At 41.6% G+C, this 42,953-nt stretch carries 38 protein-coding genes and 2 pseudogenes (1 of these 40 only partly in view); 5 read left to right on the top strand and 35 right to left on the bottom strand.

Going from position 1 to position 42,953, the window contains the following annotated elements; translation table 11 throughout:
* Positions 1 to 310: 310 nt before the first annotated feature.
* The 35 genes and pseudogenes from EDD59_RS06315 to EDD59_RS06140 all read right to left on the bottom strand — a co-directional run bounded on the left by EDD59_RS06315 (position 311) and on the right by EDD59_RS06140 (position 39,873).
* A complete protein-coding gene (locus tag EDD59_RS06315; RefSeq protein WP_132380033.1) occupies positions 311 to 835 on the bottom strand; it encodes a DUF1016 N-terminal domain-containing protein in 525 nt (174 codons plus the stop codon).
* Between the two features lie 380 nt (positions 836 to 1,215).
* Positions 1,216 to 1,641, bottom strand: coding sequence for a hypothetical protein (locus EDD59_RS06310; protein WP_132380032.1), 426 nt, complete (start codon positions 1,639 to 1,641; stop codon positions 1,216 to 1,218).
* 28 nt (positions 1,642 to 1,669) lie between these two features.
* The gene (locus EDD59_RS06305; RefSeq protein ID WP_132380030.1) at positions 1,670 to 2,101 is read right to left on the bottom strand and encodes a DUF3795 domain-containing protein; all 432 of its coding nucleotides are present in this window, start codon (positions 2,099 to 2,101) and stop codon (positions 1,670 to 1,672) included.
* 46 nt (positions 2,102 to 2,147) lie between these two features.
* Positions 2,148 to 2,585, bottom strand: coding sequence for a hypothetical protein (locus tag EDD59_RS18565; protein ID WP_132380028.1), 438 nt, complete (start codon positions 2,583 to 2,585; stop codon positions 2,148 to 2,150).
* A gap of 64 nt (positions 2,586 to 2,649) precedes the next feature.
* On the bottom strand, positions 2,650 to 2,973 hold the full coding sequence (locus EDD59_RS06295) for a multidrug transporter (RefSeq protein ID WP_132380026.1): 324 nt from the start codon (positions 2,971 to 2,973) through the stop codon (positions 2,650 to 2,652).
* 84 nt (positions 2,974 to 3,057) lie between these two features.
* A pseudogene (gene rhuM, locus EDD59_RS18560) lies at positions 3,058 to 3,718 on the bottom strand (RhuM family protein).
* Between the two features lie 46 nt (positions 3,719 to 3,764).
* Positions 3,765 to 4,346 carry a DUF6933 domain-containing protein gene (locus tag EDD59_RS06285; RefSeq protein WP_132380024.1) on the bottom strand — a complete coding sequence of 194 codons (582 nt, stop codon included), beginning with the start codon at positions 4,344 to 4,346 and terminating at the stop codon, positions 3,765 to 3,767.
* Positions 4,347 to 4,357: 11 nt separating this feature from the next.
* Complete coding sequence (locus tag EDD59_RS06280; protein ID WP_132380022.1) at positions 4,358 to 4,570, bottom strand: helix-turn-helix domain-containing protein; 213 nt, start codon at positions 4,568 to 4,570, stop codon at positions 4,358 to 4,360.
* A gap of 219 nt (positions 4,571 to 4,789) precedes the next feature.
* Positions 4,790 to 5,434: a hypothetical protein gene (locus tag EDD59_RS06275; protein WP_132380020.1), complete on the bottom strand. Its 645-nt coding sequence runs from the start codon at positions 5,432 to 5,434 to the stop codon at positions 4,790 to 4,792.
* A 49-nt stretch (positions 5,435 to 5,483) separates the two neighbouring features.
* A complete protein-coding gene (locus EDD59_RS06270) occupies positions 5,484 to 6,638 on the bottom strand; it encodes a zinc chelation protein SecC (RefSeq protein ID WP_132380018.1) in 1,155 nt (384 codons plus the stop codon).
* Between the two features lie 199 nt (positions 6,639 to 6,837).
* Entirely contained in the window at positions 6,838 to 8,088 is a 1,251-nt protein-coding gene (locus tag EDD59_RS06265; RefSeq protein WP_132380016.1) for a Shedu anti-phage system protein SduA domain-containing protein, read from the bottom strand.
* Positions 8,089 to 8,205: 117 nt separating this feature from the next.
* Positions 8,206 to 8,607 (bottom strand): DUF6664 family protein, encoded by a 402-nt coding sequence (locus EDD59_RS18645; protein WP_330571933.1) that lies wholly within the window; start codon positions 8,605 to 8,607, stop codon positions 8,206 to 8,208.
* A gap of 58 nt (positions 8,608 to 8,665) precedes the next feature.
* Positions 8,666 to 8,899, bottom strand: a complete 234-nt coding sequence (locus EDD59_RS06255) for a tyrosine-type recombinase/integrase (protein WP_243117356.1) — start codon at positions 8,897 to 8,899, stop codon at positions 8,666 to 8,668.
* Between the two features lie 121 nt (positions 8,900 to 9,020).
* Entirely contained in the window at positions 9,021 to 10,046 is a 1,026-nt protein-coding gene (locus EDD59_RS06250) for a tyrosine-type recombinase/integrase (protein ID WP_132380014.1), read from the bottom strand.
* Positions 10,033 to 11,028, bottom strand: coding sequence for a tyrosine-type recombinase/integrase (locus EDD59_RS06245; RefSeq protein ID WP_132380012.1), 996 nt, complete (start codon positions 11,026 to 11,028; stop codon positions 10,033 to 10,035). Before EDD59_RS06245 ends, EDD59_RS06250 begins: the two co-directional genes overlap by 14 nt.
* Positions 11,012 to 12,268 carry a tyrosine-type recombinase/integrase gene (locus EDD59_RS06240; RefSeq protein ID WP_165920880.1) on the bottom strand — a complete coding sequence of 419 codons (1,257 nt, stop codon included), beginning with the start codon at positions 12,266 to 12,268 and terminating at the stop codon, positions 11,012 to 11,014. The genes EDD59_RS06245 and EDD59_RS06240 overlap by 17 nt, the downstream gene beginning before the upstream one ends.
* A 109-nt stretch (positions 12,269 to 12,377) precedes the next feature.
* Positions 12,378 to 13,229, bottom strand: a complete 852-nt coding sequence (locus EDD59_RS06235; protein WP_132380008.1) for a tyrosine-type recombinase/integrase — start codon at positions 13,227 to 13,229, stop codon at positions 12,378 to 12,380.
* A 444-nt stretch (positions 13,230 to 13,673) separates the two neighbouring features.
* A pseudogene (locus EDD59_RS06225) lies at positions 13,674 to 14,655 on the bottom strand (virulence RhuM family protein).
* 144 nt (positions 14,656 to 14,799) lie between these two features.
* Positions 14,800 to 17,682, bottom strand: coding sequence for a DEAD/DEAH box helicase (locus tag EDD59_RS06220; RefSeq protein WP_132380006.1), 2,883 nt, complete (start codon positions 17,680 to 17,682; stop codon positions 14,800 to 14,802).
* Positions 17,683 to 17,684: 2 nt separating this feature from the next.
* The gene (locus tag EDD59_RS06215) at positions 17,685 to 19,814 is read right to left on the bottom strand and encodes a site-specific DNA-methyltransferase (protein ID WP_132380004.1); all 2,130 of its coding nucleotides are present in this window, start codon (positions 19,812 to 19,814) and stop codon (positions 17,685 to 17,687) included.
* Between the two features lie 9 nt (positions 19,815 to 19,823).
* Positions 19,824 to 20,588, bottom strand: coding sequence for a radical SAM protein (locus tag EDD59_RS06210; RefSeq protein WP_243117355.1), 765 nt, complete (start codon positions 20,586 to 20,588; stop codon positions 19,824 to 19,826).
* 16 nt (positions 20,589 to 20,604) lie between these two features.
* Entirely contained in the window at positions 20,605 to 21,540 is a 936-nt protein-coding gene (tcmP, locus tag EDD59_RS06205; RefSeq protein ID WP_165920879.1) for a three-Cys-motif partner protein TcmP, read from the bottom strand.
* Positions 21,503 to 22,627 (bottom strand): three-Cys-motif partner protein TcmP, encoded by a 1,125-nt coding sequence (gene tcmP / locus EDD59_RS06200; RefSeq protein WP_132380000.1) that lies wholly within the window; start codon positions 22,625 to 22,627, stop codon positions 21,503 to 21,505. Before tcmP (EDD59_RS06200) ends, tcmP (EDD59_RS06205) begins: the two co-directional genes overlap by 38 nt.
* An 11-nt stretch (positions 22,628 to 22,638) precedes the next feature.
* Positions 22,639 to 22,860, bottom strand: a complete 222-nt coding sequence (locus EDD59_RS06195; protein WP_132380037.1) for a helix-turn-helix domain-containing protein — start codon at positions 22,858 to 22,860, stop codon at positions 22,639 to 22,641.
* A 426-nt stretch (positions 22,861 to 23,286) separates the two neighbouring features.
* Entirely contained in the window at positions 23,287 to 23,973 is a 687-nt protein-coding gene (locus tag EDD59_RS06190) for a helix-turn-helix domain-containing protein (RefSeq protein WP_132379998.1), read from the bottom strand.
* Positions 23,974 to 24,048: 75 nt separating this feature from the next.
* Entirely contained in the window at positions 24,049 to 25,035 is a 987-nt protein-coding gene (locus EDD59_RS06185; RefSeq protein WP_132379996.1) for a hypothetical protein, read from the bottom strand.
* 633 nt (positions 25,036 to 25,668) lie between these two features.
* Positions 25,669 to 25,887, bottom strand: a complete 219-nt coding sequence (locus EDD59_RS06180; RefSeq protein ID WP_132379994.1) for a hypothetical protein — start codon at positions 25,885 to 25,887, stop codon at positions 25,669 to 25,671.
* A gap of 73 nt (positions 25,888 to 25,960) precedes the next feature.
* Positions 25,961 to 26,641: a DNA/RNA nuclease SfsA gene (locus EDD59_RS06175; protein WP_132379992.1), complete on the bottom strand. Its 681-nt coding sequence runs from the start codon at positions 26,639 to 26,641 to the stop codon at positions 25,961 to 25,963.
* 6 nt (positions 26,642 to 26,647) lie between these two features.
* Positions 26,648 to 31,429: an FtsK/SpoIIIE domain-containing protein gene (locus EDD59_RS06170; RefSeq protein ID WP_132379990.1), complete on the bottom strand. Its 4,782-nt coding sequence runs from the start codon at positions 31,427 to 31,429 to the stop codon at positions 26,648 to 26,650.
* On the bottom strand, positions 31,419 to 32,912 hold the full coding sequence (locus EDD59_RS06165) for a hypothetical protein (protein ID WP_132379988.1): 1,494 nt from the start codon (positions 32,910 to 32,912) through the stop codon (positions 31,419 to 31,421). The genes EDD59_RS06170 and EDD59_RS06165 overlap by 11 nt, the downstream gene beginning before the upstream one ends.
* 5 nt (positions 32,913 to 32,917) lie before the next feature.
* Positions 32,918 to 36,508 carry a Druantia anti-phage system protein DruA gene (locus tag EDD59_RS06160; RefSeq protein WP_132379986.1) on the bottom strand — a complete coding sequence of 1,197 codons (3,591 nt, stop codon included), beginning with the start codon at positions 36,506 to 36,508 and terminating at the stop codon, positions 32,918 to 32,920.
* Positions 36,509 to 36,607: 99 nt separating this feature from the next.
* Positions 36,608 to 36,892, bottom strand: a complete 285-nt coding sequence (locus tag EDD59_RS06155) for a helix-turn-helix domain-containing protein (protein WP_132379984.1) — start codon at positions 36,890 to 36,892, stop codon at positions 36,608 to 36,610.
* Positions 36,889 to 38,541, bottom strand: a complete 1,653-nt coding sequence (locus tag EDD59_RS06150; protein WP_132379982.1) for a DUF2326 domain-containing protein — start codon at positions 38,539 to 38,541, stop codon at positions 36,889 to 36,891. The genes EDD59_RS06155 and EDD59_RS06150 overlap by 4 nt, the downstream gene beginning before the upstream one ends.
* Positions 38,526 to 38,756: an ABC-three component system middle component 7 gene (locus EDD59_RS06145; RefSeq protein WP_132379980.1), complete on the bottom strand. Its 231-nt coding sequence runs from the start codon at positions 38,754 to 38,756 to the stop codon at positions 38,526 to 38,528. Before EDD59_RS06145 ends, EDD59_RS06150 begins: the two co-directional genes overlap by 16 nt.
* Positions 38,740 to 39,873: an ABC-three component system protein gene (locus EDD59_RS06140; protein ID WP_132379978.1), complete on the bottom strand. Its 1,134-nt coding sequence runs from the start codon at positions 39,871 to 39,873 to the stop codon at positions 38,740 to 38,742. The genes EDD59_RS06145 and EDD59_RS06140 overlap by 17 nt, the downstream gene beginning before the upstream one ends.
* Positions 39,874 to 40,183: 310 nt before the next feature.
* Here EDD59_RS06140 and EDD59_RS06135 point away from each other — a divergent pair, with 310 nt between their 5' ends.
* From EDD59_RS06135 to EDD59_RS06115, 5 genes are all read left to right on the top strand, one after another.
* A complete protein-coding gene (locus EDD59_RS06135) occupies positions 40,184 to 40,378 on the top strand; it encodes a hypothetical protein (protein ID WP_132379976.1) in 195 nt (64 codons plus the stop codon).
* A 229-nt stretch (positions 40,379 to 40,607) separates the two neighbouring features.
* Complete coding sequence (locus EDD59_RS06130) at positions 40,608 to 41,132, top strand: RNA polymerase sigma factor (protein WP_132379974.1); 525 nt, start codon at positions 40,608 to 40,610, stop codon at positions 41,130 to 41,132.
* Positions 41,133 to 41,415: 283 nt separating this feature from the next.
* Positions 41,416 to 41,745, top strand: coding sequence for a DNA ligase (locus tag EDD59_RS06125; RefSeq protein WP_132379972.1), 330 nt, complete (start codon positions 41,416 to 41,418; stop codon positions 41,743 to 41,745).
* A complete protein-coding gene (locus tag EDD59_RS06120) occupies positions 41,735 to 42,877 on the top strand; it encodes a DUF2800 domain-containing protein (RefSeq protein WP_132379970.1) in 1,143 nt (380 codons plus the stop codon). The genes EDD59_RS06125 and EDD59_RS06120 overlap by 11 nt, the downstream gene beginning before the upstream one ends.
* Positions 42,870 to 42,953 carry the 5' end (the start) of a DUF2815 family protein gene (locus tag EDD59_RS06115; protein ID WP_132379968.1) on the top strand. Its footprint extends 495 nt past the window's final position, so the window shows 84 of its 579 coding nt (coding positions 1–84); its start codon is at positions 42,870 to 42,872; its stop codon lies off the right edge, out of view. Before EDD59_RS06120 ends, EDD59_RS06115 begins: the two co-directional genes overlap by 8 nt.

Genomic DNA, 42,953 nt, shown 5'->3' with positions numbered 1-42,953 from the left:
CACGGAGTGCTATAAGCAAAAGTGCTGGATTTTATTTGCCAAAAAACGCTGGAAAATAATTTCCACTTTTTGCTGGAAAGTACTTGCCGTTTACAAAAGGATTATTTATGGGATTTTTATCAGGGCTATTTCATTCCAGAGATAAACCAAAAGACAGTCTTTCCGGTCGCCTCTCCTTTTTTTGGATGCAGAAACCTGGATGAATGCAAAGAAAGCGATAGAATTGGGATTTGCGGATGACATACTACATGACAATAAGAAAGAAGCCATTGACGGATACTCATTCTCCATGCGGACGGTTGCCAATGCATTATGGAATAAAGCAAGGCAAGAGAAAGCAACGAATTCGCCACAAACAAAGGAACCCAAAATTAGTCTGGTTCAATAAACATTTTTCATAGGTCTGATTTTCTATAAAATTACTCAGAATACGCTTCGTCCATCCATATCTTTTTACCATCTGTATGTAGAATTCTCTTTGCAAATCATCTTTGCACTTTTCCATAATAATATTATTGCTCCAGCTAATTTCTCGCACCAGTGGTGCGAGTTTTTCAGATTCGTAATAACTAAGATAAAAATTTCGCATTCTCCAAAGATTTGCAGCCGAATATCCCTTTGCTCCTGGGAATTCTTTCTGTAGCTCCTTTGAAAGAATCTGTACAATAGATTTTCCCCAGCCTTTCTCTTGTTGCTGTCTGTAAATTTCTTCACCTATTTCCCAGTATAAGTTTATCGTTTCTGCGTTCATTAATTTCAGAACCTGGTACTTCTTTTTATTGATTAACTCTTTGATTTCATCCACTAATGGCTGATATCCAATTATCTCGTCCAAATTGTTCCTCCATAACTAGCACCAGTGGTGCGAGAATTAACATTTACAACGTATTCTTTATGCCTTAGGTAAAGAATACATGACAAATACCTCCTAAACATGAATTACATTTATACCTTTATAAATCAATCTGCAACATAATCAGACTGATCTATAACCTTTTCAATATATAAAAACTTTAAATATATAAAAAACTTTAAATACTCTTAAGCATTAGCATAATCTTGCTGCCATATTTATGTCCCACACACTTTTCATTTATTATACACATTTCAACAAACCATTTCCATTATATTACTTTTTTGTAAGATTTAAATTTTCAACTTTCCTCGCTATACTATCAATAGGAAGCTGTCCTTCTTCATCCCCAAACTCTACATTTATGTTAATATGTGTGTCTGCTTTTTTGTGGGAGGGCGAATATAATCTCTTGCGGCAAGAATTATATCCTTGGGGGCATCGTTATCTGCCAGAGCCATCATTGCAAGGACATATCCTACATATAGTCCATCTAAATATCCCTCCTGATGAAAATTTGAAATCAAAAGATTATCCGACAAGCCATTATAGCCTTTTGCAACGAGACCTTCCTCAAAGAGATGTTCAGACCATAACGCAACTATTCTCTGCTCTGTCTCTGGACTATTGCGTAGTCGTTCAATTGTTTCTGGAAAGTCTTTTACTTTACCTTCGAGATAATCAAAAACAGCATCTATAACTATTTTTACTAATCCCTTTGCCCTGCTGTTGATGTCAACTTTAGCTTCATCAAGCACTCCATCACCAAAATGCACATTATTGTCCACAGGTTAACCTCCTTAAATTTTTCAAATTCTATAAACTGGATGTTTCATCATTCATCTTTTCCTGACACTCACTGCATTCCCTGTCGTGAATGGAAATAATACCGCCACATTTTAAACAAGTATATTTTTCTTTCTGCTTTTCCATAAACGCTTCTAACCCATGTTTCCGGACAAACTCACTATTTCCCATAAGGCTTGCTTGGTATCTCTTGTTATAGCTTTTTTCAAGATTCTTTATCAGTTTACATGGATAGTCAAAACACTCGAAGCAATAGGACAATCCTTTGTCTTTGATGCAGTCTTTTATCTTGCATTTGCGGCAATGTGCCGGCTTTTCTTTATCGCTGTTCAGACAGCCGGCACATGGCTTTTTATGATAACAATGCTTATAACACACCTTACAATTCATTCCGCAAGGGGCGAACATGATAGTATTAATATTTTCTGTTGGCATTTTCATAGATTATTACCCCTTCCGCTTTCAAACTCCCAAACCAAACGGAATTTTATCGTTCTGACATATATTTTTGTATTTCATCAGAAGTCAGTTTTCGTATCTGCGTATTTTCATATTCTCTGTATTCTTCGACAGTGAAAACAGGCGCCATACTTTCACACGTTTTTCCTTTATTCTTTTTTAGATATAACTGCAAGTCCTCACTGCCTGCAAAAATTTTGTATGAAAGTCTGCCATTTTCACTTTTTATCTCATAGATACCACACGGCTTTTTCATACTGTAATCAGCGGTACGCAAATATAATTTTGCAATTTCCAACGACTTAAAAGGGAAATTCCACCGCTGTAATCCACGCTTAGTGTCATGCTCTATACAAATACACCGCCCACAAGTTCCGCATATGTACTGTGTGTGATTTTCCAAACAATCAATCGGATTTAATAATGGAGTTATTCTATTTTCATCAACATAACATTCCATACACATATCGCATTCCCTCTCTTTACAATTCCGACTTGACTATTTCTGCCTGAATTTCATGTGTCTCAAATTATCTTTCAACAAAAAATCTCACTGTTTCCTTCAACTGATCACTAAATTCTTCGAGATCCTCATAACTAATTGCGCCTTCATTCAAAAGCGAAATAATATTATAAATCAGGTTCGACCGGCTCATTTCTACTCTAACACCTGCTTTCTTTCTATCTTCCTTTATTCTCTCCTCCAGGCTCCAAAATTTATCGGATGGATTCCCATCTTCGCTTAGCAAGTGTATATATTCCTTATTGAGCCTGTCCATATAGGCTTCCTGCCAATCCGCTATCTTATTTCTAAAAAGCTTCCAGTCTTTTTCAGTAAATCCTCTTTCCTGCAAAATATCACCCCTCCTAATTAACCTTGAACTATTCGGAATTTCCGAACAGTTCAGATAAGCATTTATTCAAATTTTTCAAATAACTTATTTTTGCTGTTTTCCCTTTTGTTCCAGCAGCTTTATGCTTTCCAAATAGTCCTTTTCCACACTGCTAAGGATCTTTGCTTTATATTTTTTATACTCCGTCTGCGCCTTTTCCATAGCTTGCAAATGACTGATCATTCCATTTCCAATGAGAAGATTTTCACCTGTTGAAGTCAAAATCCCGTCAAGATGCTTTGCCCAATCTTCCATTGTCATAGGAATTTCCCGTTCCGCCTGTCTTTCCGCAAAATCAAGATATCCTGAAACAAGCTGCCCCATAGCCCTTAGCTCTTTTTCATCCAGATAATTCTTTGCGATTTTCGCTTCCCGCAGTGTTGGCTGCCCATATCCGAAACTGCACGCCACGCTGTGATTTTACACGATATCCGACAGAGATAACAACATCAAGATTGTAGAATCTTGTAATATTGCTTTGCTTTTTGCCTTCCATAGCACCGTGCTGACTGGTTGTTGCAAATTCTGCAACAACCACTTTTTCATCTAACTCTCCCTCAGTAAATATGTTTCTAATGTGGCGCGAGATAGTAGATTTGTCTCTTTGAAACAGTTCTGCCATCTGCTCTTGTGTAAGCCACACCGTTTCATCCTGCATATTGACATCTATTTTAGTCAAACCATCTTCGGTCTGATAAATCAACATTTCTCCATAATTATCCACTGCAGTGTTCTCCCTTCGGTTTTACTGGTCAAGATTTTCCGTATCTATCAAGTACAATCTTTCTGAATTTTTCTCCCCCATAAAAATACTCTGTTTTTCCATCTGTCTTCATCGTAAATAACCACTTGAAATTCACATCATGGTTAATCTCCATCGAATGTAATATGCCGCCACGAATAAACTCATAAAAACGATACCCATCATCAGCAAACCTGCTCTGTGTCGTATTAAGGGTGGCAATTGCACTCTTATCTGTAAGTTTCGCAAAGCAGGTCACAAAATTCCCTTCAAACATCTTTTTAAGCGCTTTTGTCATTTCCCTGTCATTTTTATATAGTTCGAGCAAATAGTGAGCCATCATGTCGCCAACATTTTCTAAGTCGGCCACTTTAATATCTATCAGAAACAGCGTGAACTTACTGGCAAAATTTACAACTTGAATGCACTTCCTTCTATCGAAATAAAATAGCTTTGCACCCCATTCCAGAAGTTTATCGCCACTTTCTTTTTCAATCACTGCTTGAGTAATCCTATTAATTGGAGGGGTTAATTCTGCCGGAAGTTTTAATTTATATCGTTCAAATGTCCGTTTTGTAGCATAAATAATCATAGCACACCGCCTTAATCATTTCTCTTCACATAGGTTAGTTCAATGTCATACCCAAGAGCCTCCAGCATCTGTACAAAAGTCTTATTCACAACACCGTCTTGCTTTTTGATGATGCGATTGACATATGGACTTGTAGTTTTAATCTTCTCCGCAAGCTGTGCCTGAGTAATACCACTCTCTATACATTTCACCTTAACATCTAATTCTATATTATTTTTCAACATAAAAATCTCCTTGTCCGCACTGCTTTCAACGAATTACACAAATCAGATAATTTATTGTACCGTACTTCCATGACTTTTTCAATGAATTTCAGAAAATTAAGCACCCCGCTTTCCGGCAGAGTGCTTACCATCGCAAAGCCGAGTGGGTTTCGGGGTGAAACCACTCGGCTATGTAGGAATTGTTCAAATATAAAAAGGACGAGTTATGCTTATTAAAATCTAATCGTTGGTTTGCCAACTCTCGAATACTAAGCCATAATAGTAACCTGATAGACATGACAAACAGTCCTTAATATCTTTGAAAACAAGAACAAAGTTCTCTAAATCCACAACGACATTTTCATATGTTTTCAAGTAAAAATGGTATTCCTTGTGATTGTTCATAGGATACCGACTAAAATCGATATTATAATAGGCTTTGTTTATGTCATCTCCCATAATTGTTTTTGAAAGCTCATCAAGATATGATTCTAAATTCATTATCATATTGTTAAATTCAGATTCTTCATGCCCTATTCCAAAACCGAATTTTTTAATCTTTTGCTTTGTAGTAAGCCAAATTCCTCGTATATCGTGGTTCTCTTTGAAAGAAGAGTTATTACCAAGTAAAATATTTAAGCTCCAGCAAATTGATTTCTCATATAACTCAATACCGTGATTTATTGAGAATAGCATAGGAAATATAATACCATCAGCCTTTTTGTCAGAGTTATCTTTTAGGCAACACTCTGCTAATAATATCGCACTTTCAAAATACCCCTCAGCGATTACGTTCATATTATGAATTGGTTCGTGATTATTAGTTCTCCAATTCATATAGGCATTCTTATTGATGTCTGCATTGTAACTGAATATTTTTTTCATCTTTCTCCTTAAATATTGTTGTCCACAACAGCGTTTACATTTCTTTCCACTACCACAGGTTCAATGTTCCTTTCTCCCTGTTTTTTCGATTTGATGTTCTTTGAACTTCTAAATTATTTATCAGAAAAATGGGGACATTGCCTTCCTGTGTTAGAGTCGATTTTTGTAGATTATATATCAGCTCTAATATATAAAAGATGATGCAAAAGTTTTCTATACACAAATCAGCAAATTCAAGTAAATACAAATTAACAGACTTGTTTCTGTCTTTGAACGTAAGTAATTGTGTCTTGTAATCAATGTCACTATCAAAATGTTGTATGGCGTTTCTTATTTTATTATTCAAACTATTAACGGACTTGCTAAATGGTTCTTTTTCGCCTATGTATCCATTCTGTAATCTATTTCCTTTTGTTTCTTTAAGAAAATCAGCATAGGTCTTTCCATTAACACACTGCTTCCAATCGCTTCGTAGATATATGTTATTTAACCCAATAATTATTGCAACATTTTCAAGTATCCATTCAAAGCTTTTAGCGTAAAAATCGGATAACTCATTGAAATTTGCCGTCATAATACCATGCTGCTCTTTATCAACGTTCTCAACACAGTTTCCATTTCTGAGGGCAACTACGGGAACTAATTGTTCATATATCTTCGCAAATAAATCAATTAACTTAAATGCATTTCGCTCAATTTTGCAAAAATCAATCTGGTTATTTTCTATAAATTCAAATATTTTATCAAAATTAGCTGCTGTTCCAATTACAGTTTTACCAATTCTCGAATATTCTTGTAAGCTGCCTGCCCCGATAACATTTGAAATACCTGTTGTCGTTAATAGGAGTTGATGCAATGCCATTGATGCATCGAGTCTGTTATTGATTTTCGTAATCGGGATATAAGAGTATTTAGAAACTAAGTTCTCCAATTTTGGGAATAAAATCGCATCTTGAGCATTCCAAAACAGTTCAAAGTTTTGCTTCGTTTTACTCAAGTCATGCTTCATAAAATCAGCAAAACACATAGCCTGTTGGGTCGCTTTTATTGCCGCTTCTCCATCATTATAAAGTGTAGAGTTCCTCATGTACGGTGAAAGTTCAACCTCGCCGAGCTTTTTGTATATTGCTTTTTCTGGTAGGAAACTCCGCTGAAAGTTCAACTGAATAAAACTCTTTATCGTCACAGTTAGTAACATCTGCATTCTCTACATTAATATTGTATTCCTCAATATAAACTTTACCGTGCATTGTTGACTGACAAGTGGGACACTGAATATGGAAAGGAATATCATATGCACCCACCTGAATGCGAAGATTTATCTTCGTTCCGCAAGCATTGCACTGAATAAATTTGTTGTCAACCACAATATCCCTCCTGTCCTTTTACTTCCATTTATCAAATCATTGATAAAACTGTGCTACCACAGTATCAACTAAATCGTCATAAGTGATAATTTCCAAATCTTGATATTGTGCTTTGATTTCCATCCATACTTCAGCTTCAAAATCGCTCCTTCGTCCGACCACTAAATATCTCCTTGGTTTGTAAGCCTTGATATCATGCTCTTTTTCACACCACATTTGGTTGTTAGGGTCATCGAAATATTGCTGATATACTCTCGTTTGGGCAATATATGAGTTGATTTCTGAGCTGAAATTTTCTCTATTATTTCTACCAACAATTGCACCGTGTTTTATATTCGGCAACTTAAATTCAACTATATCCGCATACCCATTAGCTTTAAGTACGAAGAAGTCCGGCTTAATATTGGGTCTGTTTTCACTCTGCCATTTGCACTCTACTTGTCCAACTGAACGGATTCCTTGAAAAGCCATTGTCATAATAAATTTATTCTCGTCTTGCTCCAAAAAGGAGGTAATATCAGTCTCAGAATTCGTAGAATCACCAAATAATTCAATAAAGTGATTCATTTTAGGCAATTTATCATACTTGTAGTCAACAGGTTCAGGATATTGATAAAACATATCCCTAAGCCAGTTACTACTATATTCTGAAAAATTGAATTTCAACTCATCGTATTCGCCCTCTAACGTGTCGTCATATTTCAATGGCAAAAAATCCATCCATTTAATAGTTCTTGTTTTCAAGTCATTGTTCTTACAATCAAAGAAAGTACAATTAATCAATCGTACAAACTGATTTCCTACAATATCAATTCCATCTGCATTGAATCCTATGGAATGGTTTTGTGCTGCAAAATTCCATTTCAAATCAATAAGTTTTTCCATCCCTGCATTAGTTGGTAATACTAAATCCTCATACAAGTCACTTATTAGGGGATAAACGACACCACTGCTCCCATCAAATTGAAACCCAATAATCTTTTCCATAAATTGTTGAGTGGTAATATTTTCTTTTGTCCAATCATTTAATGTAATGACTTTTTGCGACTTTGGTTGGATCACCTTGCTAAATGGATTTCCGCAATACTCAATAGCGAGATACTCTTTGCTAAAATAGAGAATTATGCTTTCGGGGTCAATAATAAAACAATTGACATTATTGATATCAATATTGTTATCTTTTATATAATGAAACATCTTGCTCCAATATATTTTTGATATTTCAGACAATAGTTCTACAGCTAATTCACCATAACTATTAGCATTCTTCTTGCTTTCATCAAACATGTTTCATCTACCTCATTTACTAACATTTTTTATATATTATACCTCATATCTATGAACTTTTCTACCAATTTCGGCTATGTAAAAACGGCATCAGCTCCTCGCCAATGCCGCTACTCTTTAAAGCATATTTATCCTTTTAAGATACCCCACACAATCCCTACAGCCTTTGAAATAGACATCCTGCATTTCAATAGCAGTCAGTTTATTGTGCAAACTGTAGATGCAAATCAATGCAACACATTTTTCCTCTGACAGCCCATGCGGTTTGTCAATATCAACGACATCTTTTACCTTCGGATACCTTTTATACAGCTTGTCCAGTTCCTCCATGACTTCCTGATGCTGCCCGGTGGCGTAAACATCCACGATATCGTCTATGATTTTCTGCATAATGGTAGGGAGGGTAACAGGAATATCATCTGGCTTGTTATATCCGAGTGCCATTGTGAGGTTTGCCTGTGCATCTAATGCCGAAAAAATAGTTATCCCGAATTTTAGGGATGATTCATAATAAATCATTGTATACTGCTCCTTTCTGTGAGTGTATGTACTAGAAATTCGGGATAACTAAGATTGCTTATCGCAGTCCGGCAAGTTTACGCAGTGTTTCCTCATCGGAGTCATCCCAAATTGGCGGCTCATCACTATCCGTTGTGACAGAGGTTGCTTTTTCAATGGCCTTCCGTTTCATTTCTGTATCAGCATAAGCATAGATTCTGGTCGTTTCTATAGACGCATGACCAAGGAATTCACTAAGCAACGCCAACGGCATACCACCACGATATAAGTGAATGGATCTCGTATGGCGCAAATGGGGAGCTCCCCATTTGCGCCATTATGGAGAGTGTTTTAAAATGGTGAGTGATTGCTCGTAAGGATGATATTTCCGATAACCTTTGGATATCGTGCGCAAAACACTCACCATTTTATCGTCAACGACTTAATGTATTTAAAAAATCCATTAAGTTCTTATCATCTGACCAGTCCGGCAATTCATTTGTTGGAAGTATATCTATATATGCCGCCTCCAGTGCTTTTCTTCGAGTCTCCGTGTCGGCTTTGGCGTAGATTTGTGTAGTGCTGCAATCGCAATGCCCCAGCAGATCTCTGATATAGACCAGATTAACGCCTGATTGTAGGAGATGGACGCTCTTGCTGTGCCGAAATACATGTGCTGTAACAGGGAAGCGCACATCAAACCCTTCTTGTAGTTTAGCCATATCAACATATTTACCTATGATGTAGGATATTCCCCAACGTGAAAACGGTTGCTTTTTTTGATTTACAAACACATACTCTTCACCTGTGCTGATGCCCGTATTATTAGAACTACATTTTAAGTAAGACTGTAACAAGCTTTTCGTTTTTTCAGTGATGGGTACGTGCCGTGTTTTTTGCCCCTTCCCGTGTAATGTAATGACCGCGGGCTTTTTCAATCGCAAGTCTTTTACTTTTAGGTCAATGATCTCCTGAACCCGGGCAGCACTATCGTATAAGAGTGCCAGTAGTACCAGATCCCTTAGCCCATTTTTATTTGATGGGTCTGGCATAGATAACAAAATTTTCATCTCATTCCCGGTAAGGAAAGGAACTACTGTCTTTGCACACTTTTTATTTGGGATGTTTAGTATCCTCTGGAATTCATATAGATTCTCCAGCGATTGTTTCTGGACAAAACGTACAAACGAATGGATTGCCACCAGCCGTTGATTTCTGGTTGTGATGCTGCAACCTCGTGTAGACTCAAGCCAATCTAAAAAGTCAGTGACAGCATCGCGGGTCAAGTCTGACATGGCAAGTAGCTCTGGCGTAATCGACTTCACACTCTCAAAAAAAATCAGCAACAGTTTAAATGTGAAAGAATACGACTGTATGGTGTGAAGGCTGGCATTTTTTTCACCTGGCAGGTATTTACTGAGGAATGTGGTCAAGTAATAAGGCAGATCAGCTTTCATCATATACAGCCTCCCATTCTGGGATGACATAACCAAACTCGGCTTCAACACGCTTAACAATCTCCGGATAAAGATCTGATGTAAGCGATAAATAATACTGAGTGGCGCGGAAATCCGAGTGTCCCATATATGCAGCAAGGTATGGCAGCATGACGGTCAGGTCATTGTCGGACAAAACCCAGCCTTTAAGACATTTGACGGCAAAGCCGTGACGAAAGCTATGGATTCGGGGACCTATTGCTGTGTGGGGGATGTCGGCCATCAACAGGTAGTCCCTAAAATGGGTATAGGCAGTGCTTTTGTCCATCTGCCCCATGACACCATTGTGGCAGCCGGGGAAAAGAAACATCCTGCTATCACTGAATCGATGAAATTCATCAACAAAAGTGGCAATGCGTTTTGTCATGCTGTCAGACAGTGGAATCAAGCGATCCTTCCCATTTTTAGCAGCGCGAATGGTAGCAATTCCGGAATCTATATCCATATCGTCAAGAACCAGGTTCAGTGCCTCAGATATCCTGACACCCGTACTATATAAAAATCTGAATAGGACTGGATCTACAGTTGTCCTGTACGAAAACCTTGCCTGTAGGTACGACTTTGGATAACCATCAATGGTCGTGAAAAAACGCCGAACCTCATCATCGCTTAAGATATAGGGAATGAATTTACAACGTGGCAGCTCGGTTCTCACTTCGGCTATATACGTGTGGTAACCCCTGTCTGAAAGATAAACCGCAAAATCTCTCATGACCAGTTCCTTGTTCCGATGTGAACACGGGCGCTCGTTCTTATCATAGATAAAATCATTGACTAGCTCCTTTGTCAGCGTTGCTCCATCAAACCCATTATTGAAATAAAAGGAGTCAAAGTGCCGTAGGTAGCGTTCTTGGGTTTCAAACTTCATACCGGTATGCTGTTTCAGGGAAATATAGTTTTGAATGACCTCGGCAAGATTACTTTTCCACTTATAAGGTGTTTTCAATAGCAAACACCTCCTCCGGGTCAATTGCACATTTACGCAGTCCCTCAATATCTATCTTTAGGTAAAGACCGGTTGTATTGATAGACTGATGCCCTAAAGTTTCAGATATGATCGGCAGCGGTGCTTTAACGTCAAGCATATTTCCCGCTAAAGTGCTTCTTAAAGAGTGCATCCCATGTTGTTGGTTACCGGGCAAATGTAAGCCGGCTTTCAATATATAGCGATGCAGCTCTCTGCTAAATGCGTTGCGGTCGCCAAAAGCATTGAATGGTGCCTTATGCCGGACAAACAGGCATTCACTGTTTGTAGCAGGACGACCGTTCTGGAGGTAGTCAATGATTGCCCACCCTACGTCCGGAAGCAACGGGAGTTCGATTGGCTGCCCAGTTTTGATCATGATTAAACTTATTGTTTTCCGGTTCCAATCGATAGAAGACAGTTTAAGGCTCCTAATATCGCCAATACGAAGACCAAGTCGGATTGCGATTAAAAGAATTGCGTAGTCCCGCTTCCCTTTAGGATCCTCTCGGTCAATGGCACCAAGTAGTTTTTGCAGGTCTTCTTTTGACCAGACATAAGGGATAGATGCATTGCGGGGAGTACGTACTTTGGGCAGCATAGACGCTATATCCTGGTCGATATAGCCCCGGTTATACAAAAAAGAAAAGAAATTTCTAAAAACATACAAAAATGTTCCAATATATTTGATGGCATAATTCTTTAGGGTCTTCAGATAGCATTCAACATGCAGGATTGTAATATCGTTAGATGAGGTAACCCCCTGCTCATTCAAATACATAATCAGCAATTGAGTTTTCTGGGTGTTTGATTCGATTGTAGATTTTCTGTATCCGCGATAAATCAGTTCTTCGCAGAACGCTTCGTATTCCGATTCAAAAGAGGGTGGGCAGATAAACTTTGGTTTTGTTTTTCGGACTTTATTGCAGAAATGTCCATTTTCCAAGTAATACAGTAAAAGTGATAATGGCCGCATACGGTAATCCACCCTGCAATCTGAAGTGACACATCCAAAACTACTAAATCGTTGACCTGTTTTCAGGTAAATGTACTCCAGACACATACTTTCATCAATGGATTTAATTCCGTTGTCTTTCAGATAATTCTCAAAAGAGTTAAATGAGGTTGCATAGGTCTTGAGTGTTTTCGGTGATTTTCCTTCACGCGTTAGTCCTTCCATGATTGCTAAAATAGCACTATGGATATCCTGGTTTTCCAACATAATCATCCTCCTTAAGTGTATTGTGAGAATCAATTGTTACAAGGATAATTATACATAAAATGGTGAGTGTTTTGCGCACGATATCCAAAGGTCATCGGAAATATCATCCTTACGAGCAATCACTCCCCATTTTAAAACACTCTCCATAATGACGGAGTTGGTGAGGGTGCACCTGTTTGGGAACGTCAGGGCAGTTTTGGAGGGCTGATTTTCCATACTTCTTCATGAAAGTTTCTACGGTGTCGGTTGACATCCGATGGCTTACCCCATGGGTTACCACATAAAACAGATATTTATCTCCATACTTTTGGTATTCTGGGTGAAATATCGATAGATAATTCAGTAAGTGCCTGACCGTTGTATCCATTAAAGGAACGGTTCTGATTTTGTTTCCTCTTCCTGTTAGATATACAAACGGTGCTCCACTGCTTATGGATAAATCTTTAATTCTTATATCAAGCAGTTCCTGGCAGCGCGCCGCAGTATCATACATCAGAATCATAAAAAACTGATTCCGCAGTTCTTTTGATTTTCTGGTATCGGGTTGATTCAGTAGCTCTATTAATGCTGGCTCGCTTAAGAACTCTACGATTTTTGAATTTTTCTTTTTCGCAGGAACAGCGCATACTCCCGCATAGACAGACGATAGGGAAAAATCGTTCAATCCAAGATATTTGGCAAAAGACCGCAAGGCCATTAAGCGTTGATTGCAAGTACTGGAGCTGTTTTGACGCTTAACTGTCAGCCATTCCAGAAAACCATTGATATTGTCCTTATTGACATCATTTATGGATAATTCAAAAAGAGAAATGGACTTTGATTCACTCATATAATCAAGAAATAAATTAAAGGCATATTTATAGGATGCTACCGTATTCCCGCTGTAGCACTTTTGCTTTGGCAGATATATCTGGAAAAAATCATGGATGGCTTTTATCAGTGCCTCATCCTTTAGCTTCATGTGTCACCTCCGGAATCAATGATTCATAAGCATTCAGATCCATTCCGGACAACTCAGAAAAGCATTCCGGAACTAAGTGGATATAGTAATTATGACAATCTTGTCATAAAAAATAACTCCACTTTTATGTTGATATGACTATCTGGATTCTTGTGGGAAAGCAGTACGCACGTCTCCACATGGCTCGATTGCTCAGGATGGATGTCTGGATGCTGCAAATACGTTCCGGCTGTATGCGGAAATTTATCCAAGGGTAAAATCAGCCGAAATGTGGTCAAAATATAGCCTTGTCCGTTCTCGGAAAAATGTCTATGAGGCGGCTCCTACTTACTATACGCAATCTGAAAGATTTTCCGACCGTCTCGAGACTGCGCTCCGTGGGAACAAGTCAGGATTGCCATCGTCTCAACCCTTGTTCTTGGATTTCCCAGTGGCCGTGATAGGTTATTTTTTACCTTTCTGTTCCAGCTGCTTTATGCTATCCAGGTAATCCTGCTCCACGCGGCTTATCGTTTTCGCTTTGTATTTTTATACTCCGTCTGTGCCTTGTCCATTGCCTGATCATGGCTGACCGTCCCATTTCCAATCAGCAGCTTTTCTCCTGTGGAGGTCAAAATGCCGTCGAGATGTTTGGCCCAGTCCTCCATAGTCATTGGAATCTCACGCTCTGCCTGTCTCTCGGCAAAATCAAGATATCCGGAAACAAGCTGGCCCATCGCGCGAAGCTCTTTTTCATTCAGATAGTTTTTTGCAATCTTCGCTTCACGGAGTGTAGGCTGGTCTCCTGAAAAAGTCATCAAGCCCATAAAATCCTTTTCTGCGTCAGCACGATGATAGATAACCTCCGCAGCAGTCTCGCCGGAAACAGCATAATGAATCTTGTTCTGAACTCGCTTGAAAATTGTATAGAGACTTCTGCATTGGGATTGTAATCAACGCTTGTCGCATAGATTTCCAACACCTGACGATAGAACACTTTTTCAGAAGCTCGGATGTCACGGATTCTTTCCAGTAACTCCTTAAAGTATCCGCCACCGCCCAGCTCTTTCAAACGGTCATCATCCATTGCAAAACCTTTTTTGATGTATTCCTTTAATATGTCTCTTGCCCATATACGGAACTGCACGCCACGCTGGGATTTGACACGATAGCCAACGGAGATAATAACATCGAGATTATAATAATCCACTTGATATGTTTTTCCATCCGCAGCAGTTGTTGCAAAATTTGCAACAACTGAATTTCTGACTAATTCTCCATCCTCAAAGATGTTTTTAATATGCTTGGATATGGTAGACTTATCTCGTTGAAACAAATCAGCCATCTGCTCCAGCGACAGCCATACCGTTTCGTCCTGCATACTGACATCTATCTTCGTCAGACCATCTTCGGTCTGGTATATAATTATTTCTCCACGGTCGTCCATGCTGATGTCCTCCTGTTCTGATTCATTTCACAGCTTTTTCTTTGCATTGCAAGTCATAACTAAAGAATCGTACATATCCATCAAGAAATAGTCTTTATATTAACCTGCGTAATATCTGCTCCAGATTGTTAATAAACATTGAGGTTACATGAAGTCTCCGTCGGTATTAAAAATATGATCCAACTCGTCAGTGTTGACCGCATGTGATACCTTATCCCGAATTGCAGACTTGTACATATTCAGTCTCCTGAACCGGTCTTTTCCAGCTGCATCCTTGCTCATACGAATAAGTTGAATACTTCCAACGCCCGGATTCTGCCTTGCGTACTCTGCGAAGCCCTTTGCCTTACCAAGATTGTCCTTAAAGTCAGGATTATGCGGCTCAAGAATGTCAATGACATATTCTGACACTGGATCTTTTCTAACAATAATAAAATCAGGGAAAGTCGGTTTAATCTCACCATCGATTTCATATGGAATACAAAGCGCCCATGATGCTCTGGACGGATTGCGAATCCAACAAACAAAATCAGGTCTTTTCTCTTCTTCCTCAATAACACCAGATTCCCAAGAATTTAACTTCATCGTAGCTGTTCCTGTTTTATCGTTAACAAAAAGGTGATCCTTATAGGCTGTGCCGCCTTCTTCATGTGGAACCTGGATGGTCTCTGGAAGCCGGAAATTATGCTTGCTTATCACATCGCCATCGGAAACGATACTGTCATATTCTCGACGAATTTTTTCTGAATCAATAGTTGCAATATATCTCCGATAATCATCATTCAAGCTATGAAAGCGATTCTCTGCATACGAGTAGAGTCTGTCCATACAATCTTGATCCGCAACAAACAGAATTACATCTACCTTAAAAGCTGATAGATCAGACATGTCCATATACTTATTTCCATAGGCCATTCCGATACCTTCACGTCCAAGTTTTGCATCTGCAACTTGGAACTGTCGTTCAAGGTCTGTATCGGTCGTTGTGAACATATCATGCACTGAATAGTTGTCCACGGTTTCGCCAAAAGCATCAAAAATCTGTGTGGCAAGTTTGAACTGCTTTACCTGTTGAACGAGCTCATCATATTTGCCCTTAACTCTCAGGGCTCCTATGTAATCGTGAATCATCTGAACAATTTCGCCCTGCACCTCTCTGATTGCTTCGCGGTGCAAATTAGATATACTGAGCAAATGTGCCATTCTGAACAGTGATTTCAAATAATCGTTGATTCTAAGTGCCCTGACGTTATAAGAAAGCAGACCTGCGTCATTTATGAATTTCATGACTGCCTCACGGTCAAACTGATCCTCTGCTGGTTCTTCCTGCGAGTTTTCCTGCGTACTTGTAGTTGCAGCCTGGTCTTCCGATGCTCTCCCTAATGCCTGGGCAACCGCGGCAGGAGATATGTTCTGACTTGAATGCTGATCATTCTCAGCTTCCTGCTTTGGTTGGATTGCTGTCGGCTGTGATTCGGGTTGTAACAGTCCATCAGAAGTTTGTTCTTGCCCCGTCGCATAAATTTCTTCATGCAGCGCTGAACTTGCCTCACCAAAACTGTGAGTCTCAGTTCCTTGATTCATAAACACATCCAGTGTCATCTGCCTAGGATACTGCATATCGATTTTCTTTTTCTTGGGCTTTACGGTCAATGTCTCAAATTGCTTACCAGACAATGACTCTCCAAAAATATCTGAAGGTATATCCCCACCCTCGGTACTCTGTAATGCCTCTACAACATCTTTTACTGTATTTTCATTAAAATACGGCAAATAGAGATGCACATCATTCAGAACATCATCAACCTGAATATGCATCTGCATCGGTGTCCTGACCATTCTTCCAAGGAGCTGTGCAATATATGTGGCATCACTGGCGTGCTTGAATGACATCATGGTCTCAGCTCTTGGACAATCCCAGCCTGTAGAAAGGTTTTCTTTAAAGAACACAATGCGAATGTTCCTGTCCTCCGCTATACGAGATGGCTCTTCGTAGCGCACTTCAAGTCCATTTATTGAAAGTGACGCCGTCGTGCCGCCGAATGTATGTACAACTTGACCGTTTTCCAGTTTGAAACCCGACCGCTCTTCAATTTTGGCTATGCAATCTTCCAGATTTGTATCAGTCAATTTATCTCCGGTTCCGTTTAATACCTGGACAATCAGGATCGGATTCACATAGGCATAGTGCTGCTCATAGCAATACTGCGTCCAATGCTCCCATTTTTCCTTCCAATCATCCGCTGCAGCCTGTAAGATCGCCATATCATTATTAACTGCACCTTCCTCCGGATAAGTGATGACAATTCTGTCTTTTAGCAATCCTGATGCACGAACTTCATCAGATGTGACGATAGCTTTGTGTATTGTAGAGGATGTGCCCTCGACCAACGCATTGAATCTCTGAGTTGTGGCGGACATGCCAATGACAACCGGCATCGGAGGGATACAGTCATCATCGCTGCCCTTGATGAACTTTTGCATGATAGTAGTTGCTTTGCCGGCTTCTCGCCCCTGCATGCCGCGATGCGCCTCATCAATGATAAAATACAGACGGTCGCTCTTTTCTCGAATGGTATTAGCAAGTGTCTGCCAGATGGTATAAGTACGGCCATCTCCATTCTTCGTAAGCTTGGAAGAAACGGACAACTTCTGCGTATTCAGAAAATAGATATGTCCGTTCTCAAATACCTCTCTATCAAATGACTCCTCGGAAACTGTAACACACTGTGAAAGCCTGATTTTATCTGCCTTGGAATCGATCTTCTGCTTGGATTGTTCGTTCAATTGCGGAGAATCAGAGAGCCAGACGATAATAGCGTCCTGCTGTTCAGCATAATTCTCGTCACCGAAAAAAAAATTCTCGATCAAAGCCGACATAATAATTGTCTTTCCGGCCCCAGTCGGTGCAGTGAATGAAACAACCTGCGGCGCATGCGTTCTATGAAAACTACCCATAGCCTCCGCCGTTTTCATGCGTATATCGAGAAGCGACTTTCTCTGAAAAGGAAATAATTCTACGTTCATGGTTACCTCCCTGAATTGATCCGGAAATTATCCAGATAATCTCTATAAAGCTGGTAGCAGTCTTTGCCATCATATGTACGAATCATCGTCTGGTATGCTACCTCTGAATCCGTTACAATGAAGACCGTCCGGATCTCTGGATGCTTTTGCATTTCCGCGTCAAATTCGGAATAATAAATCTCATCTATCAAGACTGCCATCTTATTTTGTGAAAGGATAAGCATGTTGGGGAGTTCATCCGACTCAAGCACAGGGCACCTTCCAATGGCTCCACCTTTCATCCAAAGTACTGGAAACAGCTCTCGAAACTGCCTACCAAGTGCGATAGAAGTTTTATCGAGAAAGGTTAATTTAAAGTATTCACAATTTGTCTTGAACCCACTTGCCATTGGAAAACCCGAGCCCAAGTAATTTCCATTCAGCGGATTGCCATTCGAATCATGACCCTCTATTGTACAGACTGTACGGGGCCAAGTAATATAACGGGCTATTCCAAACTTCTCCCATTCGCTGTCTCCTTGATGAAGACCTTTTTTGTACAGTGATTTAGCTTCTCTGTCGGAAACTTCATTATTTGTCACCATTATGCACCGACGATGTCCATTATCTTCTGCATTTAGCAAATTTACCGCATGCAGTGTTGTTCCTGATCCCGAAAAGAAGTCCACAATCAAAGCATCTTTCTTGTCTGCAATATAAAATCGCAAAGTATCTTCTACTGCATACAACGACTTTGGAAAAGGAAAGTCTCTATTGGGAATTACTTTATCTATGAGATTTGTTCCATAAGTGCTGGCGTCATGCCAGTCGCGAACCCACATTGTCTTTGGCTCCCTGTCCTGTTCCTCATCTTCATTCCATTCTAGGATAAGTGAGCCGTCAGCTTCTTTACCGGTTGCAATAAGAATGCCATCACGCAATTGTTCTTTCTGTTTCTTTTTCAGAAAAACGATAGCCCATTGGTCTCTCTTCTTGTTATATGCACCTAATTTTGCTATTCCTTGCTTCAAATAACTTTGCAAAGTATCATATCCAAGTTGCCATCTTCCTTCACTATTATCTGTTCTAATTGGCCATACCGCCTTTAGCCCTGGAATAGGAGGTTTTTTTTCGATGTCATGCCTGTTTACATCAATTGGAAGTGGTTCGCCAACAACTTCTATCTTTCTTCTCTTCTCATCAACCCATACTGGATAAAACAAATTTGGCGACTCTCTTCTAGAAGATCCATTAGAGCCTCGGCGTAACATGCTATTCCATATTGTGTCGGTTTTCGCTTCTTTTGCATTGTGATTGCTGTTATCAGTAACATCGAGCATAGAATATTTAGATTTTTGTATATTCATCGAGCCAAACTGAAGAAAGAACAAGTATTCATCACATCTTGCAAACTGTCCCACTCTTGTAGATGCTTTTTTATTTATCCTCGACGTCACCATCTGCATACGTGCCTCTGGAAATATTTCCTCAAGTAGGCAGCCAAGATGTAGATACTCTTTTTCATCGATAGTAACAATTAACACTGAATCTTCGGGATTCAGAAGTTTCTTCGCCAGCTTCAGGCGTTTCTCCATCATTGACAGCCATTTGCTGTGCCTGTAGGCATCTGAGCTGTCGACATAATCGTTATTATATTTCCAGTCACGAGCACCGGTATTATATGGCGGATCAATATAGATACAATCAACCTTTCCAGCATAGAGATACTCCAACAACTGAAGCGCATGATAATTGTCTGCCTCGATCAGTGTGTGCCAGAGATCACTATCAGGCGCATTTTCAACCTTATCAATCGGCTTCAGACACGGATAAATCGGGTCACCAAATCGAGCAATACATACAAGAGACGAAACAGGGATCTCAACCGTCGTTTTTCTTTCCTTTTCATAGCATTTAGCTGTACCGCCCGTAATTGACTCCACCATATAACTCTGCTGAATGTTCTTGCCTTTAATTGCAACAAGAGCACCCTTCCTTACGGGAATGTCGTAAAGAGGCGTGCACTCTGGAATATGCTCTTCAAAAACAAGGCCGAATTTTTTCTGCTTGAGTAACTTATTCGTTTCCTGCAGGATTCGTTCCCGGAGTGCGGGGTCATCAATCTGCTGGATCAGGTCTTGTAATAGTGCCATGGTTCCACCTCATTCTTCCGTTATTGTCTTTGACTTGATATGATAATCAATGCCGTGCTCTTTACAAAAAGCAATTACTTCTGCAGCGCACTCATTATAAAAATGATTATGTCCTTCATAAGAATTTGCGACTTTACTGTAGTTTGTCCTTCCAAAAATAATTCGATCTACAAAATCTATAGCTTCCAATATTTCATGCAGATCTTGCTCGATCATGTTCGGTGTCGGATAAGGTTCGATGCTTACCCAGGTCTTGCACCCCGCGTCATGGAGTGCCCGGAGAGCAGCCAGCCGATTTACAGAAGATGTCGCTCCTGGCTCCATCTGTTCACGGTATGTCTCGTCAAGTGAAATCAATGTAATTCCATGCTCATTTTCTTTTGAAAGCTCCGCCAGTTCCATTGGCAAGAGTCCCTTAGTAAGTGTTGTACATTTTATACCTGCATCGTTTAATTTTCGAATAGCAGCTATACTCATTTCAGAAACTTCCGGATATCCATTCATAAACGGATCGGTCGTAAAGCAAAGTTGAACAGAATGAATTTTGTCTTTCAACCGTGGAATTTCTTTATCCAATAGATCAAGCGTATTTGAAACAAGTGCTGGTTCAATCCAGCTTTCATAATTTTTAATCTGCCCGAACCGTTTTTTCATAAGAAATGCATAGCATGGATATCTGCATCCGTGTGCACATCCCTGTACATGATTCATTGTGTAATCGCCATACTCCACCCCGGTTTGATAAAGCATGGATTTTCGTATAATGGTCTTCAAGTAAAATTTCCTCCGCCTACTTGTTTTTCAGTATATAATCTGCTATCTTTAGCGCAAGGTTCTGTGCTGCTGAGCTCTTGTTTGAAATTGCAAAGCAGAACAGGAACATCGGCGACCTTTTGACATTTCTGAATATGCGAGGGTGCTTGGACACACAGGGAAATATCGTCTCAAGACGAGAGATAATGTAATCCTTAACGTGTTCAGGATTTGCATCTTTAACTAATCTTTCTCCCTGATTTATAGTCGTCTCATCAGGAAATATATCAAATAAAGTTAATTGTGGATCTTTCCTGTAAAACTCTGTCTGCCATCCGGAGTCGCCAAGCAGTCGATCTATGCAATCTTCCCATCTATCATATTTCCCGTTTTTTGGCAGCATTCTTTCCAGCACCGAAAATGGAAACAGGTACCAAACATCAATAGATTGCGTCCTTGACACATCCACAAGAGTTGTCCAATTCACCTGCGTCGCATAGGGGTCTAAGAACAGGAGTCCTCTGTTATATCGCCAATCCACATCGTTGATGATCTGAGCAAGTTTATCATTGGCATCTCCACAGTAGATCGTAACCATTCGCATTAAAAGCGGAAACTCAGTGTTTACCATATTTCGAAGTTCATCCGCTTTTTGATCATCAGCTTCAATGAAGTAATAATGATCGAATTTCATATCAGCTGACAATGCCCTCTTTGCAGATCCGACAAGGTGCTGTTCGCCATCACTTGTTTCAATCTCGCCTGTTCCGGCAAATGCATCTATATAAATTTTCTTAAACTTCTGATTTTGTAGCGCAATGAGGTATGCATCCAGATAACTTGTGAAAATATTCAGTTTTTCTTCTGTCCAGTGGCCTCCAAATTTTTGTGATGTTGCCATTTGTTTTCCCATCCTCATTAATATGCCCTCTGCCTTACAAGGAGAAGAAGATGACTGTTTCTTTCTTACCATTTTCATCGCTTACAATCTGTTCTATTTTTGCGCCAAATCTTTCAGAAAGATCCTTCTTTATCTCATTCCGATACCCTTCTGACGGGAAAATCGGGTGATCATCCAGTAGTTCCCACATTTCGGTAAGCTGCACCTGTTTACGGCCTTTGAAGTTTTGCTGAAGGTATCTCGAAATATCAGAAACATGGAAGCAAGATTCATCCGTTTCATTTGTAATGATGCCATAAGAATCAAAAGAAAGTTGCTCACTCTCCGGAGAATTCTTGGTAGACGACTGATTGCCAAATACCTTCCAGGCACTTTTCTTGTATAGCTTGAACCCTTCTTTATTACTTGTGCAATGTATCAGGTTATACATGTGTGAGTTCTGCGTGTTATAGAAAGGAAATGCCGACACAAAGTACCTGCGTGTTCCCTTTAGGGAATTAATAATCTCCTCAACTCTTGCCTCATATGCAACCTTGTCACTTCCAAACGGAACCAATTTTTCAAAATCTTCAAGATACGTATTCTCATATTTTTCTTTAGTGGTTTTCTTCTTAGCACTTGTAATCGCTCTAACCGGATCAGAAACCATGTGATTGATTACAACTTCGCCCCAGTTGCGAAAAAATGGTAGCAACGCTTCCCAATCGATATCGGCATCGTAAGGATCATAAAATAGAAAATAATGTAAATGACCGGCCTGATATAGCTGCGGCCCTATAGTTCTTAAAAGTTCATGTGCATCAAGTCGTGACGTCACAATCTGAAAATTCCGTTCATTCTGTGGCAAGTGTTTTTCCAACTCATCCACTCGATTTTTATCTTTGTCGTTTAAATAAACTTGTACTGTTTTATTTGGATAAAGCCTTGCAACATTCAGCAGAGCTTCAGAAACTCGCAGTGCCGTTCCCTTTACTATTTCTCCGGCATCGTTTGTATACACACCGCAATTGCACATACAATCAATAAAGATAAGACCATTGCACGAGTCGGTCAGCATAAGTTTCTGCGCCCACGATTTTATGTACTCTTCGATCAATTCAAATTTCTTTATCGTATGGGGACTGGCTTTACTGATTACATTTTTTCTTCTGCCTGACATATTCTCACCCCTCAAGCTTTGCTATCTCCATCTGTGGGGATAAAATCCATAATATCTCCTATATTACAGTCAAGTGCCTTGCACACCTTCATCAACACTTCCATGCTTACAGTCTCTCCCTTTGAAAGCTTTGTAACTGAAGCCCAGCTCATTCCAGCAGCTGCCTGTAAGTCTTTCTTTTTCATGTCTTTGTCGATCAAAATTTTCCATAATTTTTTATAACTAACTTCCATGGTGGTCACCTCTCGATTTTCAAAAACAGATATTACCGCAGCATGAGTATAGTGTATCATCTTCTCGTTTCAGAATAAAGAGTAATTCTTCATGAATAGAAGAATTTTCTTTTTATTCTATTGAATGCACAACACAATTCTGCTATAATATGAAATTATCAATTACACCGGTTTTCAGGGAAGGAAGGCTGTACAAGTTGAGCACGTATAATAACGAGATCGAACAGTTTATTTACAATGTTTGCTACCATCCCATGTGGGAAGCGGCTTATTCGTATATTACAGAGCATCCGTATGCTCTAAATCTTACATATTCAAAAATTCAAAGCCCAGATTCTGCTTTGCTGGAAGACATGATTCTGGAATTTTCGAAGAACATTCGTATCAATGAAGATGCCTTATTATTCGATGCAGTTGTAAGTTGCACTAATCCTTCTCTCCTTCGACTACATTGATATCTTCCGAATCGTATGCCCCTTCAGGGTATTCTCGAATCCAACCTTCGATTTGTATAATTCTACCACATTCATGACATTCATAACCATCCTCGGAATTAAAGCTATAGACTACATCTGGTCCCATTCCATTCTCTTTCTCATAACTGCTCTCGTCATACATGTAATCTTCTAAATCCACTTCATGTTCCTCACCGCAATAAGGGCATTTGATACTGCGAATTAACGATACCGCACGATAGCCATACATATCTTCTGTATTGATGAATTCCTCGCCCTCTGCTTCTCTCGCCGCAATAACATTCCAATAATGGTCTGTTTCGAATGTTTCAAATTCCACCTTATCAGCAAGAAGTTCTGAAAGCAAAATCAATGCATTTTGCTTTCTCTTTATCTCAGCATCAATATTATTCTTTCTGATTTTTATTGCTTCTTCTAAAGTGCATTCACCTTCTTGCAACTTTCTGATATCGCTGCATGTAAGCCCAGATTTAGTAAGCACTACAAGCAATCGTAAATGCTCACAATCTGCATCTGTATAATTGGTGCTTCGATTTCCAGATGGTGGATTCTCCGGTGTGAAGATTCCCTCCCTCTTAAACAGCTTAATTCTGTCACCATCGATATTGAGTTTTTCTTGAATTTCTTTTGGTCTCATATACTTCGACCTCCTTTCAAGACCTATCTTAGCAAGTAGGGACTTTGTCCCTGTCAAGTATTTTTTCAAAAAATATCATTTCAGCGAATCCCATAGTTTTTCTGCTTTTTTATATGTTACAGGCTTTTTAATGTGGTGTGGCAATTCGTTTCTCTCTTCATCATTATGATAGTAATATACAACTGATTTAATTTTAGGATTGGTGCTAATAAGTAAAAACAGGTGCTCATCATTTGCTGGTGCAAGTCCAACTACTTCCAACTGTCCACCTATCGATTTAAACAGAGATTCTTTATACTTTGTTTCAGACTCAATCAATTCTCCATACTTATCAAGCCAAGACCAACTCATAACTGCATCACTATAGCATTGTTCCATCCCATGAATCATATTAGATATCAATTTTTTGCACTCCTGTTTATGCTCCTGGTAGTATAAACTGGTATTACTGTACTCTGGTGCTAATTTTGAAAACTCCCCATGAAGATGACATATTCGCTCTGAACTGCCTAACGTACTTTCCAAGTTATAATCGTAATTTGTTGTGAAGATATTACTGAATCGATTGAGGTACTTATTCATCCCTGGATAAAAATTTTTATACACATTGTTGATTTCACCGTTATTATATATGCCATCAACTATCATTTGGCGAAGAAAAGCAAATCCTATTTTTCTGAATTTTTCACTCTGTTCCTCTCCATCTTCTGCTCTAAATCCATTATTAAATATCTCAAAAGCCAAAAAGTAATCCTCTAAAAAGACAGACAGCACATTACTTCTTTCTGGATATGTTCTTGAAATTCTATCTAATTCCATTACCATAAACAAACCTTCAGCATTACCTCTGAGTTTTTTTCCTCTGATTTGATTAATAACATTTACCAGTCCCTCTAAAAATTCAAGCTGTTCTTCTGTCGATAATGAATTTTCCGCTAGTGCTGTATATTTTCCGGCCTTTATATTTTCAACTACTCTATTCATTGTTGCACAGCCAGAATATACATCTTTTCCGCCAAACTGAATATTAATACCGTTACCTACGAGTAAATTTCTTTCCATTCGCAAATTATCTCCTTTCTCTCCATCGACATTCAATCCGCTACCTAAACTCTCTCTGACATCTAAACCACTGTTTTAATGCCCGACATCTAAATCGGCGTCTAAACTATACACACTTTTTCAGGCAAGTCTTCGTTGCACTGTTTCCGCAGAGCGTTATGTTAAGGCCTTTGATTGAATGTTTCCATAATCTCGATAGCAAAAAAGACCTGAAATCAAGCCTTTTTCACACCTTATCATTTCATCTTAGACATCAATACTACCGTCTCCACATGGCTTGAGAAAAGCACCTTGATGTCTGGATTTTGGACACATTTCCGTCCGTTTGCGGGAACTGCTCAAAGCCGAAAAGCGGCGTTTTTACAGGTGCTCGGCGTTTGCGGAAATTTATCCAAAGGCTTTTTCTACCTATAATACTGCGGGCAGGAGGGAGGCCATCGTCTCAACCTGCTCTCCTGCAGTTCGGCGCCGCGTCATTACGATCTCAACCCTATCTGTCATCGACTTGGTCGGTCAGCGATCAAGTTGCTTTTCTTATTGCTTCTCGGGTTGTTACTTTCCCTACCAAATTAGTTCTAACATACCTTCAATGTCCGGTTTTTCAATCGCCATGAATGTCCGACCAGCATTCTTTCAGCGGTTCTGCGCATCCATCGTTAAAAGATTCCTATGCATGACATCTAATTCCGACACTCGTGCCGTATCTAACAAGACGTAATCTTTGATACAATGCCCGTATGTACTTTTAGCCCAGAAACCGCGCAGTTTCTGGGCTTTTCTGCGTTTCAGGGCATGGTGCGGGAGTGCACTTCTGGTTCTGTATTCATATGCTGCTGCGGTAGCTGTAGTCAAAAGCGACACCCCCAATCTGCAATTGTTGAAAAGTATGGCTATCGTTGAAAGGTTTAATTCAAATGAACGGGTTTTAAAAGATGCATTTGACTGTTGCCTTCACCTTTGGCACGCCATTATCCATATATAAGGAAAAACCACGAACCGTCATGCCTACCTCTATACATTTCCTAAAAAGAGAAAAGTATTCTGTTTGCTCCTCATTAACGGTTATCTGCTTTGTACCTCCATACATAGAAATAAACATATAGCATACTTTATGTCCATTCAGAAGAAGTTCCCTGATATTCTCTAACTGGTGATTAGCCCGCTCTGAGGATACGGTTGGAAACAAAGCTTCCTTGCCAAAAGAAAGAATGCTTTTAATTTCAACGACTGTATCGCTATCTTCTATATAAAGATCGCTCTTATAACCATCAATGCTTTTTTCACCAAAAACTTGTTTTCTGCTACCCAAGAAAGAGAAAATTCTTCTATTAAGCTCGTTTTTTATAACTTGATTAACACTCGACAAGCTTACGGGTACAAAGCCTCGTCTGTACTGAATGGCATACACGGAATATTTCGTCCGTGCATTTTCTTTCTTTATAGGCAACAGCAAAACCATTCGGCCTTTCATATTAATAAAGTTACTTAATCTGCAGGAGGAGGGAATATAGCATAGTGTGTCTATCCCGTCGACATTCACAGTGCACAGAAAACGGTTTTTGATTTCTGTCTTAAATATGCCATATTTAACCTCCGGCTCAGACATCAGTAATCACCTCTTCAAATACTTCCCGTCTATTACGTTTTGAACTATTTCGTCCAACTCAGGGATTTCGATTAAATATCCCTGGGCTCTTTCTATAACATCACCATTTCTATATATCATGTCTCCATGCTTCTGTAGATACTGGGCATCAGGCTCCTCAATAATCATTCTAGAAGAAATGGCATCATTTACACGCAACGCAACTCGGCCATTCAATTGAGCTTTTGTCGTTGAAGGAACCAGTTTAGCTTCTGGCCTCTGCGTACATATAACGAGATGAATTCCTCTGCTCCTGCCAGCCTGCGCTATGCGCTGTACAGGCTTATAAAAAGCATTCTGCTCCTTCTTTGTTTCTAATTGGTCCGCCAAATCCGCGAACTCATCTATTACAACAACAATTGGAGCAAGTTTCTCAGTTGCAATTTTGTTGTATTCTATAATGTTAGCAACTCTTGCATCAGCTAATAGCTTCCCTCTGCGCTCAGACTCTTCATAAACCACCTCTTTTATTACGCGGGTGGCCTCCTCAGCATCTGAAATAATACTGCCAGAGTATAAATGGGGAAGCCCAGCAAAATGGATGAAATCCTCCAGCTTTGCTGAAGAAAGAATTAATTGCAAGTCTTCTTTTCGAGGATGAGTCATCAGCATCGCGGCAAGCATTGAGAAAAGGAATACTGATTTACCAGAGCCAGTACTTCCTCCCACAAGCATATGTGGCATCTCTCCAAGATCCTCAAAAAGATCCGTACCATTAGGAGTTCTTCCTAACGGGAAATACAACTGCTCAGGTGAAGTGACCTTTGGTAATGAGCCAATCACATCCCTAAACAGTACCTTTTCTCGTTTAAGCCTCGGCACATCCAATAAGAGCTCATCAGAATTTGGCACCTGTTGAATAATTACGCCTGTCCTCTTCATTTCTCTGCCAATGTCTTCGAGATGACTTTGCAGTCCCTGCAGGGCCTGTCCTCGCCCAAGCTTGAATTTCAACCTTATAACGCTTGGGCCAACAACAGTATCCTCTGCATTGCATTCCTTAAGCGTAACATGATAGTCACCACACGAGCGCCTAAAATCCTTAACCAACCGATCTATCTCGGAGCGGCTGACACCATTATTTTCCTTCTCAGCATTTTTTTTAGTCTCATATGGTGTAGGACCAGAATCTCTGAGAATGCTTGCACTGCTTGGATTCCCCTCAGCAACCATCGGTACTTTTTGACCATGATCAGAAAAATCCCTAGAATACAGTCCTACTGCATTATTGTCAGGCACCATTTCGTCCTTCGCTACCTCTATGTCAGTATCAATAAAGGCGTCATCACTAGATTCAGTTTCCTTATCAGATTCCTCAGAATTGTCAAAATCCGGAGTAATTGATTCCTTTATTTTGGTTTCCTCGCCAAGGATATCGTGTTGTATTTCCTTTGCCGTTAATTTCCAGTAATCTATTGAGCAATCGTCGTAATCAGGATTCTTACATGGTATATGTTCGCCTCCAGAGGCCTCGTTCAACTTTATATGAAGAAGAATTCCAGAAACTTCAATCTTAAGTCCTTCGCTTTCGCCACTACCGAAGGCCTTTTTCAAGATTAGATACCATCTCTTTTGCCAATCAGAATCATGCACATTTCTGAAGCACTCAGAAACAATTTGATACTTCAAAACCTCTCTCCGCGCAGAGGTAAACATATCCATTGAGTTTTTATCCGAGTAGAAAATTTCCCGCAACAGCTCAACCATAGACGCTATCTGCTCTGCGGCATGACCTGAGATGTTAAAGTGCTTGGAATCGGCCTCATCTCTAGTTATTGTCGCATCTGGAGATTCATCTCTAGTCTTGACCTCAATGGGCTCAACATAAAGCTTGTTTTCAACCGCATCATAATGAAGACCTACAAGGTCAGCTCTTTCATTTCCATATTTGCTATCTTGCAGCCAAAGGCGAGCCTTATCGTCATCTAATGATGCAACAAGGGCGTCATCATACTTTTTCATATACCAGGACGCTGCAAAAAGTGTTCCTATTAAACCCTTCTTCTTATTGTCTATTGCCTGCGTATCAGCGCCGAACCTCGGTATGCTAATCAACCCGTTCGAAGCAATATGTCCAAATTGACGCAATATATCAACAAGTGTGTCCTTCTTAGGATAGAGGTTATAGCCTCGAAGAAGATCCAAATACTGCGTAATTATTCTTGAATTGTCTGCCGCCCAAGCATTAACCATTCGCTTGTCGTACTGCATCTCACCAATAGGAATAGCGGACTGAGGCTGATAGTTATTTGTATCTCTATCCGCTACAACGAGCCATTGGGTCTGCGCATCCTTTATGGTAGAAACAACAGCAGTCATGTCTGCATTTCCATTATATGTTGTCCTCGGATTCATATTGTTACTTATAATGTCCGCTGACCTTAATAGCTTGTTATAGTCTCCTATAAGTCCAGATTCAGACTCAGATGAAGGGAAGATTGTTCCTTTATGCTGAATCTCATCAAAGTCATACTCATAGGTGATAACAAGCGGATTAATATACAGGTTGTGACTATTCGGGCCATACTCGATGGAATACGAGGATTGATCAAAGTAAAAAGCCACATGTACCGGCCTAAACTCTAATGCCACTTTAACTTCGGTAGAATCCTTGCAATTATGTATGCTAATTGCAATTCGATCATTTCTTATAAATTCACCTATTTCGTAGTCCTTGCCAGAATAATCAAGCTTTGAAAGCTCGGTGTTTCCATTTTGATTTCTCGTAAGGTAAACATCATAAACGACTCTTTTTACTTCATTTTTATCCATAAAATGCTTGACCTGACGGATTATTCCAATCAAGTCCGGCGCATCAACAGAGCAAATTCTGATTTCGTTTCTTGTATATGGAGCGAATCCAATCCATCTTGTAAGAATTTCCTCTATCGATTCTGTCCCATCATTTCCCAGGTAGCGGTTCGTCTTGTTTTCAAACGTTGGTAGCATTTCAATACTACCAGAGCAGGGCAGAATACGATCCTCAGAAGTATTTGTCACGAGATTATTAGCAACAATAAAACTTAAAACCTGTGGCAATTGAGTTAGGACCTTTGCTAGTGCTTCCTTATCCTCTTCCGCAAGTGTGGCTTTTTTATTGGGGAGTGTCCTGAAGACCTCATAATACCGCCACAAATAAATAGGATGAAGCGGCAATAAAATACCCTTCCATTCCTTTGGAGTTTTTACGTATAGTATGTCTAATAGCAATATCGCTCTTGCAATAAAACTTGTTCCGCCCGGACTTATCTGCCTCATGGTAGGTTCATTGTTGCAGAAAGCGTGATATAGCCGCTCCCAGGCCTGAATATATTCAATGAGATCATTCTTGCTCTTTTCAGATGCGCCAAACAAAAGAACTGGATGATACATAATCAGGTCAAGATGTGTAAGAAGGCTTTTTCTTGCAATCTTAAGATTGTCAATTATTGGAGTGAATCTCTCAAGAGTCTCCAGACCTTTGCTGTCAAATTGCTCATCAAACTGCTTAATAAAATCAAATAAAGGCTGATTTCCGTCTATGCCTCCTACAAACGAAATGACAGCATCTTTACTCTCAGGGTCGAATATATGTAGAGCGTTAATATCTGCGGAAATAGCATCCTTCAGGACACTTTCGTCTGTCTCCATGATGCCGCCCCATGAATTTAGGCCGCAGAACTTACCAACGAGTTTCCTTAAATCTGTCTGATGCGTATCAAGAGCGATACTACGATCTTCGAAAATACCCCCGATAGGAGGAATTGAATCATCATTTTCCTCAGTCTCAGTATCGTAATGCTTATCCAACTCCTCTAGAAGATTGCTTATATCCCTTTGTTCCTCATCATCGCCAAAAACGATGGCATCAGAAACCAACCTATCAAGTTCCTTAGGACGAATAGGAGTATTGGAATCTGGCTCGTCAGAATCCGGACCATCGGTTGGATTAGGTGTCTCCTTCTTCTTCACTTTCTCCTTCTTCTGTGAGGCGGAAAAGAGCTCTTGAACAGTAGTAAGGTCAAGATCCTTTAATGTATCCTGATTACCATACTTGTAAAAATTCTGTAAGCTACGATAAGCTGCTTGCAAGCGAGCCTTGTCCTTTGCCTTCGAGCGAACGAGCGAACGGCTAAGCTTTTTTCTTGAATCTTCACTTAGCTGCCCAATAGCAAAAATCATATCTCGATTTTGAGCAAGGCGATCCTCTGGCTTACTCTTCGTGCCAAGGATGTCATTATCCTCAAGCAAGTTTAATCGCCACATGTTTTTAGGTATTGCGTCCTCAGGCCTTTTACTTCTCGCGACTGCATTAACAAAATCTTCAACAGCTTCGAATGTGTAGTAGTCAGAGGTTTTTTCTAAAGCTGACCAAAAATTATTTGTAGGGGTGTTATTGTTGCTGTTTACCTGCTTCTCAAGTAAATAGCGAGAGATGTCTCTTGTACTTATATTTTCAAATTCTGACAGAGAATGAAGCTTGTCAGTATCTGTTTTTATAAAAACGACTATGCGCCCCGCACACTCCGGAATACTCCTCCATAGAACTGCCTTTTCTATAGAATCTGTAATATCGTAGTTCTTCTCTGCATGCTCCTTTACCCCATCGTATCCTATAGCTGCTCCATATAAGTGCTGACTATCTGATGCTAGGCCAGCAATTATTGATTCAGGAGAGATTCCATCTACCCCTTTAATAATGATGCCAACCTTTAATGCCGCCAGGTGCTGACCGAGAAGTTCTATAACAAGTTCTTGCTTATCTATCATTTTCAGTGCCTCCTAATCTGATCTGCAAAATGCCATCTGCCATGATTTCTGCAAAATCCATTGACTCAAGAACAGATGCAAAGGCAGAGAAATTATCTTCTAGAGCATCTTCGTCGATCTGAAGGATCATGCCACTCTGGTGAAGAGTCGTCATTTCAAATTGTCCGCCGCCTATAATAATGCCAAAGCGGTCCCATAGACGTTTTCTGATATCCTGACCACTTATTACTTCACTTGATTTAACGCAACTCCTCAGGAGCATCTCTAAGATATCCTGCGAAACAACAAAGCGCTTATTCGGATGGAATTTGTCAGGCGGGTAAAGAATCCCTGATAAGTTACCGAGTGCTCTCAAATAATTAACCGGATGTGAAGAGGCCTCCAGCGCAAGCATGTCATACATTGTCTCGCCAAACGCTGTATACATTTCCTCCCCATCAAGGGTACTCGCTCGTTCCTTTGCAAGCGTCCACAAGGCATCTAATTCCTCCTTGCTCGTTTTCGATACCTTTTTACCTTCCTCATATGCTGGAGTTTCGGAGTTTAAGAGATCGTCCTTTGTATATCCCTTGTCGTCTTCAAGCCATTTTGCATAGCCCCACGCATAAAATCTGTTGATGGATTTATACATTTGCGTATAAGACATCTCTGAGGCACGAGCAACGCTGCTAAAGCTTTGACTTTTACCGCTAAAATCAAGAAGGATTGGTCTAACGGACTCACCACAATAAAAGGCTTCTAGCAGGGCCATATATCTAATCAAGTTAAAGATGCAAAAAAAGTTAAAAAGCCTCAGTTGTGTCAAGGGATTCGGATGATGCCGCAGATTGTCCAACAGGCATGAACCGGCTTCAGCAATGCCGGTGGTAAACCTTTTCATTTGGTCATTCATGCTCTGAAACGCAGGGATATCCTCATATTGATTCTGGTCAGTGAATTCCTCCATGTCAGCCTCAAGAACAGGTTGAAATAACAGAGTAATTGCATCTGTTCCTTTATCAAGAAGTTCACTTATATACTCCGCAAGGTCAGGACAATAGGCTCTAACGATGCTTCCCATAAATTCTCCAGCATCCTCATACATCGCCTTACTAGTCAAAAAGTATTTTGAACCAGCAGAGTAAGAAATCATCCCATCCTTCAATCCTTTAACGACATAAACACCTCTATCTACAGAAAGCAGTCTTTGCATTTCATTTCGCATAGATTCGACTGAGTTTTCTGTAACGTTATCTTCAATTAATTCCTTATTCTCTAACTCCTGATAAATCGTATCAGCGTCATTCCCAGAAGGCACATTACCCTTCGCATCAGAAACAAGTGCCATTTTCTTTATATTTCGCGTGCGATTGTATTTACCGTAGATACAGCGTAGAGACCCTCCCGCAATATGGACCGGCTTAACTGCAGACCCATTGGGAGTAAATCCAACATATTTTTTATCAACATCTCCACGTGCTTCGCGTAGGTATATTCTTTCCATTACAGTTATGCCTCCCTTGTTTTTTCGCTTTCAATCGATGAATATTTATTATCTTCCCTGTCAAGGCTCACCATAATGGTTTTCTTGTTCTGAACATCCATCAGGCCAATATCAACTATATCTTCATCATCAATACTACTATATGACTGTAGTTGTTCGATAAACCGCCATACCTTCTTTACTAGATCAGATTCCGTAAACAAAACAGGGACACCTCTTTGAGCCTCATTAAGCAAAAGGTACATCTCAAAATCCACCTTTAGAAAGGTATTAGGAGAGGACTTCTTCTCCAATCGAATATAATTAGGAAGCATATCAATTCCTTCCTGCATACTCGACAGAAGTCTGGGATGGCCAATGCTTAATTCACTTTTCTTTACAGTTCCAACTGAGATAAGTACCTTTCTTGGTTCATTGTTGTATCGATGTCCCGTCCATATTTGTAACCGCGAATTAGAAGCGTTAGTCGCTCCAAAAAAGCTATTAAGTTTCCCTATTAACTCCTTGATTATCTTTCCATCATCTTGCTGAAGAAAAGTCCTGAATCTGGATATATCATCATCAAGAATAGAAAGCAGATCCTCCCCATACTGATTGAAAAAGAAGAACTGTCTTTTCCTAAGATTGAAAAGGTCTTCATTATCATAGGCAATGGCCTCTGCCGGAACCTCAAAGCCTTCAATCCATGAGTTTGAATCAATGTCGTTTAGTAGTATCCTCTCATCCCAAATAGGATGAGAAATATTGACAGGATCGATAGCTTTTCCAATCTCGTCAAACAACGCGCCTTTACCTGAATATATGAGGTTAACAAGGTCGTATTCACTGTTCCCTGCAGTCTGGTTCAGTTGCTTACAACTTCTATCACCGAAAATCAAATAAGAAATGAAGCTTTGAATTTCTCTAATAGTTGCATGATATCCTCTGAGCGACACTCGCTCTAATACTAAGCCAAGCCTTTGCTGGAAAAGATCATTTCTCAGCAGCGCTCGGTTTTTATGCACCACACAGTTTGATCTTAGTGGACAGGACCTGCACTCACTATAGTGGCTTTCATCAGTCATTTTAAGGATGGCCTGACTAAGTATTTCAGGCGTGAGCGCCTCTCGTTTACTAAGATCAAATACGACAAGCGAGCTAGTATCAATATCTTTTTTGTGAAAGACTATCGCATCCGCCATTTGTCCATATGCATTTTTAACAGATCCAAACGCAGGATGGCTTTTATAAACCGAATAAAGAACTGCGGCATTTATTGCTATGATAAACGCCTTGCCATCCTTATGAGCCTGCTCCCAATGAGAATATATTTCTTCGTCAGATAGAGTACTCGCATCAAGCTCGATTACCATCGGAACAGCCAGTTTTTCTAGCTGATCCTTCAGCATGCGGATAATGTGCGTTTTTCCATCTCCTGGATTCCCAGTGAGAACAACGTCTTTTCCAGACCTTGCCGCATTAAGGACAGCATCATCTAATTTTGTCTTTAGATGAATTCCCGTGAGGAGTTTTGGGGCGATATGATCCGCATAGGCGCTCATTCCTCTATAGAAATCACGGACAAACTGCAGCCCAACCTTATTCTCATCATTAGCTGGCATTTGTGGCACCTCCTCGAGTTTCTCGAATTTCCATCTTTCATCGTCATTAATCTGATATCCAACCATCAGGTTCTTCTTATCAAAATCGCGGATTCTCTGGTAAATCGGTTCAAAATTCAATCTGCTTTTCAACCATCGATTTGTCCAGTAATCTATTATTTTTTGTGTCCCTTCCTGATATTTTGATACATCAGTGTAATAATCAGGTTTATCTGCTTCACCCATTAAGTACTGCACTGTATTTTTGGCTAAACAAGCACCATAAACAATTCGAGACATGGCATGCTTTGAAAAATCCTTTGAGTCCTCATTTGTTGACTCTAGTAACTCACGGATGGCCATCGTCAAAAGACGCATCTTAGGACTTGCGCCTTCACCAAATACATGGTTAATACGAGTAAAGCCTTCGCTTGTTGCCTCAGTAAGGCTAAGGGTTGTGGCCTTACTAATATGCATTGTGCCATAGCCAATTGTCATACCAAGCTTTTTCCATACAACATCATAGTCGTCATTAAATATGCTTCCAGGTATTTTTAATCTGTTATATTGACTTGAGCCAACATAGTACAAGGATGTAGTTCCCACATACACCAAATCAGCAGGGCGAACGACATCCTCACCTTTAAGTCGGCTTGCAATCATACTAGCCTTATTTGAATAGCGTTCCTTATAATCGTGTATTACCTGCGGAGATAATGCCAGTAGCGCGACAAGCTTTCCTCCAAGGATTTCATTATATGGTGGTATAGCACCGCAAACATTCAGTTCCATTAAGCTTGACCCGATATGTTGAGTCTTTTGAGCAACCAAAGCTGTTCTTATAGAGGAATTTCCTACCTCGCTATTACAGAACTCTACCCAAATCGAATTAAAATCCTCAGACCTATAAACAGCTAAAAGCTCTTTTTTTGCCATCAAAAGCCGTCCTAACTGCTCCGCTCTTTTTCTTCTGTAAAGCGCATCCTCGGTTTCTTTTGAAATGCTCCCTAGATCGCTTTTATCTTCCTCATCTATACCGTCAATTACACCTTTTTTTAGTAACTCCTGCCTACGCTGCTCAGCACTTGTGGCAATATCGAGCAGTTGCTGTATATCCTCATCCGTCGGATTATCTACAGTTGCCTGTGTACAAAGTTCCTCATAATCAATCCCTGAAATGCCAACTTCTATGTAATTCAAAAGTCTGTCAAATTCAGCACGTGCCTGTTCGGAGTTCAGCTTTGTGATTCGATCAATAAAAGCCTTCTGATTCCAGCCAATGAAATCATCGCGGCATGTAATCTGAACTGCACAGTTTTCAAGAGAAGCAATACCCATAACTGCATGCATGGGATGAGCTGCGTCTCTAATAAGATATTGCATAGTTCTTCCAGGCGTGGTTTCTGCAGGGGTTGACCACGTAAGGCGAAAATATCTCCATATCTCAGATGTCTTTATGCCTGTATACTCATCTCTTTCATTTTCAACTACTAGCTGTAAATACGGTTTTACTGCCTCAGAAATATCAATAGCGCCATCTTTTGCTTTCCTTAGTCTATTGCTTAATTCTTGTCCATCAGCAATAAGTTCATCTATGCTATGCCCGCTTGAATTCTTGCGCTCCATCCGTTGAATAAAATCAGTGTATGAAACCAAGCGCTCGTGGCGGCTTTCGCTCATCCATTTCCTCAATAAGCTTTTTACCTCAGGAGATGAGCTGTCGTGGAAATTGGCCCCATTCAGGCTAGGTAAGCTCATATATAAAACGCCATCTCGGTAGCACGCTTTCCAGGATGCTCTCGTTAAATCGCGGAAAAGCATCCATATCGCTCTATATTTTTTTCTTTGCTCCAAATTATAGGTGCACTCATCCTGCACCCACCTTATTTCATCGTTGGCTATTTGCTCGATTTCAAAAAGCGAAGTCTGTTCAGTAATGCTTGATACAGCATTGTAAAACCGAATTCGAAAATCGCCCTCAAGCTTTGGTCTAAAGGGAATTTCCCTATTAAGCATCTGCAAGTATCCTCTTCTCTATGTAATATCAGCTTAAATTAGAAAGCTTATTTATAAGTCCTTTTGTGCCTGCGAATTTAAATCTCTATCATATCCTCATCAGGTTCTTTCAATCCTATGTTGTTTTGTTGCCGTTCGCCTGCGTTTCTCAGCTCTTACTTCTACAACTGTTTCACCTTCAGGCACAGTTTCTGCTATATCATTCAAATCTACATCCAACGAGTCACATATCCGCAGCAAAACATCTGTCGTGACATTTTCGTCCTTGCTGAGCTTAGCGAGGGAAGACGAACTGATACCCGCTCCTGTTCTGAGGTCTGTTTTTTTCATATCTCTGTCAATCAGCAACTTCCACAGTTTCTTATAGCTCATTTTTCTCTTCATGACTCATCCTCTGTCTCTGTATCCCATGACTGTCCATATAGCTTTCCGGTTCCATCAGATAACCTTATGACTGTATGGTCTTCAAGTATCCGCTGCGTTTCAGGAGTATGTGCCTCCTGCTTGTCAAATGAAATGAACACCTGTTTTTTATTCTGCATGTACAGCTTCATGATTCCCTCTACCAGTTCAAAACTCAAATCACCATAGAGCAAAGAATCATGTGCGATTGCTGGAAGGCCAGTAGTGTTCAAAATCGCAAGATCATATATGATCATTCCCTTGTAAGCCGCTGCCGTTCCGTCGTCTCCCTTAGTTTCAAACGTGAAACTATTGTATTCCTTAATCGTCAGCTTTGGCGGGTTATGGTGTTCTGAATACAACGTGCTGTTGTATTCGGCCATCTTTGCATTGATGGTCTGCTCGATATCAGTTAGGACCTGCCGGATGGCATTTTTCAGTTGATCATTCGCGAGTTTTTTTGCCTCCTTCAAATCTCGAAGTGTCAAATATGACTCGTTCTGTGCTTTCAACGCATCAATGGTTCCCTTTAACTCTGAATGCCTGTCAAGGAACTCCTTGGAAATGTTTCCCACAAATCCGAGTGCCTTTATCTGCTCACTGACATCTTTTCTCTGTCCTACCAAATCCGCGATCTCAAGAAGAACAGCCTGTTTTTCGCTTTCAAACTGGTCATCGAGAATCCTGGCGAGCTTTTGATGATAGTTCTCCACCTCGTAAAGCTTCCGGATATTCACGTCAGGAAAGAACTCCTGCAGGGATTTCAGATCAGCCTGTGTCGGATACAGGCCATACTCAAGGCTCATATCCAGCAGATTCAATCGACGTTGCTTTGCCTCGATCTGCGTCTCGATTTTAAGCTTTCGTCCACGAAGCTCGGCCTTCTTCTGCTGCTTTTCGATATCCTCTTCAGAATGCACCTCCACTTGCTCGGAAGTGAGATTATCAAGTTCCACCTGCAGAGAGCGGATCTTGGCGGAATTCGCTTCATATTGCTTGTCGCCGCCAACGAGATCGGAGACAAACTGATACTTCCGTGCAGCCTTGTATGCGGTGAGCTTATCGTCCTGTTCCCTCAGATTGGCGTTGGAAGCCTCAATGTCCTTATATCGATTGAACAACTTGACAAGCCGGTCCAATGATTTCTGCATGCTGTCCCCGCGCACACCATACAGTGGAGTCTCCTGGGCGCTCACATTGCTTTTCCCATGCATCCGGAAAAAACTGCTCAGTGTAGAACGGAAAGACAAGCCGGGATAGTCAAGGTCATATTTTCCTTTAAGCCACTCAACAAATTCGCTTTTCCCCTTCGTCTCTCCGGTCAAGGCATATCCGTCTGTACACACCTGAATAATATCCGGATCACCGGTATTTCTTGCAAAGCGGTATTCCTGCCCGTCAAATTCAAACGTGAAGAAAATCGTATGGTGCCCCACATGCTTTACGCCGTCGCCTTTGACATAGGTGCTTCCACCGAACACAAAGTCGATAGCCTGCATTGCAGAGGACTTTCCTATTGAATTCTTGCCGTTTCCCATTCCAAGGACAACATTTAATCCCTCGTGAAAAGTTATCGGCGGTCTCTCCTCACCATCTATTCTGAAGGCCGGGGATCTCATTTCTTTAAGCATATGGAAACCTCCCCGTCATCGCTCATGTCTATTGCCCGCAAAGCGTAGAGGCAGTCCATTGCGGATAGAAAATCCGTAGGATCCTTCAGGCTATGCTTCAGCGATAGATACAGCTCTCCCGCAGAAACTGACCCGTTTTTCAGTTCGTTCAGCACCCTCGGCAACAATGCCAGGGTGCTTTCTTCATATGAATAAAGCTTATTCGGTAATTGCATCGAACACCTCACAGCTTTGAACGAAGTAGGCAACCACGATCTGGCAGTAGATTTCATCCTGCAGCGAGACGCGATGTACCTTGTTCGTTATCTCGTTGAATATTTCAAGGCGAGTTTTCTTCGCCTTCTTCAAGCGGCGGTACAGCGCATGCATCTGATCTTGGATTTCCTCGTAGTCAATGACGCTGCGCTTATCAAGATTCATCATAATTTCTCTGATTCGTACAAAGTAAACGCCGACGTAATTGTTCACCGCATAGTAGATGGCTGTGTCCTTTGTCGGATCGAGCTTCTGCTTTATCTCCTTTGGATCAAGCGACGCATCTGCAAGATCCTTTTCATTCAGTTTGGCGATTCTCGTTATCACGCTGACGATTCCTTTTTCCAAGGGAAGGTCATCAAGCATGTGCACATTCTGTCTATGCGTTGCCAGTACCTTTTTTGTCTCCTGAAGTTCCTTGCATAGCTTCTTGTTGGAATCAAGCAGATAGGTTGCATGGCACTGCGGACACATCGCCAGAAGATTGTCGGGAACTGCCGGTGCAACTTTATCAATCAGACTTACCTCATATGCGTAGGAGATTCTGCCGTCCTTAGTCAGCACAAGTTCGCGCCCGCAGCCGGGGAACGCACAATGGTTTTCCTCTTCGGCAAGCAGGTAGTCGCCATATTTGCTTTTTAGCTGTGCGTCAAGCTGCTGCTGTTTCTGCTTTGTCAGTTCGTCCTGTGGGACAAGTCCAGCAGAGACCTGAACTATTTCCACCAGCCAAGCCGCAACTTTCTCGGCAACATTATCGGCGTTTATATCGGGATCATATCCTTCCAAATCTTCCGCAAGTAATCGCCGCTGCGTTTCACCATGGCTGTTGATGCTATCAACCACATTCTCTGGAGTAAGTCTATAGACGATTGTTTGTGCCAGCTTCTTAGGTAGCCCGCGCTTTGCGTAACTGCGCAAAGACTTATCTCTCCCCGCTTGGGAAGGATCTTTTGAAGTTCCCCATTCCTCCTCAGTAACCTCTGTCAACATAGCCATAAGATCACGAAAGAAATGAGGTACATCGTAGCCATCAGCCAGATGCTTCTTCAAAATCTGGAACAAGGTTTTGAATTCCAATGCCATCCCTCCTCACAACTTTCGTACCACGCCGTACCATGCCGTACCAAACTATCCCCAGGTCAAAAATCCGATTTCGTATATTAAAAGCGACTTCAGAGACGGAGTCGTGCCATGCATAAGACTACCAAATAAGTATAGCACGATGACGTTCAAAAGTCAAACTAAATGTTTGCGTTAAGGACACAAACAAGAAAGCGTGAGGAGTCAAAAGGCGAACCGATCAGTCGCTATCCAGTGAGGCGCCTCGCAAAGCAAAAAACAGGTCTCCTTCTCTGGAAGAGGAGCCAGCAAAACAAGGAGACAAAGTATGTCAAGCATTAGTAAACAGGACTACATCAATAGCATCGAGGAGTCAGCTTCCATTATCTCCTCTGAAATCGGGCCAGAGGTTATTGATTCCGTATTCCAGCGTTACGGCGCTCATGGCGCCGAGGATCTTGATCCGGCGGATCTGCCGGACGTATTCAGCGAGCTTTACGCCATAGAGGCGGATCTTCGCTAATTAGGTAATTTGCATTGCCCTGAGTATGGCGTTAAAAGGCTCACCGTCATGGCGGTTCACCCCGGTGCACAGAGGTGGCTCGAGCTGCCATAGCGGTCACAAGTGAATAAGAAACCAGTCTACGAGCGTGGCTGGCCGAACGAAACGAGTTGAATTCCCGTTCCGTCTGGCCTGCCACGCTTTTTTTGTGCGGCCTCCGGTTCGGGAGAAGCGAACGGAGGTATCGCACATGAAAACCAATGACAACCAGAGTAAACGCATCTACGACAAGACCACTCGCACCTGGTACGAGGTCCCGGAGGACCAGTACCGCGAGTATGACCGCTGGCGCACAGCGCTCAGGAAGCGCATGCAGTATCGAGGCGAATGCTTCTGTCCGCGCAGCAAATGGTGGCTGTGCGACGGCAACTGCCCGGACTGCGAATTCCACAACAGCACGACCGTCTCCCTTGATGATCCTCTGCCTGACGGCGGGGGAACGCTCGGCGACTACGTGCCGGACGACGCGCCGCTCATCGAGGAGGTGCTCGCCGATGAAGCCGAGCTCGCCCAGTTGCTCAAGCGTCTGCAGGAGCTCATGCCGGAAGCCATCCAGATCGGCAAGCTCCGCGAGGACGGTCTCTCCGATGAAGCCATCGCTGACATCATCGGCATCAAGCGGACGACTTTCCGGTCCCGTTTGGAAAAAGCCAGGGAGAAACTTTGTGAGGAGTTCCCCGAAGCGATGTCCGAACAGTTCCCGGACTGGTTCTAAAGCCCACGGCTCCGGCTGCCTGAAATGGCGGTCGGAGCTTTTTCAGAATTTCTTCCCTCCGTCTTCGTCAAAACGCGTGCCCTGCCTCCAGTGGGAAGTGTAAGGAGCACAGAAATCTGCTCCGGAAAGGAGGCAGACGCCATGAACAAGACGCGCAACAGGAGTCCCGCGGACACGGAAACCATCGCAGTTCTTATCGCGATAAGCCATGTATCCGCAAGACTAGCAAGGAACCTGAGTGTTCTTGCAGCAGAAAGCAAATCAATGGAAGGAGGAAAACAGAATGTCAAAAATGGCAGACATGGATCAGACCATCAAAGACCTGCGCGATGCAGCCGCTGCTATCAATGATGCAGCCGACTGGCTCTACAAGCAGTTCTCCGGCACCACGGAGGAACCTGCTCCCGAGCCGGAAGCTCCGCAGGCTGAGTCTGAGAAGAAGGAGCTGAAGCTGGAGGATGTGCGGAAGGTGCTTGCCGAACGGTCCCGCGCAGGTTATACGGCACAGATCCGCGAGCTGCTCCACAAGTACGGTGCGAGCAAGCTGTCGGCTGTCGATCCGAACGACTACGAGGCCCTGCTCTTCGATGTGGAGGGACTCAATGAATTCTGAAAGACAGCACGCGGTCCTCTCCGCATCGAGCTCGGACAGGTGGATTCACTGCCCGCCTTCCGTACGCTTAAGCGAGGGATTCAAGGATGAAGGCAGCAGCTACGCCGCCGAAGGCACCTGCGCTCACGCGCTTGCCGAATTCAAGCTCCGCAAGGCGCTCGGCTACCCGGCGGAGGATCCGACCGAGAGCCTCGACTACTACAACGAGGAGATGGAGGAGGCCACGGAAGGCTATGTCGCCTACGTGCTGGAGCAGGTAGAGGATGCGAAGCAGACATGCGCTGATCCGGTTGTTCTGGTTGAACAGCGTGTGAACTTCTCTCACTGGGTGAAGCAGGGCTTCGGCACCGCCGACGCCTTGATCATCGCGGATGGCACGCTCCGGATCATCGATCTGAAATACGGTCTGGGCGTCGAGGTCTCGGCGGAACGCAATCCTCAGATGGCCTGCTACAGTCTCGGTGCTCTCGAATTGTTCGACGATATCTACGACATCGACACGGTCAGCATGACCATCTACCAGCCAAGGCGGCAGAACATCAGTGAATGGCAGATCAGCAAGAAGGACCTGCTTGCATGGGCCAACGAGGTTCTGAAGCCCACAGCGGAGCTGGCGTGGAATGGCAATGGAGAATTCTCCTGTGGCCCGTGGTGCCGGTTCTGCAAGGCGAAGACCATCTGCCGGAAGCGAGCCGAGGAGAACCTGAAGCTCGCACAGTACGAGTTTAAGCTGCCGCCTGAGCTCTCCGACGCGGAGATCGAAACCATCCTCTCCCAGGTGGACGAGTTGGTCTTGTGGGCGTCCGACATCAAGGAGTACGCGCTCCAGCAGGCACTCTCCGGAAAAAAGTGGCACGGCTTCAAGCTCGTCGAAGGCAGGTCTGTCCGCAAATACACCAATGAAACCGCCGTCGCAACGGCAGTCGAGAACGCCGGATTCGACCCGTACGAGCAAAAGCTACTGAGCATCACCGCCATGCAGAAGTTCCTCGGTAAGAACCGGTTCAACGAACTCCTGTCGGCTTACATCGAAAAGCCGCAGGGCAAACCAACCCTCGTCCCGGACTCAGACAAGCGTCCGGCGATGAATACAGCCAAAAACGATTTTATGGAGGTAAAAGATCATGAGTAAAACAACCATGCACAATCCTATGAAGGTCATCACCGGTGTGAACACCCGCTGGTCCTACGCCAACGTGTGGGAGCCC

Source organism: Muricomes intestini, from assembly GCF_004346165.1.
GTDB lineage: Bacteria > Bacillota > Clostridia > Lachnospirales > Lachnospiraceae > Muricomes > Muricomes intestini.
This window is presented reverse-complemented; position numbering and strand designations above follow the sequence as displayed.

Coding starts and splice junctions, on each gene's coding strand:
- EDD59_RS06305 (WP_132380030.1), bottom strand. CDS start 2,101: ATGAAAATGCCAACAGAAAATATTAATACTATCATGTTCGCCCCTTGC.
- EDD59_RS18565 (WP_132380028.1), bottom strand. CDS start 2,585: ATGTGTATGGAATGTTATGTTGATGAAAATAGAATAACTCCATTATTA.
- EDD59_RS06285 (WP_132380024.1), bottom strand. CDS start 4,346: ATGATTATTTATGCTACAAAACGGACATTTGAACGATATAAATTAAAA.
- EDD59_RS06280 (WP_132380022.1), bottom strand. CDS start 4,570: ATGTTGAAAAATAATATAGAATTAGATGTTAAGGTGAAATGTATAGAG.
- EDD59_RS06275 (WP_132380020.1), bottom strand. CDS start 5,434: ATGAAAAAAATATTCAGTTACAATGCAGACATCAATAAGAATGCCTAT.
- EDD59_RS06270 (WP_132380018.1), bottom strand. CDS start 6,638: ATGCAGATGTTACTAACTGTGACGATAAAGAGTTTTATTCAGTTGAAC.
- EDD59_RS06265 (WP_132380016.1), bottom strand. CDS start 8,088: ATGTTTGATGAAAGCAAGAAGAATGCTAATAGTTATGGTGAATTAGCT.
- EDD59_RS18645 (WP_330571933.1), bottom strand. CDS start 8,607: ATGATTTATTATGAATCATCCCTAAAATTCGGGATAACTATTTTTTCG.
- EDD59_RS06250 (WP_132380014.1), bottom strand. CDS start 10,046: ATGATGAAAGCTGATCTGCCTTATTACTTGACCACATTCCTCAGTAAA.
- EDD59_RS06240 (WP_165920880.1), bottom strand. CDS start 12,268: ATGTTGGAAAACCAGGATATCCATAGTGCTATTTTAGCAATCATGGAA.
- EDD59_RS06235 (WP_132380008.1), bottom strand. CDS start 13,229: ATGAAGCTAAAGGATGAGGCACTGATAAAAGCCATCCATGATTTTTTC.
- EDD59_RS06220 (WP_132380006.1), bottom strand. CDS start 17,682: ATGAACGTAGAATTATTTCCTTTTCAGAGAAAGTCGCTTCTCGATATA.
- EDD59_RS06215 (WP_132380004.1), bottom strand. CDS start 19,814: ATGGCACTATTACAAGACCTGATCCAGCAGATTGATGACCCCGCACTC.
- tcmP (WP_165920879.1), bottom strand. CDS start 21,540: ATGGTAAGAAAGAAACAGTCATCTTCTTCTCCTTGTAAGGCAGAGGGC.
- tcmP (WP_132380000.1), bottom strand. CDS start 22,627: ATGTCAGGCAGAAGAAAAAATGTAATCAGTAAAGCCAGTCCCCATACG.
- EDD59_RS06195 (WP_132380037.1), bottom strand. CDS start 22,860: ATGGAAGTTAGTTATAAAAAATTATGGAAAATTTTGATCGACAAAGAC.
- EDD59_RS06190 (WP_132379998.1), bottom strand. CDS start 23,973: ATGAGACCAAAAGAAATTCAAGAAAAACTCAATATCGATGGTGACAGA.
- EDD59_RS06185 (WP_132379996.1), bottom strand. CDS start 25,035: ATGGAAAGAAATTTACTCGTAGGTAACGGTATTAATATTCAGTTTGGC.
- EDD59_RS06175 (WP_132379992.1), bottom strand. CDS start 26,641: ATGTCTGAGCCGGAGGTTAAATATGGCATATTTAAGACAGAAATCAAA.
- EDD59_RS06170 (WP_132379990.1), bottom strand. CDS start 31,429: ATGATAGATAAGCAAGAACTTGTTATAGAACTTCTCGGTCAGCACCTG.
- EDD59_RS06165 (WP_132379988.1), bottom strand. CDS start 32,912: ATGGAAAGAATATACCTACGCGAAGCACGTGGAGATGTTGATAAAAAA.
- EDD59_RS06160 (WP_132379986.1), bottom strand. CDS start 36,508: ATGCTTAATAGGGAAATTCCCTTTAGACCAAAGCTTGAGGGCGATTTT.
- EDD59_RS06155 (WP_132379984.1), bottom strand. CDS start 36,892: ATGAAGAGAAAAATGAGCTATAAGAAACTGTGGAAGTTGCTGATTGAC.
- EDD59_RS06150 (WP_132379982.1), bottom strand. CDS start 38,541: ATGCTTAAAGAAATGAGATCCCCGGCCTTCAGAATAGATGGTGAGGAG.
- EDD59_RS06145 (WP_132379980.1), bottom strand. CDS start 38,756: ATGCAATTACCGAATAAGCTTTATTCATATGAAGAAAGCACCCTGGCA.
- EDD59_RS06135 (WP_132379976.1), top strand. CDS start 40,184: ATGTCAAGCATTAGTAAACAGGACTACATCAATAGCATCGAGGAGTCA.
- EDD59_RS06130 (WP_132379974.1), top strand. CDS start 40,608: ATGAAAACCAATGACAACCAGAGTAAACGCATCTACGACAAGACCACT.
- EDD59_RS06125 (WP_132379972.1), top strand. CDS start 41,416: ATGTCAAAAATGGCAGACATGGATCAGACCATCAAAGACCTGCGCGAT.
- EDD59_RS06120 (WP_132379970.1), top strand. CDS start 41,735: ATGAATTCTGAAAGACAGCACGCGGTCCTCTCCGCATCGAGCTCGGAC.